We start from the raw sequence: 57,671 nt of genomic DNA, 5'->3' as shown, positions 1-57,671 counted from the left end.
GGATGGACGGGAGACAGTCGATGAAGGGCTCGGACGATGCACGGGAAGCGCTTGCCAGGGTCATCGGCGCCCTCGGCGCGGGCGCGCTCCTGGCGGATGAGCGGGGCCTCATCCTCGCCGTCAACGAGCAGGGCGAGCGGCTCGTGGGCCGCCCCGCGTCCGAGCTGGTCGGCCGGGACGCCCACGACCTGCTGCACCGCACCAGCGACGGGGAGACCGTGCCCAGGGACCAGTGCCGGATGCGGCAGAGCGTCCTCGACGGACGCACGGAGCAGGGCGCGGACGAGTGGTTGCGGCGCGGGGACGGCACCCTGCTGCCGGTGGCGTGGCTCGCCACCCCCTACGACCCGGGTGTCCACGCGCGGGCCACGCTCGTCCTCTTCCACCCCACGACCGGGCGGCCCGGCGAGCAGTCGCGGGGCGGCGGGCGGCTCTCCGAGCTGGAACGGCTCGCCCTGCTCGCTCAGACGACCACCCTGCTCACCTCCACCCTCGACATCCACGAGGCACTGCGCCGTCTGATCACCCTCGTCGTGCCCCGCATCGCCGACTGGGCCGTCATCGACCTGCTCAGCGAGCGGGACGAGGTGTGGCGCTTCGCCGTCGCCCACGCCGAAGGGGGCTCCGTGGAGTTCCGGAACGATCTTCAGGGGCCCATGCCGCCCGTGCCCCAGGAGTCACCGATGCCCCTGTCCCGTGCGCTGCGCGGGGTCGCGTCCTCGCGCGCGGGCCCGGAGACCTATCAGGGCCCGCCGGACTCCGGCATCGCGGTGGAGCAGCGGCGTCTGTTCGAGGCGACCGGCATGCACGCGGCCGTCGTGGTCCCCCTCCGCAGCCTGCACGACGTCATGGGCGCCCTCACCCTCGGCCGTGCCGAACAGCCCGATCGGTTCACCGGGGCCGACATCGCCCTGCTGGAGGACATCGCCCGGCGGGCGAGCCTGGCGCTGGAGAACGCCCGCCTCTACCAGCGCCAGCGCAAGGTCGCCGAGACCATGCAGCGCCATCTGCTGCCGAAGCTCCCGCGCACCCCGGGCCGCAGCATGACCGCCCGGTACCTGCCCGCGCCGGACGCCTCGGAGGTCGGTGGCGACTGGTACGACGCGTTCACCCTGATGGACGGCGCCACCGCCCTGGCCATCGGCGACGTCGTCGGCCATGACCTGGAGGCGGCGGCCGGCATGGCCCAGCTGCGCAACATGCTGCGGGCGTACGCCCTGTCCCAGCAGAAGCCGCCGAGCAAGATCGTGGAATGGCTCGACCAGGCGACGCTGGACGTCGCGGAGGTCTCCATGGCCACGCTGGTCTTCGCGCGCATGGGCGAGAACGACGCCGGGCAGTGCGAGTTGTCGTGGACCAACGCGGGCCATCCTCCGCCGCTGCTGGTCACCAAGGACGGCGCGGCCCGCTATCTGACCGACGGCCACGGGATCCTGCTGGGTGTCACACCCGCACAGGTCCGTCCCGACGCGACGGCGGAAGTGCCGCCGGGGGCGACCCTGCTCCTCTACACGGACGGCCTGATCGAGTCCCCGGGCCGCGTCCTGGACGAGGGTCTGGAGCGGCTGCGACGTCATGCCGCGTCCCTGGCCCATCGCCCGTTGGAGTCCTTCACGGACCAGTTGCTGGCGCGGGCGCGGCCGCAGGACAACGACGACGACGTGGCGCTGCTGGCCGTACGGTACGAGCCCGACGTCTTCTTCTGAGGTACCGGGGGGACGTGGTCAGGCGGCCTGCCACAGCTCGATCCGGTTGCCCTCGGGATCGGTGACCCAGCCGAATCGGCCGACGCCGTCCATCTCCTGCGTCTCGGGGGCCACGTCCGCGCCCTTGGCGCGCAGTTGCGCGAGCATCGCGTCCAGGTCCCGGACGCGGAAGTTGAGCATGGTCCCCTGGGCGCGGGACCCGAAGTAGTCGGTGTCGGCCTCGAACGCGGCGAACACGGTCGGCCCGGGCTGCTGCTGCCACAGGCCGTTCTCGTCGGCGTCCAGGCCCAGGCAGTCGCGGTACCAGGCGCTCAGAGCAGCGGGGGCGGTGGCCCGCAGGAAGTATCCGCCGATCCCGAGTACACGTTCCATGCGGACATCCTGCCAGGCCGGAGACCGCACGGGCGGACTCCGCCCCGCGGCGCAAGCCGCGCGGAGACCCCCTGGCCGGCGGTGCGGCAGGCCAAGGGGCCTCGAGACCATGAAACGCTCAGGCGCTCAGGCGGTCGGTCAGGCGGTCGGGTGCGTCAGCCGTCGGACTCCGACGACGGGATGTAGGCGCCCGGCACGTCGTTCGGCGCGTAGATCTCGTTCTCACCGGGGTACGGCTTGGCCCAGTTGTGCGTCTGGTACCACGTGAGGTGGTTCAACTGCGCGGGGTTGGCGTAGTCGGGCACGGCGTGCGGGCCGGTGAGCCGCTGCTTGGACTTCCAGGTGTCCCACGTCGCGGCGAGCTGCCGCTTGTCCGCGGGGACCTTCGACGACGGTACGGGCGCCGCCTTGGGGTCCTGCGGGGCCGGGGTGTCCACGCCGCAGGCGGGCGGGGTCTTCAGGCCGTCGGTCAGCGAGGTGCGGTTGGGCAGCGCCGTGAACGGCGTGAAGTCCGGCTTGCGGGTGAAGGCGCCGGCCATCGGGCTGGCCGCGCTGTCCTTCTGGTTCATCGGGTGGATACCGAGGATCTGCTCTATGGTGCGGATCGCCGTGATCTGCGAGTAGTAGTGGCTGTCGACGGTGCCGTGCCGGGCCCAGGGGCTGATGATCTGGATCGGGGCGCGGTGGCCGTCGACGTGGTCGAGGCCGGCCTGGGAGTCGTCCTCGACGACGAAGATCGCCGAGTCCTTCCAGTACTTGCTGTGCGAGATCTCGTCGACCATCCTGCCGACCGCGAGGTCGTTGTCCGCCACCTGGGCCGCCGGGCTCGCCGGACCACCGGTGTGGTCGTTGGAGAGCCAGAACATGTTCAGGTTCGCCGGGCCGTTCTCCTCGAAGTCCTGCTTCCAGATCTCGTACTTGTAGACGTCCGGGACGCTCGTGTCGAACATCGGGAAGCCCGGCACGGACACGTCGTTGAGCGACGGGATCGCCGATCCCGTCTTGATCGGGTAGGCGGTGCTCTGCCCGGTCGCGGCCATGTTCTTGGCGTCGCAGTACAGGTTCTGCCAGGACGCGTCGGCCGGCTTGCTCTCGATCGACTGGAACTCGCCGAAGTCCCGGACGGTCTTGTCCGCCGCCTGCGCGCCGGTCCACAGGAAGCCGGACTTCTGGTGGCCGAGCGCGTCGTCCTCGGTGTCGTAGCTGCGGGCGTACTCGCCGGCCGAGGACTCGGTGTACTCGGGGTCGTCGGCCTGCATGAGCCAGTTGTGGCCCTCGGCGGAGTTCGTGCCGATGTCGTAGGTGTTGTCGTACAGCCCGAACTGCTCGGCCAGGGCATGCTGATTCGGCGTCACGTTCTCGCCGAACTGGGTCACCGAGGGGTCGCCGTTGCCCTTCGGGATGTCGCCGAAGACCTGGTCGTAGGTGCGGTTCTCTTTGACGATCAGGAAGACGTGCTTGATCGTCGACGGGTCGCCCAGCCGCTGCGGGACGGGGACCGGCCTGGCGTGCCCCTTGCCCTTGGCGACCTTGACCGAGCCGGGGGCCCAGCCGTTCTGCCTGAAGACCTTGGCCGTCTGCGACCTGATGACGCTGTCGTCCGGCAGCGTGAAGCGCTGGAGGCTCGACGTGGTGTCGTGGGTGCCGTGTCCGGCGCCGGTGGTGGGGCGGCGGGCGTCGATGCCACGGGTGTTGGAGACCAGCACCTGGTCGCCGACGGTGGTGATCTCGGCGGGGAAGTAGTCCGTCGGGAGCAGTCCGACGTAACTGACGGGCTCCTGCGGGCCCTTGTAGCGGTAGACGGCGACGGCGTTGGCCCGGCCGAGCGTCACCAGCAGGCGGCCGTCGTCGGTGAGCGTCACGGCATCGGGCTCGTAGCCGACCGACGCCTCCGGCCACGGCCGGGTGTCGATGGTCTGGACGACCTTGTCCTTGGCGGTGTCGATGACGGACACGTCGTTGGTGGCGGTGTTGGTGACGAACAGCGCCCTGCCCTTGGCGTACAGGGCCGTGGGATGCAGGCCGACGTCGATGCTCGACGGGGTGGCCTCCGGGTTCGCCAGGTCGATGACGCTGACCGAACCGGTGGTGGTGGCCCCGGTCTTCGGGTTCGCGGGGACCTGGGTGCCGTACGAGTTCATGGTGGTGTCGCCCGGCTGCGCCGGTCGGCCGCCCTCGTTGCCGACGTAGAGCTTGTCGCCGACCTGGACCATGTCGCGCGGGGCGTTGCCGACCGCCCAGCTCTGCTTGACCGCGCCGGTCGCCGCGTCGAGGGCGACCACCCGGTTCTGGCCGTTGACGGCCGCGTACACGGTGGAGCCGTCGGAGGAGAAGACCGCCTCGCCGACCAGGGCGTGCTTCGTCCCGTCCGCCGGGATCTTGATCGACTTCGGGTCGGTGACGGTGCCGTCCGGGTTCACCGTGAACCGGGTGTAGCCGTCGGTCTGGCCGAGCCAGAGCTGCTTGCCGTCTGGCGAGTACGTGGGGCCCTCCTGGCCCACGCTGTTGCTGCTCAGGCGCGGCACCGACGAGGCGGCGGTGCCGACGACCTGCTGCACCTTCCAGCCGTGCACGTCGACGATGGCCAGCGCGCTCCCGCCGTCGGTGACGGCGGCCGCGAGGTGGGTGCCGTCCGGGCTGACGGAGGACGACATGATCTTGCCGTTGTTGACGACGAGGCGGTCGCCGTACGGGGCGATGTACTGGTCGCTGGAGATGACCTGGCCCCGGTCGGTGGTCTGGCCGACCTGATCGGTGCCGAACTGGTGGGTCTGGGCGTAGCCGACGCCGGCGGTGACGGCCAGGACGACCGCGGTCGCGGCTGCCGTGAGGGTGCTCCGACGACCGGTTCGTCTGCCGAGAAGGCTCGTCTCGACGGTCCGGCGGTTGCGGGTTACCTGCATGGAGTCATTCCTTCGAGGCGCGGAGAAGCTCGACGTTGCCGTCGAACTGCCAAAGGGGGTTCGGTGCGTCGCCGCTCGGGGTGCGCACCAGGAAGTAGCCGTTCACTTCCTTCGGTCCATCGCCGTCGGCCATGAACCGCCCGTCCGGGGTGACGTCGAGTTGGTAGACGGCCGTGCCCGCGGCCTCGACGCCGGGGAGGTGCCAGGAGACGACACACCGCCAGTCGTTGCCCGCTCCTTCGGCGGCGACCCTGATGCTGCCTTTGTCGCAGGTGGCCGTGGCCTTGAGCTGGGCTTCGGTGACGTGGGGGCGGTTGAGCTGCTCGGTCTGCATGCGGTAGAGGTGGGCGAAGGCCGTGGCGAGCGAGCGCTGCACCTTGGCCTGTTCGATCCCGGAGCCCGTGGCCCCCGTCGTCGCGGCGACGACGGCGACGGTCACGGCGACCAGCCCGGCCGGCGGCAGGACGCCGGCGGTGACCGCGCGCCGCCCGGGGCCGTCGTAGCCGGCGCTGGTGAAGTCGCGCCGTACGAACAGCAGGTAGGCCGCCGCGGTCGCGACCACCGTCCACAGCAGGCTCACCGTGACGCCGATGAGGAGCGGGCCGAGTTGGACCGGGCTGGTGAACAGGCCGTTCCAGGCGATGAAGGCGTAGCCGGGCAGGGCGAGTCGTACGTCGGCGGGCAGCGGCAGCATCTGGGCGAGCTGCATCGCGAGCGCGACGACCGCGGGCACCAGCAGTCCCATCGGGGAGCGCCCCAGGGTGACCGAACCGAGGAGCCCGATCGCGGCGAGTGCCAGGGTCGGGGCGAGTGCGCAGACCCAGGCGAGCAGGACCTTCGCCGCGGCGTCCCCGGGGGCCAGCAGGTGGCCGTCGAGGCCGACCAGCGGCTGGTTGCCGACCGCCAGGATGCCGCCGACGGCACTGGAGCAGGCGAGCCCGGCCACGAGCACCAGGAGAACGGTGAGGCTGGCCAGCGCCTTGGCGGCGAAGATCCGCGCGGGCGACCGGACCACCACGAGCAGGTGGCGCCAGGTACCGAGCCGGTCCTCGGAGGCGAACACGTCGCCGGCGACCACCGAGGTGAGCAGCGGCAGTGCCCAGGTACCGGCGAAGCCGAGGGTCACCAGCGGTCCGGCCCAGCCGGTGGCGTGCATCCAGCGGCCGAAGAGGGTGTCGACGGGCAGCGTGCTCTGTCCGCTGACCGCGGCGACGAAGAGTCCCGGCGCGATCCAGCAGGCGAGGACGAGCAGGCGGATCCGCCACTGCGCGACCAGCTTGAACATCTCGAAGCGGTAGCCGCGAGTGACCGAGACGGGGCGGGCGGTGGCAACGTTGCCGTCGGCGACGGTCGTGGTCATCGGCCGGTCTCCTGTGACTCGGTGAGGGCGAGGAACGCGGCTTCCAGCGGCGAGACCACGGGGGCGAGTTCGCGCAGCGCGACGCCCCCGCCCACAAGTCGTGCCACGAACTCGTCCAGGGCGGGCACCAGGGCGCGCAGTATCAGTGCGTCGGCGTCGTGCCGTGCTCCGGTGTCGTCGACGATCCGGACTCCGGGGGCGTCGGCGGCCAGCCGGCGGGCGGTGTGCGGGTCCGAAGTGATCAGCCGGTAGTCGAGTTCGCGGTTCTCCGCGGCCAGCTTGCCGAGCGGGCCGGAGAAGACGACGCGTCCGGTGGCGAGGATGGTGACGTCGGAGCACAGGGCCTGAAGGTCGTCCATGCGGTGGCTGGAGAGCACGACGCCGGTGCCGTCCGCGGCGAGCCGGGTCAGGACTCCGTGCACGTGCCTCTTCCCGGCCGGGTCGAGGCCGTTGGCGGGCTCGTCCAGCACGAGCAGCCGGGGCTTGGTGAGCAGGGCCGCGGCGAGCCCGAGCCGCTGACGCATGCCGAGGGAGAAGCCACGGGCCTGGTCGTCGGCGACGTCGGTGAGCCCGACCTGGTCGAGCACGTCGTCGACCCCGGCCGTCCTCGCGTCGCGTCCGCGCAGAGCGGCCAGGGCGGTGAGGTTCTGCCGGGCGGTGAGCGAGGGGTAGAGACCGGGGCCGTCCACGAATCCGGCGACGCCGTCGGGAGCGGTGAGCGCCCGCCGGACCGGTGTGCCCAGGATCTCGAGGCTGCCGCCGTCGGCGGCGGACAGACCGAGCAGGAGGCCGAGCAGGGTCGTCTTGCCGGCTCCGTTCGGTCCGACCAGGCCGTGGATCTGACCCCGCGCCACATCCAGGTCGACGCCGTCGAGCGCGACGACGTCGCCGAAACACTTGGTGATCCCACGAGCCCGGACCGCAAGGAGTGAGTCCATGAGTCCCTTCTTCCGAAACCTTCAGGGACCTTAGGGAGGGCACACAACGCGCGCACAGACGGCCAATTGAACGCTCATGGAACGGATCGTCAAGGGGTTGTAAGTCCGGGAGGCGCAAAACAGTCGGCATCGAGCCAGACCCGGTCATCCCCCGGGGATCACCTGCGGGTGGGGAAGGGCGGCGGCGGTCAGAGGGCGAACAGGCGGGCCGCGTTGTCGTGGCAGACGGCCCGCAGCCACTCCCGGCCGAGTCCCAGCCGTTCCAGGGCCTTCAGCTGGTGCAGGTAGGGGTAGGGGATGTTGGGGAAGTCGGAGCCGAGCAGGATGCGGTCGCCCAGGGCGGCGAGCCGTGGCAGGGCCCGGCGCGGGAACGGCATGAATCCCTCGCTGAAGTCGGTGAACACCATCGTGGTGTCGAGGCGCACCTGCTCGTACCGTTCGGCGAGGTCGAGGAACTCCTCGTACTCGGGCATGCCCATGTGCGCGACGATCAGCCGCAGTTCGGGGTGGCGTGCCAGCACCCGCGCGATCGGCTCGGGTCCGGTGTGCTTGCCGGGCGCGGGACCCGAGCCGCAGTGCACCACCACGGGGATCCGAGCCTCGGCCAGCAGCCCCCAGGCCCGCTGGAGACGTTCGTCGGCCGGGTCGTACGCGCCCACCTGGACATGTGCCTTGAACACCCGCGCCCCGGCTTCGACCGCCTCCCGGACGTAGGACTCGGCGTCCGGCTCCGGGTAGAGGGTGGCGGTGTGAAGGCAGCCGGGGGTGCGGCGGGCGAAGTCGACCGCCCAGCCGTTCAGCCAGCGGGCCATGTCGGGCTTGTGGGGGTAGAGCATGGAGGTGAAGGCCCGCACCCCGAACTGGCGCAGTACGGCCGTACGTTCCTCTTCCTCGGCCCGGTAGGTGATGGGCCACTCCAGGCCGCCGATCAGCGGCCCGTTGGTGTCGAAGTACTCCCACACCTTGTGCAGGACCCGCTCCGGCATGAAGTGGGTGTGGACGTCGATGAGTCCGGGAAGGCCGAGCCCGTGCCAGAAGCGGCGGACCTCGCCGGCCTCCTCCTCCGTCGCCGTGCGGATGGAACTCACCAGGTACCGCCTTCTCTCAGCCGGTGTGCAGGATCCGGAAACGGGCGGGTTCCGCCGGGTCCCGGTCGACGACCTGGACGGGCGGCCATGCCCACTGCCACACGCCCGTGCCCGGCGTGCGGGAGAACCGGATCTTCCCACGGGTGCCTTCGACCGCGACATGCGGCCAGGACCCGGCGACGCGTGCCCGGTCCGTGCCGTGGGCACGCAGCACCTCGGCGAGGACGGCGACCGTGTCGTAGCCCTCGAAGGCGACGAAGGAGGGCGTCCGGCCCAACCGTTCGCGCAGTGCCGCCCCGACGCGTGCTCCGCGGGGGCCGAGTCGTTCGGGCAGGTAGCGCAGGAACGGGATGCCGGCGCCGTCGGCGCCCAGTTCCCCGGTCCATTCGGCGAACTCCGGCTGTCCGGCCGGAGCGCCCATCAGGACACCGTCGAGGCGCTGGTCGCGGCGGACCGACCGGACGAGCGACACCGCCGGCTCGGGGTGGCCGACCAGCAGGAGCAGGGCCGTCGCGCGCTGGTCGGCGAGTGCGTCGCACACCGCTGTCACGGGCCGTGCGCTCATGTCGAGTTCGACGAGGGTGGCGCCGCGGGCGGCGAGGTGGTCCCGCAGGATGCGGGTCCCCGAGGCCCAGTAGACGCTGGGCTGGGCCGCCACGGCGATCCGGCTGTGGCCCGCACCGAGGAGGAAGTCCGCGTAGGTCCGCCAGCCGTGGGACTGCGCCGGGGCGAGCCGCGCGACCCACCGAGTGGGCTGCTCGGTGAGCGCGTCGATGACGGCCGAGGAACAGAGGAACGGAAGGCCGAGTGCGTCGGCCCGGGCGGCGGCGGTGCGGGCGACGACGCTGTGGTACTCCCCCGCCAGGGCGGCCACGCCCAGATCGGACAGTTCGTCGACGGCCGCCGCCGCCTGCCGCGGGTCGGCCGCCGTGTCGCGGACCACCAGGTCGAGTGGGCTGCCGCCGATCCCGCCCGCGTCGTTGACCTCGTCGACCGCCAGCTCGAGACCGGTCAGCAGGTGCCGGCCCGCCTCGGCCCAGCCGGGCCGGGTCAACGGCACGAGGGCGCCGATCCTGACGGGTGAGCCGTCGGCGCGCTCCGTCTCGTGCCGCCGGGGCGGGTGTGCGCTGCTGGCCATGCCGGACATTGCATCCACCGCCGTCGGCGGCCCGCAACCGATTATGTGTGCGCCGGATGCCGGGCCCGGGACGTCCCGCGTGGGATGGCGGCCGGCGGCACATCGGCCGCTCCGGGCGGGCGGCCGGGCCGTCACTGGGTGAAGCTGGAGGTGTGAGCAACATCAGTGAGCACCCGGTGACCGCTGACCAGATCCGCGCGGCGCTGACCGCCCTGGCGGCGGAGGCGGAGGCGGATGCGCAGCGGCGGCCCGGGGAGACGCGGGGCGAGGAGGCGCCGGACGAGGACCGCCTGCGCCTGCTCGGCCGACTGCTGGCGAAGACGGAGCTCGAGATCACCGCCGCGACCCGGCTGACCGAGGACGGGGAGCTCGAGGACGTCCTGGAGACGTTGCTCGGCTGGGGGGAGCAGTTGGGAGAGGATCCCGGCGTCGCGGTGAACGTGGTGACGAACCGGCTGCAGCGCACCGCGCTGCAGGTCTCCGAACCGGAGGCGGAGGAGCTGCCGCCGGGCCGGGAGGCGGCCTTCGCGGCCGTCATGACGGCGGTGTACGCACTGAGCGCCCAGTTGCACGCCGATCGCGACGACGCGGAGGGGACCCGGCACGCTCTGAGCGGTGCGGAGGAGGCCCTGATCGACATCCTGCAGGGGATGCACGACCTGCGCGTGGCCATCGGGGACGCGCCCGGCCCCGAGCCGGAGGACGAGACCGGCGACTGACCCGCCCGGTCCCTCGGGAACCCGGGCCGGAAAACACCGACGGCTCCCGTCCCGTGAGCGGGAGGGAGCCGTCCGGCGTGAGCGGCCAGTGCGGTCACGCGTGGCGGTGCGAGTGCCGGCTGCCGGTGAAGAGGCGGTACAGGGCGAGCAGGATGAGGGAGCCGACTATCGCGGCGATCCAGGTCGAGAGGTCGAAGAACCCGTCGACGGAGTCGACACCGAAGATGACCTTGCCCAGCCAGCCACCGAGGAGACCGCCCGCGATCCCGATGAGCATGGTGATGATGATGCCACCGGGGTCCTTGCCCGGCATCAGGGCCTTGGCGATGGCGCCGGCCAGCAGCCCGATGATGATCCACGCGAGAATTCCCATGGTGCCCCTCCAGTTGCTCGGATAAGGATTTTGTTAGCTCCCTTGTGCACCGGATTCCTTCCGACAAACGTCTCCTTCGTCAGTTCCCTGTCCACGAGCGGATTCACGGGCGGTCGCGTGCCGCTCGCCGGCACGGCCGAGGTCTTCCCGGAGTGCGGGCCGCTGCCCCGGTCAGGTGGCCGCCGACAGGCCCGGTCCTGGCTCGGGGAGGGTGTCGGCGATGGTGGCGAGGAGTTCGACGACGGGTGCCGTCTCCCGGATCGAGACGCGGACCGCGGTGTCGCCGGTGCGCTCGGTGGCCAGTTCCCGGCGCCGCCGGGTGTGGAGGTCCTCGAGGTAGAGGGACATCTCCTCGACCGCCTCGGCGAGGGCGTCGGTGTGCACGGCGGGGTCCTCGCCCTGCGGCGGGTCGAGGGCCGGCGCCGCGTGGCCGGTGTAGAGGTCGAGCGCGGGGACGTGCGCCGCGCGGGTGGTGCGGTGCGTCATCAGGGCGGCGATCAGCGCGACCAGCCTGTCCAGGGCCGCGACGGTGGCGGCCTCCCGGTCGAGGGCGGTCCGGTCGTGGCCGGGTTCTCGGTGGGCGTGGTGGGCCGTGCTCTGGGCTCGTGCCACGGCTTTCTCGGCCGCCGCCCGGGCGGGGACCAGGTCGCCGTCCGGGTCCGGCCGGGCGAGGGAACGCAGGGCGGTGTCGAGGTAGGCGGCGGTGGCCCGGCGGGCGTGATCCGTCTCGGCGGCCAGCCGCGGGTGTTCCCAGCTGGGCCACAGCAGGCGGCTGCCGAGCAGCGCCGCGGCCGTGCCGAGGAAGGTCATGGCGATGCGGATGAGGGCGTCGTGCCAGTCGCCGGGGTGGGAGACGTCGCCGATCAGCAGGACGACGGGCGTGCCGAAGATGACCCAGAAGGCGTAGTTGACCGGCCGCAGGGTGAAGCCCGCCGTGATGATCACGAACAGGATGAGGCTGATGGCGGCCTGGGTGTGCACCGCCGCGATGAGCAGGGCGGCGCACGAGCCGCCGACGAGGTTGCCGACGACGCGCTGGACGACGCGTTCACGGGTGGCGGCGTACTGGGGGCGCAGCACGCGCAGGACGGCCAGGGTCGCCCATTCGCCGTGCGGCAGCGTGGTGGCCTGGGTGAGCGCGAAGACCGCGGTGCTGACGGTGGTGGCGCGCAGGGCGTGGCGGAAGGTGGCCGAGGTGAGGGTCATGATGCCGCGCAGGCGGGCCGCCGTCGGGCGCGGCGCCCGGGCGGCGGGCGGGGGCAGCGGGGTCCGGGCGAGCTGGACGAGCCGGTGGACGTCGGTCCGAGCGGCGGTGACGACGGCGTCGATACGGCTCAGCAGGCGGCGCTGGCGGCCGGCGCGTGCCGTGTCGGGGTAGCTCTGGGTGCCCGCGGCGCTCTCGGCGCGCATCCGGTCGCAGGCGGCCTCCAGCGGGGCCATGAAGGTCTCCGGCGCGCTGTCGTGCGGGGTGGCGGGCCGGCGTCGGGTGAGGTCGTCGGCCAGCCGTGCGAGCTGCCGGGCGGCCCGGGTGGTCGCGGAGGTGTAGGGGGTGGCGACGGCGGCGGGCGGCGGACCGGTGGCGGCGAGCGCGGCGGTGAGGTCGGCCAGGGTGGCGGCCTTGCGCACGAGCGGGTTGGTCAGCTCGGCGAGGTGTTCGTCCCCCTGGGGACCGCGCAGGGCCCGGGTGGCCTCCTCGGCCCTGCGCAGCGCGTCCGCCGTGGGCGCCAGGGCGGTGCGCGGGAACTGCGGGTCGGCGAGGACGCTCAGTGTGCGGCCGACGGCGCGGTAGGGCTGGGCGAGGGTGTGGAGGACGTCACGCAGGCGTGGTGCGGGCGTCAGGACGGCGGTGGCGACGGCGTACCACAGTCCCCCGGCGAGCACGAGCAGTGCCGCGGGCCGTAGCTGCGCCGGTGTCTGCGTGGTGCCGACGGCTCCCGCGGCGACGAGCAGCGCGGTGGCGGGCATCGTGCCGAGCCGTTCGAGCGCGGGGTGGAGGGTCGAGCCCATGCCGGCGAGGAACACCAGGGCGGCGAGGACGGCGAGCGTCACCGGGAACAGACCGGCCGCCCGTGCGCCGATCCAGAACACGGCGGCGTCCACCACGGCGGCCACCAGCAGGCCGCGCGTGCGCGGCCGGCGGGCGCCGCCCTTGTTGGTGAACGCCGCCAGGTAGGCGCCCAGGGTCGCCCAGGCCGCCGCCTGCGGGTTGCCCGCGGCGATGCCCGCCGGCAGCGGCGCACTGATCACGATCCCGTTGCCGAGGCCGGCCAGGACGGCCGGGCGGCTGCCGGGCGCCGGGCTGAACAGCCCGGCGGTGCGCCTGCCGGCGAGGTGCCGGGTCACTCCCGCTGGAAGCGGCCCATCAGTACCGCCGTCTCCAGCACATGGCCCTGCATCGCGGCTTCCAGTTCCCCGCGGCCGGCCTCTCCTGGCAGGTCGAAGGCGGTGTCCAGGGCGTAGAGCGTGAAGAAGTAGCGGTGTGCCTTGTCCCCGTGCGGGGGCGCGGGGCCGATCCAGGCGCGGATGTTGCTGGTGCCGGCGCCCACCACTCCGACCTGGATGTCGTCGGGGTACATCCGCCGCTGTCCGGCGGGGATGTTCCACACCACCCAGTGGTCGAAGTTCCCGTCCGGCCGCAGTTCCCGCGGTACGTCCGGGTCGTGCACCACCAGGGCCAGGCTCACCGCGTCGGCGGGCACCGCGTCGAACTCGAGCGGCACCGGTACCTCGGCGCCGTCGGCGGAGTGCTCGACGGGGATGAAGTCCCCGTCCTGGAAGGACGGACTCTCGATCTTCATGTCTTCATCGTCCCCCAGACCGGGCCGCCCGGCCCGGTCAGGCGGTGCGTGCGGAGTGGCGTGGCGCGGTCGGGGCGGCGGCCCCGGCGCTCCTCTCACGGCACCGATCCGGTCGTGCGCCCCGCCGTCCGCGGGGCGTTCCCTCCGTACGGCCCCCGCCGCGCGCCTACAGCGGGGCCCACCGCACGGTCCCCCGGTCGGCCGACGTGACGGGCCCGGCCGGCTGCCCACACTGATGAGCAGTCCGACGGACGGGCTCCGCTGAATGGCCCCCCACCTTGTCGAGAAGGGTACGAAATCATGATCGTTCAGGAAGCGCAGCACGCTGCGGCCGCCGGCCCGGACAGCTTCCGGATCCACCAGATAGCCGACCGGTTCGAGGTCTACAGCCGCAGCGGGCAGTTCTTCGGTGAGTACCTGGCGCGCGCCTCGGCGGAGCAGCAGGTGTCCGTCCTCATGCGGCGGGCGCAGCGCGTGGTGCCGGGCGCGGTCAGCTGACGTCGGCCTCGGCCAGTGCGGTCAGCGCCTTGCGGTCGGCCTTGCCGTTGGCGTTCAGGGGCAGCTCGTGGAGGAAGAGGAACCTCTTGGGGATCATGTACGCGGGCATGGACCGCCGGCACAGCTCGGCCAGCTCCGCCGGGGTCGCCCCGGGCGCGGGCGCCACGACGAAGGCCGTGAGGGCCGCTTCGCCGTCGTGGCCGTCGAGGGCCAGGACCAGCGCGGCGGTCACGCCGGGGTGCTCGGCCAGCCGGCGTTCCACCTCGCCGAGTTCGATCCTGTTGCCGCGTATCTTCACCATGGAGTCGGCGCGGCCGCAGAAGTACAGCTCGCCCGAGGGATCGCGGTGGGCCAGGTCGCCCGAGCGGTAGACCAGTTGCCCCGACCGTGGTTCGAGCGGGTCCGGGACCAGGGCCGCCCGGGTCGCCTCCGGGTCGTCCCAGTACCCGGAGAAGAGCGACGGGCAGCGAATGTACATCTCCCCCGCGACCCCCGGCTCGTCGACCGGCAGGCCGGCCTCGTCGAGGAGCAGGATCTCGGCGCCCGGGTAGCCGCGCCCGATGGACAGGGCCTCGGCGGCCTCCGGCAGCGGGTCGGGCACCTCGGAGAAGGAGCAGGCCACGGTCTCGGTGGCGCCGAACGCGTTGACGACCCGCAGGTGCGGCAGCAGGGTCCGCAGTCGGCGCAGGTCGGCGAGGGGGAAGTTCTCGCCGGCGAACAGGATGCCGCGCAGCCGTTCGCCGAGGGCCGCGACGCCCTCGGGTTCGTGGCGCAGCAGCGGTCGCCACAGCGACGGGACGCCGTGCACGACGGTGGCCCCGGTGTCCCGCAGGAAGCCGAGCAGGCGGCGCGGGAAACTGAGGTGGGCGCGCGGCACGGCGATCAGGGTGGCGCCGGTGCCCAGGCTCACGCAGATGTCGAACAGCGCCACGTCGAAGGCCAGCGGCGACGCGCTCGCCACCCGGTCGTCGGGCGACACAGCGCCGAAGCGCTGGGTGCCGCGGTAGAAGGCCAGTGCCGCGTGGTGGCTCATCACGACGCCCTTGGGGCGGCCGGTGGTGCCGGAGGTGAAGATGATGTACGCCGGATCGCCACCCACCACCGTGCGACGGCCGGGCCGCCCGCTGTCCGCCGGCCCGTCGAGGGCGATGCCGCCCTCGGCGTCGAAGGTGCCGAGCGGGGTGTCGCCGGACGGGGTCCGGGCGGGGACGCCCGCGGGGTGCAGGACGAGCGCGGGCTCGGTCGCCTCGACGATGGAGTCCAGCCGCAGCGCCGGTATGTCGGGGTCCACCGGGATGAACACGGCCCCCACGCGCGCGCAGGCGAGCAGGACCGCGATCGCCGACGCCGAGGTGTGGGACGCGACCACCACCCGGTCGCCGATCCGCACGCCGGCCGCGGTGAGCTGTTTGGCGTACTCCTCGACGCGCTGGGCGAGTTCGCGGTACGACACCGAGGTCACTCCCCCGGCCGCGCCGGACTCCACGACGGCGGGCTTGTCCGGCGTACGGGACACCGGCGCCAGCGCGAACGCGTCGAGCGTGTCGGCGGGGAACCGGGGGACGAACCGCTCATCGGCCATGCTCTCGTCCTTCTGCTTCCTGGCCGACCGCCCGGCCGAACGGCTGGCGCGTGCCTGGCCGAACGGCTGGACGCATGCCTGGCCGGATCACTGGCCGAAGGCGACGGCCTTCACGTATTCGGTCAGAACGTCGAGGAACCGCTCCGGCTCCTCCAGGTGCGGCACGTGGCTGGAGTTCTCGAAGATCTCCCAGCGCACGTCCGGGATCAGTTCCGCGTAGGGCCGGACGGTCTCGGGTGTCGCCTCGTCGTGGCGCCCGGAGATCAGCAGCGTCGGCACCGCGATGCCGGACACGCAGTCCGTCACCCCCCAGTCGCGCAGGGAGCCGATCACGTGGAACTCGCTGGGGCCGTTCATCGTGAAGTAGACCGTCGGGTCGTTGTACATCTCGAAGAACGACGCCTGGTAGGCGCGGGGCCAGGGGTCGAGGCGGCACAGGTGCCGGTCGTAGAAGACCCGGGTGGCGGCGTGGTACTCGTCGCTGTCGGTCGTGCCGGCGGCCTCGTGGCGCAGCAGGGTCTCGTTGACGCCGGCGGGCAGCCGGCCGCGCAGGACGGCCATCTGTTCCAGCCACAGCGGGTACGAGGCGGGGGCGTCGGCGATGACCAGCCCGCGCAGTCCGGCGGGGGCGCCGGCGGCGTGCTTGGCCACGAGCAGACCGCCCCAGGAGTGCCCGAAGAGCAGGTAGTTGTCGGCGATGCCGAGGTGGCGCACCAGGTTGTCCAGCTCGGCGAGGAAGAGCTCCACGGTCCAGAAATCGGCCGGCGCGTCCGGCAGATGGCTGGAGCCGCCGTTGCCGATCTGGTCGTAGTGCACGACCGGGACGCCCAGTTCAACCAGGGCGGCCAGGCTCACCAGGTAGTCGTGTGTGCTGCCGGGTCCGCCGTGCGCCACCACGAGCGCCGTCCGGTGAGGCGACAATTCGCCGGTGACCCGGTACCAGGTCTTGAACTCACCGAACGGCGCCACGCCTTTGGCAGTGGGGCGGAACACTAGACCCGCTTACCGGTGACCGGGAAGGTGCCGAACATGCCGGGCTTCGCCTTGCCGGTCATGCTGTCGCCGTTGCGGGTCAGGGTCAGCGTCATCTTCAGCGGGACCGGCTTGTGCGACTTCACCTTGAAGGAGAGCAGGTCGCCGTCGATCTTGCCGTCGATGATGTTCGGGTCGATGACCTGGCCGTTGGCCCTGCACGTGCCGACCAGCTTGCCGTCCTCCGCCTTCATGTCCACCCACAGGCTCTGCTTGCCGATGGGGCTGTCGATCGTGAACTCCCAGCTGCCGTCAGCGCTCATTCCAGCTCCCGTTTTGTCGATCACCCGATTTCACCCATGACGATAGGAAGGGCTCGGCCCGGCAAGTACCCCTAGTCACCCCTAGGGGCGTGCCGGGAGATCCAGTCCTCGACCAGTGCGCCGGCCTCGGCGGCATGGTCCTCGATCATGGAGAAGTGGGTGGCCCGTACGGTGGCGTGGTCGTGGGCCGGGTCCCAGGGTTTGGCCTGCCAGTCGTCGCCGTCCCCGGCCGTCCCGGAGGGCATGAAGGACTCGGTGGCCCCGACGAACAGCACGGGCGCCTCCAGCGGCTCCAGGATGAACCTCGGCACCAGGTCGAAGTAGCGGTTCATCGCGGACAGGGCGCTGCTGTGGAACAGACCGAACGCCTCGTCCTTCTGCACCAGGCCGACGGTGAGCTGTTCCATGAGCCGGCCCTGGTCGCGGTCCTCCAGGTCGACCCGGAAGGTGTCCATCAGGACGACGCCGGCGGGCCGGATCCCGCGCACCCGTTCCAGGTGGCCGGCCGTGGCGTGGGCGAGGGTGCCGCCCGACGAGTAGCCGAGCAGGACGAACGGCCGGCCCGCGGCGGCCCGCAGCACGCCTTCGGCGAGGTAGTCGATCACCGCGTCCGTGGAGTCCGGGAGGGGTTCCCCGGCCCTGAACCCCGGGTTGGTCAGGGTGACCATGGGGCGTTTCCCGCGGAACGCGGCGGCGAGCCGCGCGTGCTGGTGCGGACCGCCGGTCGCCATCGGGGTGCTGATGCCGATCAGCACGGGTTCCCGAGGCCCGTCGGCGAGCCGGACGCCGTCGGGCAGGGGCCCGAAGTCGGCGGCACAGGTGAACCGCGGGCGCAGGTCGGAGACGGCGCGCAGGAGATCGAACCCCTTGATCACCTGGTCGGACAGCACGGCCGCCCGGAACAGTTCGGCGAGTGTGTCCGGTGTCCCGCCCGCGCCGGGTGCCGTCGCTGCCGCGGGCGGCAGTGACAGGTCGGTGTGCAGCCGCCGGGCGAGGGCGGTGGGGTTCTTGTTGTCGAACACCGCCATCGGGGACAGCCGCAGACCGGTCGCGGCCGTCAGCCGGTTGCGGAGTTCGACGGCCGCCAGGGAGTCGAACCCGAGTTCAAGGAAGTCCCGTTCGGGATCGACGGCCTGCGCGCTGTCGTGCCCCAGCACGGCGGCGGCGTGCGCGCGCACCAACTGGGTGAGCTCCCGCTCCTGCTCCGCGTCGGAGAGACCCGCGAGACGGCGGGCCAGGTCCCCGGCGTCCGCCGGTCCCGCGGCGGTTCGACGCCGCGCAGGAGGCACCAGGCCACGCAGCAGCGCCGGGAGTTCCTCGGGCCGTGACCGCAGCGCGGCGATCTCCAGTCTGACGGGGACGAGCGTCGGCCGGTCGGTGACCAGCCCGGCGTCGAAGGCAGCCAGCCCCTCCTCGACGGTGAGGACGGGGAAGCCCTGACGGGCGAGCCGCCCCCGGTCGGCCTCGGTCAGCCACTGGCCGAGACCCGCCTCGATGCCCCACAGGCCGTACGCCAGCGAGGTCGCGGGCAGCCCGTTCGCCGTCCGGTACCGGGCGAGCGCGTCGAGGAAGACGTTGCCCGCGGCGTAACCGCCCTGCCCGGCCGCGAGCACCAGGCCACCGGCCGAGGACAGCATCACGAACGCGGCGAGCGGCAGCCCGGCGGTCAGTTCGTGCAGGTGCCACGCGCCGTCTGCCTTGGGACGCAGAGTCGTCTCGACGCGCTGCGGGGTCAGCGAGCCGACCACACCGTCGTCGACGGCGCCGGCGGCGTGCACGACGGCCGTGAGCGGCGCACCCGGGTCGATCCCGGCGAGCACGGCGGCCAGCGCCTCGCGGTCGCCGGCGTCGCAGGCGACGATGCGTACGTCGGCGCCGAGTTCGGTCAGCTCGGCGAGCAGACGCTCCGCGCCCGGCGCGCCCGGGCCGCTCCGGCTGGTGAGGAGGAGCCGCCGGATGCCGTGACGGCTGACGAGATGCCGGGCGATCAGGGCGCCGAGGCCGCCGGTCCCACCGGTGACGAGGGCGGTGCCGGCGGGGTCCAGGGCCCTGGGTGTGGCATCGGTGGGCTGCTGCTGCTCGCGGACCAGGCGGGGAACGAGGAACGTGCCGTCACGCAGCATCAGTTCGGGTTCGCCGGTCGCCGGCGCGGCGAGGAGAACGGTGTCGGCGTGATCGGCCTGATCGTCGTGGCTGAGGTGGTCGATGTCGACGAGGACGAAGCGGCCGGGGTTCTCGGCCTGCGCCGCGCGGACCAGACCCCAGACGGGCGCCTGGTGCAGGCGCACTTCCGAGCCGTCTTCGGCCATCGCGCCCCGCGTCACGATCACGAGTTTGGAGGCGGCGAACCTCAGTTCGTTCAGCCAGAGTTGGACCGTCCTGAGCGCTTCGGCGAGAGTCGCGCGCACGTCGGCCCGCAGGGCGTTGGTCCCCGGGGCCTCGGTCCGCGTCGGCGTGCCGTGCCAGAACACCACTTCGGGCACGCCGACCGAGCCCGAGTCGATCGCCTCGACCAGGGCGGGGAGATCGACGTACGGGCAGCCGTCCCCGACCTTGGCCCACATGACGTCGGCGTCCACGGGCGGGGCGGAAGTGATCGGCTGCCAGTCGATCCGGTACAGCGAGTCGCCGCCCTGCCGCAGCGCGGCCAGCTGCTCGGCGGTGATCTCCCGCAGGCTCAGCGCGCCGACCGAGGCCACGGGGCTGCCCGAGAGGTCGGCCAGGTCCAGGGCCACGGCCCGGTCACCGGCCGGCGTGATCCTCACCCGCAGGCCGCGCGCACCATGGGCGTGCACCGCGACACCGCTCCAGGAGAACGGCAGCATGGTGGAGCCGTCCGTGCTGTCGCCGGTCAGGCCCATGGCGTGCAACGAGGCGTCCAGCAGTGCGGGATGCAGGGCGTACCGGGCGGCGTCGGTGTACGCCTGCTCCGGCAGCACGATCTCCGCGAACATCTCGTCGCCGCGCTGCCACGCGCTTCGCAGCCCCTGGAACACCGGGCCGTAGTCGTACCCGCGCGCCGACATCGTCTCGTAGACGGCGTCGACAGGCACGGGCACGGCCCCGGTCGGCGGCCACTGAGCGAGCCCGGTGGCGTCCGACGGCGCTCCCGGGCGCAGGGCTCCGTCCGCGTGACGGACCCACGGCTCGGTGTCCTCCGTGCGGGAGTGGATGGAGACGGTGCGTCCGCCGTTGTCGTCCGGCACCCCGACGGACACCTGGATCGTCGTCCCGCCCTCGTCGGGCAGCGTGAGCGGCGCGGCCAGCACCAGCTCCTCAAGGTACTCGCAGCCGACCTGACCACCCGCCGCGATCGCCAACTCGACGTAGCCGGTGCCCGGGAACAGGATCGAGCCGCCCACGGCGTGATCGGCCAACCAGGGCACGGTCTGCGCCGACAGACGGCCGGTGAACACCACGGAGTCGGAATCGGCGAGCGCAACGGCCGCACCGAGCAGCGGATGCTCGGCCGGAATCAGCCCCAGCGCCGCCGGACCGGCACCGGCCGCGCGCTCGGGCTGCCAGTAGCGGTGGTGCTGGAAGGGGTAGGTGGGGAGGTCGTCGAGGTGTCGTCCTGGGGTGTGGAGGGCGGTGAAGTCGACGTCGGTGCCGGTGGTGTGGAGGGTGCCGAGGGCGGTGAGGAGGGTGTGGGGCTCGGGGTGGTCTCGGCGTTGGGTGGCGGTGATGTGGGTGGTGTCGGCGGGGAGGGTGTCCTCGGCCATGGCGGCCAGGACGGTGTCGGGGCCGAGTTCGAGGAACTTGGTCGCACCCTGTGCGGCGAGGGTGGTGAGGGCGTCGGCGAAGCGGACCGGTTCGCGGACCTGGCGGACCCAGTAGGCGGGGTCGCGGAGATCGTCGGTGGCCGGCTCGCCGGTGAGGGTCGAGACCAGTGGGATACGCGGGGTGTTGCAGGAGAGCTGGGAGGCGACCTCGGCGAAGTCGGCCAGCATGGGTTCCATCAGCGGGGAGTGGAACGCGTGGCTCACGCGGAGGCGCGTGACCTTGTGGTCCTGCAGCCTCTCGATCGTCTCCGTGACCGCGTCATCAGCTCCCGAAATCACCGTGAGGCGTGGCCCGTTGACGGCCGCGACCTCGACACCGTCTACGAGGGCCGCACGCACCACGGATTCCCCGGCCCGGACTGATGCCATCGCCCCACCCGCGGGCAGCGCCTGCATCAACCGAGCACGCGCCGCGACCAGACGAGCCGCATCCGATAGCGACAGAACCCCCGCCACATGCGCAGCGGCCAGCTCGCCGATGGAGTGCCCGGCCACGAAGTCCGGCCTCAGCCCCGCCGACTCAAGCAGGCGGAAGAGGGCGACCTCGACGGCGAACAGACCCGGCTGCGCCCAGCCCGTCCGCCGCACCAGGTCCGCATCCTCACCCCACACGACCTCACGCAACGGGCGCTCGAGATGAACGTCCAGCGCCGCGACCACCTCATCGAAGGCCGAAGCGAACACCGGGAACCGAGCCGCCAGTTCACGCCCCATCCCGAGCCGCTGAGCCCCCTGCCCCGTGAAGAGACAGGCGAGCTTGCCCGCCACCGATGTCACCGCGCCGACATCACGCAGCCCCCGCAGCAACTCCTCACGATCGGCCCCGACCACCACAGCCCGGTGCTCGAACTTCGCGCGACCGGCCAGCGTCCACGCCACATCCACAGGACGCAACGACTCACGCTCGCCGAGGTACGCCTTGAGCTGATCGGCGTAAGCCGTCACCGCCTCGGGCGTCTTCCCCGACACCACCCACGCGACCGGCTGCACATCGTCAGCCACACGCACCGCCTCAACGCCCGGCGGCTCCTCCACGATCACATGGGCGTTCGTTCCCGTGAGGCCGAACGACGAGACACCGGCACGGCGCGGGCGCTCCTCGCCGCTCAGCCACCCGCGAGGCTCGGTGAGCAGTGCCACCGCACCGGCTGACCAGTCGACCTGCGCCGACGGTTCGTCCGCGTGCAACGTCTTCGGCAGCACGCCATGTCGCATGGCCAGGATCATCTTCATGACCCCGGCCACGCCCGCCGCGGCCTGGGTGTGTCCGATGTTGGACTTGATGGAGCCGAGCCACAGCGGCCGGCCCTCCGGCCGGTCCTGCCCGTAGGTGGCGAGCAACGCCTGGGCCTCGATGGGGTCGCCGAGAGTCGTCCCGGTCCCGTGTCCCTCCACCACGTCGACGTCGGCGGACGACAGGCCCGCCGCTGTCAGGGCCTGGCGGATCACGCGCTGCTGGGACGGGCCGTTCGGTGCGAAGAAGCCGTTGGACGCGCCGTCCTGGTTCACCGCCGTGCCCCGGATCACGGCGAGGACCGGGTGGCCGTTGCGCCGCGCGTCCGAGAGCCGTTCCACGACGAGGATTCCGGCGCCCTCGGCCCATCCCGTGCCGTCGGCGCCTGAGGCGTACGAACGGCACCGGCCGTCGGCGGACAGTCCTCGCTGACGGCTGAACTCGACCAGGATCTCGGGTGACGCCATGACCGCGACGCCGCCGGCCAGGGCAAGTGAGCACTCGCCGTGGCGCAGGGCCTGGACGGCGGAGTGGAGGGCGACGAGCGAGGAGGAGCACGCCGTGTCGACGGCGACGGCGGGGCCTTCGAGGCCCAGCGCGTAGGACACCCGGCCGGCGACGGCGCTGCCTCCGCTGGAGCTGCCGTAGCCGTAGTCGTGGTACATGACGCCCGTGAAGACGCCGGTGGCGCTGCCGCGCAGCGTGACGGGGTCGATCCCGGCCCGCTCGAACGCCTCCCAGGAGGTCTCCAGCAGCAACCGCTGCTGCGGGTCCATGGCCAGCGCCTCGTTCGGGCCGATGCCGAAGAACCCCGCGTCGAAGTCACCGGCCTCACGGAGGAATCCTCCGCCCTGCGCATAGCACTTGCCGGGCTTGCCGGGCTCGGGGTCGTAGAGGGACTCGTCCCAGCCGCGGTCGCCGGGCAGCGGTTCGATGGCCTCGCCGCCGGCCGCGAGCAGGCGCCACAGGTCCTCGGGCGAGGAAACGCCACCGGGGAAGCGGCAGGCCATGCCGACGACGGCGATCGGTTCGTCGGGCGTGCGGTGGGTCGTGGCGCCGGGGGTGGGAGCGTCGGCCGTGGTTCCGCCGAGGGTGGCGTCGAGGTGTGCGGCGACCGCGTCGGCCGTGGGGTGGTCGAAGACGAGGGTGGCGGGCAGGCGCAGGCCGGTGGCGGCGGCGAGCCTGTTGCGGAGTTCGACCGCGGTCAGGGAGTCGAAGCCCAGTTCGGAGAAGGCGCGGTCCGGTTCGACGGCCTGGGCGGACGCGTGGCCGAGCACGGCGGCGATCTCCGTGCGCACCAGGTCGAGCAGGGCGGCCACGCGTTCGTCGCCGGTGAGGCCCGCGAGGCGGTCCGCCCAGGCGGAGCCGGCGGCAGTGCGCACCGTGCGCGGCATGCGTACGATGCCGCGCAGCAGGGCCGGGACGTCGCCGTTCGCCCGGATGCCGGCGGCATGGACCTTGATGGGCACCAGGGTGGGCGGCCCCGGCAGCGCGGCGTCGAGCGCGTCCAGGCCCTCGGCCGCCGTGAGGGACGGGAATCCCTGCTGGGCCATCCGTTCCAGGTCGTCCTCGGTGAGGGCCGCGCCGAAGCCGGTGTCCAGGCCCCAGAGGCCGTAGGCCAGGGAAGTGGCGGGCAGGCCCGTGGCCGCGCGGTGTTCGGCGAGTGCGTCGAGGAACACGTTGGCCGCCGCGTAGCCGCCCTGGCCCGCCGCGAGGACCAGTCCGCCGGCGGAGGAGAACAGGACGAACGCCGACAGGGGCAGGTCGCGGGTGAGTTCGTGCAGGTGCCAGGCACCGTCGACCTTGGGACGCAGGACGGTTTCGAGCCGGTCCGGGTCGAGGGTCGTGACCAGACCGTTGTCGACGACACCGGCGGCGTGCACCACTGCGGTGAGCGGGTGTTCGGCGGGGATCGCGGCCAGGACGGCGGCCAGCGCGTCGCGGTCGGCCACGTCGCAGGCGGCTACGGTGACCTCGGCACCGAGCCCGGTCAGTTCGGCCGTGAGTTCGGCGGCGCCCGGGGTGTCGGCACCGCGTCGGCTGGTCAGGACGAGCCGTCCGGCCCCGTGCGCGGTGACCAGGTGGCGGGCGACCAGGGCCCCTATTCCGCCCGTGCCACCGGTGACCAGGACCGTGCCGTCCAGGCGTGCCGTCCGGGGCACCGGGTCGGCGGCGACGAGTCTCGGCACCAGCAACGCGCCTAGCCTGAGGGCGAGTTCGGGTTCGCCGCCGTCCAGGGCCGCGGGCAGGGCGGCACGGGACTCGACGGTCTCGTCCATGTCGGCGAGCACGAACCGGCCGGGGTTCTCCGCCTGCGCCGCTCGCACCAGGCCCCAGACGGGGGCGGTGGCGAGGTCGACCCGCTCGTCGTCGCGTGCGGTCACGGCCTGCCGGGTCAGGATCACCAGGCGGGAGGCGGTGAAGCGCTCGTCGGCCAGCCAGGCCTGGAGCGCGGCGAGGGCGGTGGCGGTGGCGGCCCGTACGGCCGTGGGGATGTCGCCGGTGCCCGGGTCCAGCGGCAGCAGGACGACGTCGGGCACGTCGGCGTCACCACCGGTGCCGACTGCTTCGGCCAGTGCGGTGAGGCCGGGGAACACCGGCAGGCCGGGAACGGGCGAGACAGGTCCGACGACAGCCCAGCGGGAGCGGTCGGACGGTACGGCGGCAGGAGCGCGGGCGGCGCAGTCGACGGGCTGCCAGCGGACCCGGTACGTCGTCGGGTTCCCGGCGCCCCGTACCCGGTCGAGCTGCTGCGCGGACACCGCTCGGGACACCAGCGACGCCACGGACAGTACGGCGCGTCCCGCGTCGTCGGCGATGTCCAGGGCGACGCTGTCGGGCCCGGCGGGCCGCATACGGACGCGCAGGCCGGTGGCGCCCGTGCCCGTGGCGTGCAGGGAGACACCGTTCCAGGAGAACGGGATCAGGGTGGCTCCCGAGCCGTCCAGGTCCTCCAGCAGCGAGGCGTGCAGGGCCGCGTCGAGCAGGGCCGGATGCACCGCGCAGCGCCGGGCGTCCCCGTGCGCGTCCTCGGGGAGCGTGATCTCGGCGAAGAGTTCGTCGCCGCGCTCCCAGGCCGCGCGAAGGCCCTGGAACACCGGGCCGTACCCGTAGCCCCGGCCGAGCAGCCGTTCGTACGCGCCGTCCGTGGGCCGTACGGCGGCGCCGGGCGGCGGCCAGGTGCCGAACGCGTCCGCCACGGGCGTCGTACCGGGGGCCAGCAGGCCCTCGGCGTGCAGGGTCCAGGCGGCCGTCGCGGCGTCCGCCGGGCGCTGCTCCGGGGCGGAGTACACGGCGACGGTACGGCGGCCGGACTCGTCCGGGCCGCCCGCCAGCACCCGGACGAGCAGACCGTCCTCGTCGGGCAGGACCAGGGGCCCGGTGAGCGTCAGTTCCTCGATCCGGTCGCAGTCGACCTCCCGGGCGGCGCGCAGCACCAGCTCGACCAGGCCGGTTCCGGGCAGCAGGACGTTCCCCAGTACGTCGTGGTCGCCCAGCCACGGCTGGTCCCGCACCGACAGCCGCCCGGTGAGCACCACGGCCCCGCTGTCGGGCACGGTGACGGCCGCACCGAGCAGTGGATGGTCGAGGGCGGTCACACCCAGACTCGCCGGATCACTGCCCAGGGCGTCGCCGAGCCAGGACTCGGCGAGATAGTCCGTCACGTCCAGCCAGTAGCGCTGCCGCTGGAAGGGATAGGTGGGGAGGCCGTCGAGGTGGCGTCCCGGGTGGAGGGCGGCGAAGTCGACATCCCTGCCCCGGGCGTGGAGGGCGCCGAGAGCCGTGAGGAAGGTGTGGGCCTCGGGTCGGTCCCGGCGCTGGCTCGCGACGGCATAGGTGTCGGCGGCGAGGGTGTCTTCCGCCATGGCCGCGAGGACGGTGTCCGGGCCCACCTCGAAGAAGGTGGTCGCGCCCTGCCCGGAGAGGGTGGTGAGGGCGTCGGCGAAGCGGACCGGCTCGCGGACCTGGCGGACCCAGTAGGCCGGGTCGCGCAGCTCGTCGGTGGCCGGCTCACCCGTAAGGGTCGAGATCAGGGGGATGCGGGGGGTGCCGTAGGCCAGTGGGGAGGCGACTTCGGCGAAGTCGGCCAGCATCGGCTCCATCAGCGGGGAGTGGAAGGCGTGACTGACACGCAGGCGCGTGACCTTGTACTCCTGCAGCCTCTCGATCGTCTCGATCAGCGCCTCCTCGGCGCCGGAGATCACCACGGAGCGCGGGCCGTTGACGGCCGCGACCTCCACTCCGTTCACAAGCGCTGCTCGTACATCGTCCTCGGCCGCACGGACGGAGGCCATCGCCCCGCCGCTGGGCAAAGCCTGCATCAACCGGGCTCGTGCAGCCACCAGTCGGGACGCGTCCGCCAAGGACAGGACTCCTGCCGCGTGTGCTGCGGCCAGCTCGCCGATGGAGTGCCCGGCCACGAAGTCCGGCCTCAGTCCCACAGACTCCAGCAGGCGGAACAGGGCGACCTCGACCGCGAAGAGGCCCGGCTGTGCCCAGCCCGTCCGCTGCACCAGGTCGGCGTCCTCACCCCACAGCACCTCACGCAGCGGCCGCTCGAGATGAGCGTCCAGTGCGGCGGTCACCTCGTCGAAGGCATCCGCGAACACCGGGAAGCGGGCGGCCAGTTCCCGGCCCATGCCCAGCCGCTGGGCACCCTGCCCCGTGAACAGGAAGGCCAGCTTGCCCGGCACCGGAGACACCGCGGCCGCGCCGGCCGCGCCGGCCACGCCGCGCAATGCGCGCAGCAGTTCCTCGCAGTCCGACCCCACGACCACGGCCCGGTGCTCGAACCGCGCCCGACCGGCCAGCGTCCGCGCCACGTCCACGGGACGAAGCGCCTTGCCGGCTCCTGACCCGGCCCCGGCCCCGGTCCCGGCTTCGGCCCCTGTCCCGGCCTCGGCCCCGGCTTCGGCTCCGGCCTCAGCTTCGGCTTCGGCTCCGGCCTCAGCTTCGGCTTCGGCTCCGGCTTCGGCTTCGGCTTCGGCTTCGGCTTCCGCCACATGGGCCCTCAGCTGGTCGGCGTACGCGGTCAGCGCCTGGGGTGTCTTCCCCGACAGCACCCACGCCACCGGCGCCACGTCGCCGGGTGCGGCGACCGCCTCGGCCGCGGGCGGCTGCTCCACGATCACGTGCGCGTTCGTCCCGCTGATACCGAACGACGACACCGCGGCCCGGCGTGGCCGGGCGCCGGTCTCGGGCCACCGACGGGCCTCCGTCAGCAGTTCCACGGCACCGGAGGACCAGTCCACCTGGTCCGACGGCTCGTCCACGTGCAGTGTGCGGGGCAGCGTGCCGTGCCGCATCGCAAGGACCATCTTCATGATGCCGGCGACGCCCGCGGCAGCCTGCGTGTGTCCCAGATTCGACTTGATGGAGCCGAGCCACAACGGCCTGCCCTCCGGCCGGTCCTGCCCGTACGTGGCCAGCAGCGCCTGCGCCTCGATGGGGTCGCCGAGCGTCGTTCCCGTGCCGTGGCCCTCCACCACGTCCACGTCCGCGGACGACAGCCCCGCAGCGGCCAACGCCTGCCGGACGACCCGCTGTTGCGAGGGACCGTTCGGGGCGAACAGTCCGTTGCTGGCGCCGTCGGAGTTGACCGCCGAGCCGCGTACCACCGCCAGCACCGGATGGCCGTTGCGCCGGGCGTCCGAGAGCCGTTCCACCAGGAGGACACCCGCTCCCTCCGCCCAGGCCGCACCGTCGGCGGAGGCGGCGTAGGAGCGGCAGCGGCCGTCGGGTGACAGTCCCTTCTGCCTGCTGAACTCGACGAACGCCTCGGGTGTCGCCATCACGGCGACGCCGCCGACGAGGGCGAGGGTGCACTCCCCCGCCCGCAGCGCCTGGCCGGCGGAGTGCAGGGCGACGAGAGAGGACGAGCAGGCGGTGTCGACCGTGACCGTCGGGCCTTCGAGACCGAGGGTGTAGGCGACCCGGCCGGAGGCGACGGCGCCGGTGTTCGCGTTGGCGGGGTAGTCGTGGTACATCATCCCGGCGAAGACGCCGGTCCGGCTTCCGTGCAGGGACGCGGGGTCGATGCCGGCCCGCTCGATCGCCTCCCAGGAGCACTCGAGCAGCAGCCGCTGCTGCGGGTCCATGAGCAGGGCCTCGTTGGGGCTGATACCGAAGAAGGCGGGGTCGAACTGGTCGGCCCGGTGCAGGAATCCGCCTTGGCGGACGTAGCTGGTCCCGGGGCGCTCGCCGGTGGGGTCGTACAACTCCTCTGTCCGCCAGCCGCGGTTGGCGGGAAACCCGGAGATCGCGTCGACCTCGTCGGCCACGAGGCGCCACAGGTCCTCGGGGGACGTGACGCCGCCCGGGTAGCGGCAGGCCATGCCGATGATCGCGATGGGCTCGGAGATCGCGGCGGTGAGCTTCGCGTTCTGTGCGCGCAGGAACTCGGCCTCCTTGAGCGAGCTGCGCAACGCGGCGACGAGCTTGTTGTCGGGGCCGGTCATCGGGGGTCTCCACTCATTCCGGACGAGTCGAAATCGTCGCGCCCGCCCAGGGCCATGTTGATCAGGGCGTCGGTGTCCATGTCGTCGATCGAGCCGACCTCCCCATCGGTGGGGGCGAGTGTGTCCGGGGCGGCTCCGCCGAGTTCCAGCAGGCGTTCCAGGAGCCCCGCGTCCCGCAGCCGGCCGATCGGTATGGCGTGCAGTACGTCCCTGATCCGGCGCTCCGTGTCGGGCTCGCCGTCGTCCGTGTCGGGGGCCAGGTGCACGGTGAGTTCGGCGGCGAGGGCGGCGGCGTTCGGGTGGTCGAAGACGAGGGTGGGCGGCAGGCGCAGGCCGGTGGCGGCGTTGAGCAGGTTGCGGAACTCGACCGCGCTGAGCGAGTCGAAGCCCAGCTCCTTGAAGGGGCGGGAGGCCGGGACGTCCTCGGGTCCTGAGTGGCCGAGGATGGCGGCCGCGTGCGTCCTGACGACTTCGAGCAGTTCGGGCTCCCACTCGTCGGCCGAAAGGTCCGCCAGACGGCGCCGCAGTGCGTCGGCCGTGTCCGTCGCGGCCGGTCGCGCCGCCGGGCGTCGTACGAGCGTGCCGAACAGCGGCGGCAGTTCGGCCTGCGCCGCCAGGGACGTGAGGTCGAGGCGGATCGGGACGAGGGCCGGTGCGTCGGTGCCGAGCGCCGCGTCGAGGAGTGCGAGGCCGTCCGTCTCGGACAGCGGCCGCACTCCGGTACGGGACATACGGCGGCGATCGCCGTCCACCAGGTCGGCGGCCATGCCGTCGGCGCCGTCCCACAGGCCCCAGGCCAGGGAGTGTGCCGGCATGCCGAGGGTCTGCCGGTGGGCCGCGAGCGCGTCGAGGAAGGCGTTGGCGGCGGCGTAACTACCCTGACCGGGGCTGCCGAAGACACCTGCGGCCGACGAGAACAGCACGAACGCCGAGAGCTTGGCCGACTCGGTGAGTTCGTGCAGGTTGAGAGCGGCGTCGACCTTGGGGCGGAGTACGGCGTCGACCCGTTCGGGGCTGAGCGAGCCGATCACGCCGTCGTCCAGCACACCGGCCGCGTGCACCACCCCGGTCAGCGGGTGGTCGACGGGTACCGCCGCCAGAACACCGGCGAGAGCGTCCCGGTCGGCGACGTCACACGCCGCCACGTCGACGTGCGCGCCCAACGCGTCCAGTTCCGCGACCAGTTCGGCGCAGCCCGCGGCGGCGGGACCGCGCCTGCCGAGGAGCAGCAGCCGCCGTACGCCGTGTGCGGTCACCAGGTGGCGGGCCACCAGCCTGCCGAGCATGCCGGTGGCGCCGGTCAGCAGCACCGTGCCTCCGGGGTCGAAGGCCGGCAGCCGGTCGGTGACGGCGGGGGTGAGGGCAGGGGCGTCGGCGGAGGTGCCGACGGGAACGGTGGTGGGGGCGGTGGCGCGCGGTCCGGAGGGCCTGGTCAGTCGGGCCACCCGGACTTCGCCGCCGTGTACGGCCACTTGGGGCTCGCCGGTGGCCAGAGCCGTCCCGAGCGCGTCGAAGTCGTCGAGGTCGGCCAGCACGATGCGACCGGGGTTCTCCGACTGGGCCGAACGCACCAGGCCCCACACCGCCGCACCGGCAAGGTCCGTCACCGCGTCGACGGCGACCGCGTTCCTGGTGACCACCACCAGCGTGGAACGGGCGTACCGCTCGTCCGCGAGCCAGCTCTGCAGGACGCCGAGGACGCGGTTGACCTCCCGGTGCACGGCGTCGCTGTCCTGACCCGCTTCGGTGACGCTCTCCAGCACGACCGTCTCCGGCACGGCGCCGTCCGAGTCGAGCTGGTGCCAGTGCTCCCAGGTCGACGGCACCGGAACCGGAGTCGGTACGGGCGTCCAGGTGAGTTCGAACAGCGCCTCCCGCCCCACGGCACCGGCGGTGGCGAGCGCGGCCGTGTCGACCTCGCGCAGCACCAGCGACTCGACGGAGGCGACCGGCCGGCCCGCACCGTCACTGATCTCCAGCGCGACTCCGCCCTCGGGCGCCGGGGACAGCCGTACCCGCAGCCGGGTGGCGCCCGGCGCGGACACCGTGACACGCGTCCAGGTGAACGGAAGCCGAGCCGCTTCGGGTTCACCCGTACGCAGTCCGACGGCCTGGAGCCCCGCGTCCAGCAGAGCGGGGTGCAGCCGGAAGCCCTCACCCAGCGGCACCGTGGGCGGCAGGGCCACCTCGGCGTACACGTCGTCGCCGTGCCGCCACACCGCGGTCAGCCCCTGGAAGGTGGCGCCGTACGACAGTCCTTCGGCGGCCAGACGGTCGTAGCGGCCCGTGAGATCGACCGGGACGGCGTCGTGCGGCGGCCACACCGAGGATACGGCGGCGGGAGCGGTGGCGGACGTCGGGACGAGTGCGGCTGCCCGTACGGCGCCGACGGCGTGCCGGACCCATGGACGGCCCGGCTCGTCGCCGCGCGAGTGGACGCTGACGGGGCGGACACCCGAGCCGTCCGGTGCCCCGACGAGCACTTGGACGGCGACACCGCCGTGCTCCGGTATCACCAGCGGCGATTCGAGCACCAATTCGTCGAGCAGGTCGCAGCCGCTCTCCTCGGCCGCGGTGATCGCCAACTCCAGGAACCCGGTGCCCGGGAAGAGGATCGAGCCGCCCACGACGTGATCGGCCAGCCAGGGCTGCGTCCGCGCCGACAGGCGGCCGGTCAGCATCACCATGTCCGAATCGGCCACGGTCACCGCCGCGCCGAGCAGGGGATGAACGGCCCGGGTCAGCCCGATGGACTCGGGGTCACCGCCGCCCTTCGCGCCTCCACCGGCCCAGTACAGGCGGCGTTGGAAGGGGTAGGTGGGGAGGTCGTCGAGGTGTCGTCCGGGGGTGTGGAGGGCGGTGAAGTCGACGTCGGTGCCGGTGGTGTGGAGGGTGCCGAGGGCGGTGAGGAGGGTGTGGGGCTCGGGGCGGTCTCGGCGTTGGGTGGCAGTGATGTGGGTGGTGTCGGCGGGGAGGGTGTCCTCGGCCATGGCGGCCAGGACGGTGTCGGGGCCGAGTTCGAGGAACTTGGTCGCACCCTGTGCGGCGAGGGTGGTGAGGGCGTCGGCGAAGCGGACCGGTTCGCGGACCTGGCGGACCCAGTAGGCGGGGTCGCGGAGATCGTCGGTGGCCGGCTCGCCGGTGAGGGTCGAGACCAGTGGGATACGCGGGGTGTTGTAGGAGAGCTGGGAGGCGACCTCGGCGAAGTCGGCCAACATGGGTTCCATCAGCGGGGAGTGGAAGGCGTGGGAGACGCGGAGCCGGGTGACTTTGTGGTCCTGCAGCCTCTCGATCGTCTCCGTGACCGCGTCCTCGGCGCCGGAGACGACGACGGAGCGTGGCCCGTTGACCGCCGCGATCTCGACGCCGTCCGTGAGGGCTGCCCGTACTACGGATTCCTCGGCCCGGACGGACGCCATCGCACCACCCGCGGGCAGCGCCTGCATCAACCGAGCACGCGCCGCGACCAGACGAGCCGCATCCGATAGCGACAGAACCCCCGCCACATGCGCAGCGGCCAGCTCGCCGATGGAGTGCCCGGCCACGAAGTCCGGCCTCAGCCCCGCCGACTCCAGCAACCGGAACAGGGCAACCTCTACCGCGAACAGACCCGGCTGCGCCCAGCCCGTCCGCTGCACCAGGTCCGCATCCTCACCCCACACGACCTCACGCAACGGGCGCTCGAGATGAACGTCCAGCGCCGCGACCACCTCATCGAAGGCCGAAGCGAACACCGGGAACCGAGCCGCCAGTTCACGGCCCATCCCGAGCCGCTGAGCCCCCTGCCCCGTGAACAGAAAGGCCAGCTTGCCGCCCACCCGGGACACCGTGCCCAAGCTCGCCAGCCCGCGCAGCAGTTCCTCCCGGTCCGCGCCCACGACCACGGCCCGGTGCTCGAACTGCCCGCGTCCGGCGAGGGTTCGGGCCACGTCCGCCGGGTGCGGCGACTCGTTCCCGGTGACGTACGACTTGAGCTGATCGGCGTAGGCCGTCAGCGCCTCGGGGGTCTTCGCCGACACCGCCCAGGCCACCGGAGCGACCGACTCCGACCCCGCATCGCCATCGGACACGACGACCGCGTCCGCCGGCGGCTCCTCCACGATCACATGCGCGTTCGTCCCGCTCAGTCCGAACGAGGACACCGCAGCGCGGCGAGGGCGCCCGGCAGCCGTGGACCATTCCCGGCTCTCGGTCAGCAGCTCGACCGCTCCGGCGGACCAGTCCACCTGCGCCGAGGGCTCGTCGACGTGCAGCGTGCGCGGCAGCGTGCCGTGCCGCATCGCCAGGACCATCTTCATGATTCCCGCGGCACCGGCCGCAGCCTGCGTGTGACCGATGTTCGACTTGATGGAGCCGAGCAGGACGGGCTTGTCGAGCGGCCGGCCCCGCCCGTACGTCGCCAGGAGCGCCTGGGCCTCGATGGGGTCACCGAGGACCGTGCCCGTCCCGTGCCCTTCCACCGCGTCCACGTCCGCGGACGACAGTCCGGCGGCGGCAAGCGCCTGCTCGATCACCCGCTCCTGCGCGGGCCCGTTCGGCGCGGTGAGCCCGTTCGACGCGCCGTCCTGGTTCACCGCCGAGCCTCGGACCACCGCCAGCACCGGATGCCCCAGACGCCGGGCGTCCGACAACCGCTCCACCAGCAGAACGCCGGCGCCTTCGGAGAACCCGGTCCCGTCCGCCGTGGCGGCGAACGAGCGGCAGCGGCCGTCCGGTGAGAGACCCCGCTGCCTGCTGAACTCGACGAAGACCTCGGGTGTGGCCATGACCGTCACGCCACCCGCGAGCGCGAGCGTGCACTCGCCGTTGCGCAGGGCCTGGGCCGCCAGATGCAGAGCCACCAGGGAGGACGAGCATGCCGTGTCCACAGTGACCGCCGGGCCCTCCAGGCCGAACGTGTACGCAACCCGGCCCGAGGCGATGGAGCCGGTGTTGCTGTTGTCCTGATAGTCGTGGTACATGACGCCCGCGAAGACGCCGGTGGCGCTGCCGCGCAGCGTGACGGGGTCGATCCCCGCCCGCTCGAACGCCTCCCACGAGGTCTCCAACAACAACCGCTGCTGCGGGTCCATCGCCAGCGCCTCGTTCGGGCTGATGCCGAAGAAGCCGGCGTCGAACTCCCCCGCCTCATGCAGGAATCCGCCCGATCGGGCATAGCTGCGTCCTGCCGTACCCGGCTCGGGGTCGTAGACGCTGTCCACGTCCCAGCCCCGGTTCGCCGGGAAGTCCGACACCGCGTCCCCCCCGGAGTCCACCAGCCGCCACAGTTCCTCCGGCGAGGACACCCCGCCCGGGAAACGGCAGGCCATCCCCACGATGACCACCGGCTCGTCGTCGACCCCGGCGGCCGGCGCGGGAGCGGCCGCCGACGGACGGGTGCCGTCGTCGAACAGGAGCCTGTCCAGGTGGCCGGCGACCGCGGTGGCCGTCGGGTGGTCGAACACCAGCGTCGCGGGCAGCCGCAGACCGGTCACGGCGTTCAGGCGATTGCGCAGTTCCACGGCGGACAGGGAGTCGAAGCCCAGATCCTTGAAGGCCTGGTCGGCCGCCACGGAGTCAGCCGACGGGTGCCCGAGCACCCGCGCCACCTCGGTCCGCACGAGGCGGAGGAGTTCCCGGTCCCGCTCCTCGGCGGGACGACCGGCGAGGGCGGCGTGCAGGGAGCCGTCGCCTGGGGCGTTGCCTGCGGCCCGGCGAGCCGGGGGTACCAGCCCGCGCAGCATCGAGGAGAGCGGCCCGGATGCGGCGTCGGCGGCGCGTAGCGCGGGAAGGTCCAGCCGGACGAGGACCCGCAGGGCTTCGTCCGCGGTCAGGGCGGAGTCGAAGAGCGAAAGGCCCTGCCCCGTCGTCATCGGAGGGAATCCGTTGCGCCCCAGGCGACGCAGTTCCGCTTGGCCGAGGCGCTCGCCCATGCCCCCCGCGGCCCACAGTCCCCAGGCCAGCGACACCGCCGGGAGGCCCGCTGCCCGACGGTGGGCGGCGAGGGCGTCGAGGAACGTGTTGGCGGCGGCGTAGTTGCCCTGGCCCGGTGCGCCGAACACGCCGGCCGACGAGGAGAACAGGACGAACGCGGCGAGCGGTTGGTCCAGGGTGAGTTCATGGAGGTGCCAGGCGGCGTCCGCCTTCGCTCGCAGTACCGCGTCCAGCCGCTCCGGGCTCAGCGACGCCACCACACCGTCGTCCAACGCCCCGGCCGTGTGCACCACACCGGTCAACGGATGCTCAGCAGGAACGCCGGCCAACACCATGGCCAGTGCATCGCGGTCCGACACGTCACAGGCCGCCACCACCACCTCGGCACCGAGACCCTCCAGCTCGGCCGCCAACTCCCCCGCACCCGGCGCCTGTGCGCCTCGGCGACTCACCAACACCATTCGCCGCACACCGTGTTCCCTCACCAAATGCCGCGCCACCAGCCCACCCAGACCACCGGTACCACCGGTGACCAGCACCGTGCCCGCGGGGTTCAGAGTGGAGGCCTCGCCGTGCGCGGCCGTCACTCGCGCCAGACGTGGGACGCGCGCTTCCCCGTCGCGCAGGACGATCTCGGGCTCGCCGGAGGCCACTCCTGCCGCCAGCGCGGCGGCCGATGCCTGGCTGCCGTCCGTGTCCACCAGGGCGAACCGGCCGGGGTGCTCGGCCTGCGCCGACCGCAGCAGGCCGTACAGCGGGGCCGCGGCGAGGTCGACCGGGCCGTGACCGTCGGGTACGGCGTTCGATGTCACGAAGACCAGGCGGGTGTCGCCGAGCCGCTCCAGCGCCAGCCACTCCTGGAGGAGCCCCAGCACCCGGCTCGTGGCACTGCGGACCTCCGTGAGCACGTCACCGCCGCCCACGGATACGGCCCCGCAGTGGACCACCACCCGGTCGGGGAGCCCCGTCCCCTCGTCGGCCGCCATGGCGAGCGCGGAGAGCTCCGGGAAGGACGTGGCACCGTCCAGGCCCGCCGGGGAGTCGCTGCCGAGCACCGCCACGGAGGCCGCGCCGGAGGGCTTCGGGAGCGGGGTCCACTCCACCCGGTAGCTCGCGTCCTGGTGCGCCGCACGCTCCCGGAGCTGGTCGGCCGAGACAGGGCGGGACACCAGCGAGCCCACCGTGAGCACCGGGTTGCCGCGCAGATCGGTGGCAGTGACGCTCAGGGCGTCTCCGGCCAGGGCGTCGCCCCCGGCCGGTGCGATCCGCACCCGCACGGCGGTGGCGCCCATCGCGTGGCAGGCCACCTCGGTCCAGGCGAACGGGAGCATCGCGCCCTCGTCCGTGCGGGACGCGGTCCTCGCGGCCAGCAGCGGGGCGTGCAGGCAGGCGTCGAGGAGCGCGGGGTGCAGGCCGTAGCGGTCCGCCTCGGCGTCCACCGGCTCCGGCAGGACGACCTCGGCGTAGAGCTCTTCGCCCCGCCGCCAGACCTTGCGAAGCCCCTGGAACGAGCTGCCGTAGGCGTAGCCCTCGTCGAGCAGCCGTCGGTAGAAGCCGTCCGTGGGCAGCTCCTCGGCGTCGGCGGGCGGCCAGTCGGCACCGTCGACGGACGGTTCGGGGCCGGCGGCGGTCAGCAGGCCCTCGGCGTGCAGGGTCCAGGGCGTGTCCTCCGCGGTCGCCGAGTGGACGCCGACCGTGCGGGAGCCGGACTCGTCGGCCCCGCCCACGACGACCCGCAGCATCACCGTGCCGGCGTCGGGCAGGACGAGCGGCGCGTGGAGGGTCAGTTCCCCGAGCAGCGGGCACCCCACCTGATCGCCCGCGTGCAGCGCCAACTCGACGAGCGCTGCGCCCGGGAGCAGCACCACCCCCATCACCGCGTGGTCCGCCGGCCAGGAGTGTGTGGTCCCCGAGATCCGCCCGGTGAGGACGAACTCGCCCGAGGCCGAACCCGGCAGCGCCACAGCCGCGCCCAACAGGGGATGGTTGAGCGGCCGCAGACCCGCCGACACCACGTCCCCGCCGCTCGCCCCCGCCCAGGCGTTGGACCAGTACTCCTGGGTGTCGGCCCAGTAGCGCGCACGCTGGAAGGCGTAGGTGGGAAGGCCGTCGACATGCCGTCCGTGGGCGTGGAGGGCGGTGAAGTCCACGTCGGTGCCCCGTACGTGCAGTTCACCGAGCGCGGTCAGCAGCGCGTACGACTCCTCCCGGTCGCGGCGCTGACTGGCCACGGCGTACGCCTCGACCGGGAGGGAGTCCTCCGCCATGGCCGCCAGCACGGCGTCCGGGCCGACCTCGAAGAACTTGGTCGCGCCCTGTGCACAGAGGCTGGCGAGGGCGTCGGCGAAGCGGACCGGCTGCCGGACCTGGCGGACCCAGTAGCCGGGGTCGCGCAGTTCGTCGGCCGCCGGTTCGCCGGTCAGCGTCGAGACCAACGGGATGCGCGGCACGTCGTACGACAACTGGGCCGCCTCCTCGGCGAAGTCGGCCAGCATCGGCTCCATCAGCGGGGAGTGGAACGCGTGGCTGACACGAAGACGCGTGACCTTGTGGTCATGGAGACGCTCGATCGTCTCCGTCAGCGCGTCCTCGGCGCCCGAGATGACGACGGACCTCAGGCCGTTGACCGCCGCGATCCCGACACCGTCAGCCAACGCCGCCCGCACCACGGACTCTTCGGCCCGAATGGATGCCATCGCCCCACCGGCGGGCAGCGCCTGCATCAACCGCGCACGAGCCGCGACCAGCCGAGCCGCGTCCGGCAGCGACAGAACGCCCGCCACGTGCGCTGCGGCCAGTTCACCGATGGAGTGCCCGGCCACGAAGTCCGGCTTCAGACCCGCCGACTCCAGCAGCCGGAAGAGCGCGACCTCGACGGCGAACAGGCCCGGCTGCGCCCAGCCCGTCCGCTGCACCAGGTCCGCGTCCTCACCCCACAGCACCTCGCGCAGCGGCCGCTCAAGGTGAACGTCCAGGGCCGCGACCACCTCGTCGAAGGCCGACGCGAACACCGGGAAACGAGCCGCCAGTTCACGACCCATGCCCAGCCGCTGCGCCCCTTGTCCCGTGAACAGGAACGCCGACTTGCCCGCCACGGTGGACACCGCGTCCACACCGGCCAGCCCGCGCAGCAGTTCCTCCCGGTCAGCGCCGACGACCACGGCCCGGTGCCCGAACTGCCGCCGGGCGGCCAGCGTCCACGCCACGTCCACCGGACTCGGCGACTCCCGGTCGGCGAGGTAGGACCTGAGCTGATCGGCGTAGGCCGTCAGCGCCTCGGGCGTCTTCCCCGACACCGTCCACGCCACCGGCCGTACTTCGTGCGTGCCGGGCGCCGGCTCGACGGCAGCCGGCTCCTCCAGGATCACGTGCGCGTTCGTCCCGCTGATCCCGAACGACGACACGCCGGCCCGGCGCGGGCGGCCCTCCGCCGCCGCCCATTCCCGGGCTTCGCTCAGCAGTCGCACCGCCCCGGCGGACCAGTCCACCCGCGCCGACGGCTCGTCCACGTGCAGGGAGCGCGGCAGCACGCCGTGCCGCATGGCCAGGATCATCTTCATGATCCCGGCGACTCCCGCCGCGGCCTGGGTGTGTCCGATGTTCGACTTGACGGAGCCCAGCCACAACGGGCGTCCCTCGGGGCGGTCCTGCCCGTACGCGGCCAGCAGCGCCTGCGCCTCGATGGGGTCGCCCAGGACCGTCCCGGTGCCGTGTCCCTCCACCGCGTCGACGTCCGCGGACGACAGACCCGCCGCCGCGAGCGCCTGCCGGATGACCCGTTGCTGCGAAGGGCCGTTCGGCGCGGTGAAGCCGTTCGAGGCGCCGTCCTGGTTCACGGCCGAGCCCCGTACCACCGCCAGCACCGGGTGGCCGAGACGACGTGCGTCGGACAGCCGCTCGACCAGCAGCAGGCCGGCGCCTTCGGAGATTCCGGTGCCGTCGGCCGCTTCCGCGTAGGGCTTGCAGCGGCCGTCGTGGGAGAGGGCGCGCTGTCTGCTGAACTCGACGAAGATCTCGGGGGTGGCCATGACGCTGGCGCCGCCGACCAGGGCGAGCGTGCACTCGCCGGAGCGCAGGGCGCGCGCCGCGAGGTGCAGGGCCACCAGGGAGGACGAGCAGGCCGTGTCGACGGTGACCGCCGGGCCCTCCAGACCGAAGGTGTACGCCACCCGGCCGGACGCGTTGGCGCCGGTGCCGCTGTTGCCGGCGTAGTCGTGGTACATCAGGCCGGCGAAGACGCCGGTGGCGCTGCCGCGCAGGGTGGCCGGGTCGATGCCGGCGCGCTCGAACGCCTCCCACGCACACTCCAGGAGCAGGCGCTGCTGGGGGTCCATGGCCAGGGCTTCATTGGGGCTGATGCCGAAGAAGGCGGGGTCGAAGTCGGCGGCGTCGTAGAGGAATCCGCCCTGGCGGGTGTAGCTGCTGCCGGGGCGCTCGGCGGTGGGGTCGTGGAGTTCGTCGACGTTCCAGCCGCGGTCGGCGGGGAATTCGGAGACGGCGTCCACTCCGTCTGAGACGAGCCGCCACAGGTCCTCGGGGGAGCCGACGCCGCCGGGGAAGCGGCAGCTCATGGCCACCACGGCGACGGGCTCGGTGTCCGGGACCGCCACGGCGCCGGACGTCCCCCAGGCCCCGGTCGTCACCCCGGTCGCCCCGGTCGTGCCGGCGAGCTCGCCGAGCAGGAAGCGGGCCAGGGCGCCGGGGGACGGGTAGTCGAACGCGAGGGTCACCGGCAGTCGCAGGCCGAGTGTGCGGCCCAGGCGGTTGCGGAACTCGACGGCGGTCAGCGAGTCGAACCCCATGTCGCGGAAGGCGCGGTCGGGGTCGATGTCGGAGGCGCCGGCGAAGCCGAGAACGACCGCGGCGCGGTCCAGGACGAGGTCGAGCAGGGCCTGTTCCCGGTCGGCGTCGGGGAGCCCGGTGAGGAAGTCGGTGGCCGAGTCCGGGGTGGGCAGTGCGGCGGCGGTTCGGCGGGTGCCGGGCACGAGGCCGCGGAAGAGGGTGGGGACGTCGGGCTGTCCACGCAGCGCGGCCAGGTCGAAGCGGGCGGGAAGCAGGACGGGTTCGCGGCGGGCCAGGGCGGCGTCGAACAGTGCCGTCCCTTCCTCGTCGGACAGGCCGATCATGCCACTGCGGGTGATGCGGGCGCGGTCGTCCGCGCCGAGGCCGCCGGTCATTCCGCTGCCCTGTGCCCAGAATCCCCAGGCCAGCGACTGCGCGGGGCGGCCCTGCGCGCGGCGGTGGGTGGCGAGGCCGTCGAGGAAGGCGTTGGCGGCCGCGTAGTTGCCCTGTCCGGGTGAGCCGAGGGTGCCGGCCGCGCCGGAGAACAGGACGAACAGGTCGACGTCGCCGCCCAGGTCGTGCAGGTTGAGGGCCGCGTCGGCCTTGGGCCGGAGTACGGCGTCCAGGTGCTGCGGGGTGAGGGTGGTGAGGGTGCCGTCGGCGAGGACGCCGGCCGCGTGGACGATGCCGCGCAGTGGCCGGTCGGCGGGTACGGCGGCGAGTGCCTGAGCCAGGGCGTCGCGGTCGGCGGCGTCGCAGGCGGCGAACGTGACGGTGTGGGCGCCCAGTTCGACGAGTCGTTCGCGCAGTGCGTCGGCGCCGGGTGTGTCGGCTCCGCGGCGGCCCAGGAGCAGCAGGTGCCGTACGCCGTGCCGGGTGACCAGGTGCCGGGCGAGGAGTCCGCCGAGAGTGCCCGCTCCCCCGGTGATGAGGACGGTGGTGTCCGGGGCGAACGGAATGACGGTGGCCTCGGTGTCCTCGTCGTCGGTACGGGCCGCGGCGGGGACCCGGGCGAGCCGGGCCCCGTGGAACTGGGCGTCGCGGAAGATCAGTTGGGGTTCGCCGGAGGCGACGATGGCCGGCAGCCGGTCGGCGAGAGGTCCGTCCGCGTCGGCCAGCACGATCCGGCCGGGGTGTTCCGACTGTGCGGAGCGCACGAGGCCCCACACGGCGGCCCCGGCGAGGTCGGTGACGTCCTCGCCGTCCAGGGCGACCGCGCCCCGGGTGTGCACGAGGAGCGTCGAGTCGGCGAAGCGGTCGTCGGTCAGCCAGGTCTGGAGTGCGGTGAGGACACGGTGGGTGGCGGCGTGCACCGCGGACCGGTCGGTGCCGGGTTCGACCGCCAGGGTGATGACGTGCGGTGTCTCCGGGCCGGCCGCCTCGTCGCGGATCGCCTCGCTGCGGGCTACCTCGTCACGGATCGCCTCGCCCCGGCTCACCTCGTCCCACGCTGCCGCGGTGACGGGCTCGCCCGGCCCGACGGTCACCGGTGTCCACGAGGGCCGGTACAGCGCGTCGTGGACGGGTCGCGTGCCGTCGGTCCACTCGTCCGGTGCCGGCCGCAGGACGACCGAGTCGAGCGAGACGACCGGGGCGCCGGTCGGGTCGGCGGCCTCCAGCGCGACCTCGCCCTCACGGAGCGCGGTGAGCCGGACCCGCAGGTGCGAGGCTCCGGAGGCGTGCAGGGTGAGGCCGGAGAACGCGAACGGCAGCAGGGCGCGCTCGGCGACGGCGCCGGTCAGGGCACAGGCGTGCAGGGCGGCGTCCAGCAGGGCCGGGTGCAGGCCGAAGGCGCGGTCCTGGTCGTCGGCGTCCTGGCCGGCGTCGGGCAGTCCGTCGGAGACGGCGTCGGGCAGTCGTACCTCGGCGTACACGTCGTCGCCGGCGCGCCAGACGGCGCGCAGTCCCTGGAAGACGGGGCCGTAGCTCAGTCCGGTCTCGGCGAGTGCGGGGTAGAAGCCGTCGAGGTCGACGGGGGTCGCCCCGGCGGGCGGCCACTGGGTGCGGGTGCCGGGGGCGGTGGCCGGTCCGGGGGCGAGCAGGCCGGTGGCGTGGCGGGTCCAGGGTTCGTGTTCGGGGGCGTCCTCGGCCCGCGCGTAGACGTGCAGGGGGCGTGCCCCGTCCTGGTCGGGGCCGCCCACGACGACGTGCAGCTGGGTGCCGCTCGCGTCGTTGAGGAGGAGGGGTGCCTCGACGGTCAGTTCGGCCAGGACGGGGCAGCCGGTCTCGTCGCCTGCGCGTACGGCCAGTTCCACGAAGCCGGTGCCGGGGAACACGGCCGTGCCGAGCACGGTGTGGTCGGCGAGCCACGGCTGGGCGGCCGTGGACAGCCTGCCGGTGAGGATCACGCCGTCCGACGCGGGGGTGGCGACGACGGCGCCGAGCAGGGGGTGGCGCGCGGCGCGCTGGCCGGCGCCGGTGACGTCGCCGCCGGTGCCGGTGGTGGCGTCCAGCCAGTACCGGGTGTGCCGGAAGGGGTAGGTGGGCAGGCCCGTGCGGCGGCCGCCGAGGCAGGCGCGGGACCAGTCGACCGCGACACCGTGCACATGGGCCTCGGCGAGCGAGGACAGGAAGCGGTCGGGGCCGCCGTCGTCGCGGCGCAGGGTGCCGGTGACGGTAGCGAGCGCTCCGGCATCGACGAAGGTCTCCTCCATGGCGAGCTTGAGCACGGGGTGGGCGCTGGTCTCGACGAAGACGTCGAAGCCCGTCTCGGCCAGGGCGCGGGCGGTGTCGGCGAAGCGGACCGTCTGCCGCAGGTTGCGGTACCAGTACTCGGCGTCGAGTGCGGTGGTGTCGAGGAGTCCGCCGGTCACCGTGGAGTGGAAGGGCACCTCCGCGCTGCGGGGCCGGATCGGCGCGAGGAGTTCCAGGAGCCGGTCGCGGATGCCTTCGACGTAGTGGGAGTGCGAGGCGTAGTCGACCGGGATCACGCGGGCGCGGACGCCGGAGTCGGTGAGGTCGGCGCGCAGGCGCTCCAGTGCGTCGGGCTCACCGCAGACGACGACCGAGCCGGGGCCGTTGACCGCGGCGAGGGAGAGGCCGCCGAGGTCGCGGATGCGGGCTTCGGCGGCCTCGGCGGACAGGGCCACCGACATCATTCCGCCCAGTCCGGCCAGTCGCTCGGCGATGAGGCGGCTGCGCAGGGCGACCACGCGGGCGCCGTCCTCGAGGGTCAGGCCGCCGGCCACGCAGGCCGCGGCGATCTCGCCCTGTGAGTGGCCGATCACGGCGGCCGGCTCGACGCCGTGTGCGCGCCAGAGGTGCGCGAGGGAGACCATGACGGCCCACAGCGCGGGCTGCACCACGTCGACGGCGTCGAGCGTGGGCGCGTCCGGGGCGCCGCGCAGGACGTCGAGCAGATCCCAGTCGACGAAGGGGCGCAGTGCTTCGGCGCATTCGGTCACGCGCCGCGCGAACTCCTGGGACGAGTCCAGCAGTTCTACGGCCATGCCGGCCCACTGGGAGCCCTGGCCGGGAAAGACGAAGGCTGTCTGCGAGCCGGTGCGTGCGGTGCCCTGTACGACGTTCGCCGCTTCCCGGTGTTCGGCGAGTGCGGTGAGTCCGGCGACCAGTTCGGCGGTGGTCGCGCCGATCACGACGGCACGGTGGCCGAGCGTCGCGCGCGTCGCGGTCAGCGAGTACGCGATGTCGGCGGGATCGGCGGGATCGGCGGAATCGGTCTCCTGACCGGTCACGAAGTCGGCCAGCCGTGCCGCCGTCGCGGCGAGCGCGTCGTCGTCGTTCGCGGAGAGCGGCCACGCGTGGGCGGCGGGCGCGGTGTGTACGGTGCGCGGCGGGGCGAGCGAGGTGCCCTGCGCCTCGGCTTCGAGGATGACGTGGGCGTTGGTGCCGCTCACTCCGAACGAGGAGACGGCCGCGCGCCGGGGGTGTTCGCGGTCCGGCCACGGCTGGGCGTCCGTCAGCAGCCGGACCGCGCCGGACGTCCAGTCGACCTTGCTGGACGGCTCCGTCACGTGCAGGGTGCGGGGCAGCACGCCGTGCCGCAGGGCCATGACCATCTTGATGACGCCGCCGACCCCGGCGGCGGCCTGGGCGTGTCCGAAGTTCGACTTCAACGAGCCCAGCCAGAGTGGCTGTTCGGGTGTCCGGCCCTGGCCGTAGGTGGCCAGCAGGGCCTGCGCCTCGATGGGGTCGCCCAGGGTGGTGCCGGTGCCGTGGCCCTCGACCGCGTCGACCTGCCCGGCGGGCAGTCGCGCGTCGTCGAGGGCCTGGCGGATGACGCGCTGCTGGGCCGGTCCGCTGGGGGCGGTGAGGCCGTTGCTCGCGCCGTCCTGGTTGACGGCGCTGCCGCGGATCACGGCGAGTACGTCGTGGCCGTTGCGCCGCGCGTCGCAGAGCCGTTCCAGCAGCAGTACGCCGGCGCCCTCCGCCCAGCCGGTGCCGTCGGCGGTGTCGGAGTACGCCTTGCAGCGGCCGTCCGGGGCCAGCCCGCGCTGCCGGCTGAAGGCCACGAACGGCGCGGGTGTGCACATCACCATCACGCCGCCGGCCAGCGCCATCGTGCACTCGCGGCGGCGCAGTGCCTGTACGGCGAGGTGCAGGGCCACGAGTGAGGAGGAGCAGGCGGTGTCGACGGTCAGGGTGGGGCCCTCCAGGCCGAGGGTGTAGGCGACGCGGCCCGAGATGACCGCTGAGGCGGCCGCGGTGCCGAGGTACGCCTCGGCCGCGTCGGGGGCGGCGTTGAGGAGGTCGCCGTAGTCCTGGTAGCCGGATCCGGTGAAGACGCCGATCGGCTCGCCGCGTACGGCGTCGGGGGCGATGCCGGCCCGTTCGAGCACTTCCCAGGACACCTCCAGCATGAGCCGCTGCTGCGGGTCCATGACGACGGCTTCGCGCGGGGAGATGCCGAACAGGCCGGCGTCGAAGCCGATGGCGTCGTAGAGGAATCCGCCCTCGGCGACGTAGCTCGTGCCCTGCCGGTCGGCCTCGGTCGACAGCAGCCGGTCCAGGGGCCAGCCCCGGTCGTCGGGCAGCGGCCCGACGGCGTCGACACCGTGCGCGACGAGGTCCCACAGCGCCTCGGGGGTGCGCACTCCGCCGGGGTAGCGGCAGGCCATGGAGACGATGGCGATCGGGTCGTGGGCCGCGGCGCGGGCGTCCTGGAGTTGCTGTTTGGTCTGCGCGAGGTCGGCCGTCACCCGTCGCAGGTAGTCGAGAAGCTTCTTGTCCTCGGCCATCTCACTGTCCTCATCTGCCGGTTCGGGTGCGCGGGTTCAGCCGTTCAGTCCGAGCTCGTTGTCGATGAACGCGAAGAGTTCGTCGGCCGTGGCGTCCTCGCCGATGGGGCCGCCGTCCGTCTCGGCCGTCTCGGCCGCCTCGGCGGCCGCGAGCAGGGTGCGCAGCCGGGCGGCGACGCGGTGCCGCTCGATGTCCTCGGTGGGCAGTGCGGCGACGGCGGCCTCAAGGCGGTCGAGGTCGCCGAGCAGCCGGGCCGTGCCGGTGGGCGGCGCGAGCAGGGTGCCGAGGTGATCGGCGACGGCGGCCGGGGTGGCGTGGTCGAAGACCAGGGTGGCCGGGAGGTCGAGGCCGGTCTCCCTGGACAGCCGGATCTTGAGGTCGGTGGCGGCCACGGAGTCGAAGCCCAGGTCGGAGAAGGCCTTCGCGGGTTCCAGGGTCTGGGGGTCGTCGTAGCCGAGCAGGGCGGCCACCTGGGTGCGGACGAGGTCGAGCACCTCGCGGCCCCGCTGGGCGGGCGGCAGTCCGGCCAGCCGGTCGGCCAGGGTGGACGCCGTCTCGGCGGCTCCGCCGCCGGTCCCGTTGGCCGCCGCCTCGGGCAGGGCGTCGAGCAGGGGGCGTTGACGGGCCATGGTGAAGACGGGGGCGAAGCGGGTCCAGTCGATGTCGGCGACCACGAGGTGGTGTTCCCGGTGTGCGAGGGCCTGGCGGAGCGCGGTGACGGCCAGGGCGGGCCGCATGGGCGGGGCTCCGAGCCGCCGCATCCCCGCGGCGAGTTCGGCGTCGACCATGCCCCCGTCCCAGGAACCCCAGGCGATCGAGGTGGCCGTCAGGCCGCGGGCCCGGCGGTCGGCGGCGAGCGTGTCGAGGTAGGCGTTGGCGGCGCCGTACCCCGCCTGTCCGGCGCTGCCCCACACCGCGGCGCCCGACGAGAACAGCACGAACGCGTCCAGCGGTGTCCCGGCGAGCAGTTCGTCGAGGTGTGCGGCGCCCCGCACCTTGGCTGAGGCCAGGGCGGCGAGTTCGTCGAGGGTGAGTTCGGCCGGTGGTGCCATCCGCTGCATCGCGCCGGCCGCGTGCACGACGGCGGTCAGCGGCCGGTGCGCGGGGACGCTGTCCAGCAGGGCGCGGAGCGAGTCGCGGTCGGCCACGTCGCAGGCCGCCACGGTGACTTCGGTCCCCATCGCGGTCAACTCGGCTTGCAGTTCCTGGACTCCTGGCGCCTTCGCTCCTCGCCGGCCGGCCAGCAGCAGGTGCGCGGCGCCCGACTCGGCCATGAGCCGGGCGACATGGGCGCCGAGCCCGCCGGTTCCTCCGGTGATCAGTACGGTGCCGGTGGACCGCCACGGACTCGCCGGGGGTCCTTCGAGCGGTGCGCGGACCATACGGCGGGCGAACACGCCGGCCGGGCGGACGGCGACGTGGTCCTCAGGACCGGTGCCCGGCGGGGGTGTCTCGCCGGTCCCGGCCAGCATCAGGCACATCCTCCGCAACACGTGTGCGTCTGCGGTGGGGTATGCCTCGGCGATGGGGTCGCCGTCGACCGAGAGGACCGGCTCGGCCGGGAGGTCGATCAGGCCGCCCCAGGTGTCCGGCAGGTCGAGTGCCAGGCCGGTGCCCAGGCCGTGCAGCATCGCCTGGCCGGGGTCGGGCCGTTCCGCGTCGTCGACGGCCACCGCGCCGAAGGTGGCGCACCACAGGGGCGCGGCCAGGGCGGCGTCGCTGAGCGCCTGCACGAGGGTGACCGTGGCGGCGTATCCCGTGGGCAGTGCGGGATGCCGGTGATGCGGTTCGGTGGCGAGGGCGAGCAGGGACAGTGCTCCGCGGACGACGGCCGGCGCGGCTCCCCCGGCCCCGGCGCCCGCTCCGCCCTCCGCGCCTTCTCCTCCCGGTGCCGCCTGCCCGGCAGCTGCGCCCATCAGCTCCCGCAGCCGGGTGGCCAGGGTGGCTCGGTCCTCGTCGGGGCCGACCGGGAACGGCACGACGTCGGCGCCGTGTGCCCGGAGCGCCGCGGCGACCGCGGACACGCGCGGATCGTCCGTACGGGCCTCGGGCACCGCGAGCAGCCAGCGGCCGCCGACCGGGCGGGAGGCGGGGTCGGCCACCGGCTGCCAGACGACGCGGTAGCGCCAGTCGGCCACGGTCGACTCGGCGCGCCGGGTGTCGCGGGCGGCGGAGAGCGCGGGCAGGACCTCGGCCAGTGCCTCGGCGCCGACGCCCAGGTCCGCCGCCAGCGCGGGCAGGTCGGCATGGTCGAGGCCGGTCCAGAAGTCGTCGTCGGACGGACCGGCGGCCGCCGGGGGCTGCGTGGCCTGCTCGGACCAGTACCAGGTGCGCTGGAACCGGTAGGTCGGCAGGTCGATCCGGCGGGCGCCGCTGCCCGCGTAGAAGGCGGTCCAGTCCAGGGACGTGCCCCGGGTGTGCGCCCGTGCCACAGCGGTGACCAGTTCCGTCCGCTCCGGGCGGTCGCGGCGCAGCGTCGGGACGAACGCGGCGTCCTGGCCGGCTGCGAGGTTCTCGGGTCCGGCCGCGCTCAGAGCCGCGTCGGGGCCGAGCTCGAGGAAGGTGGTCACGCCGCGGTCGGCGAGCCACCGCACGCCGGCGCCGAACCGTACGGTGGCCCGTACCTGCCGCACCCAGTGGCCGGGGTCGGTCAGTTCGGCCGTCACGGGCTCGCCGGTCACGGACGAGACGACCGCGATCTCTGGTGCCGTGTAGCGCAGTGCGGCGGCCACCTCGGCGAACTCGTCGAGCATGGGTTCCATCAGCGCCGAGTGGAAGGCGTGGGACACGGCGAGCCGCTTGGTCCGCCGCCCGGCGGCCCTGAGCCGCTCCGCCACGGCCATGACGGCGTCCTCGGTCCCGGACAGTACGGTCGACGAGGGACCGTTCACGGCGGCCACCGCGACCCGGTCGTCCAGCAGGGGGACGATTTCTTCCTCGGCCGCCTGCACCGCCACCATCGCACCGCCGGGCGGCAGGGCCTGCATCAACCGCCCGCGCGTGGCGACCAGTTCGGCGGCGTCGGGCAGGGAGAGCGCCCCGGCCACGTGTGCCGCGGCGATCTCGCCGACCGAGTGGCCGAGCACGTGGTCGGGTCGTACTCCCCAGGATTCCAGGAGCCGGAACAGCGCGACTTCCACGGCGAAGAGCGCGGGCTGGGCGTAGCCGGTCCGGTCGAGCAGCGCGGCGTCCGAGCCCCACATCACGTCCCGCAGCGGGCGGTCCAGATGGGGGTCGAGTACGGCGAGTGCCGCGTCGAGGGCTTCGGCGAACGCCGGGTGCGCCGCGTGCAGTTCGCGTCCCATGCCGAGATGCTGGGCGCCCTGCCCGGTGAACAGGAACGCCGTCCTCGCGTCCGCCTGCGCCAGGTCCCGCACGAGGCCCGCCGCGGTGCCGCCGCCGGCCAGCGCGGCGAGCGCGGCGGCTGCCGCGGGCCCGTCGGCGGCGACCACGGCGGCGCGCTCTTCCAGGTGGGCCCTCGACACGGCCAGGGAGTGGCCCAGGTCGAGCAGCGACTGCCCGGGGTGGGCGCGCAGATGGTCGAGCAGGGCGCCGGCCTGGGCACGCAGGGCCGGTTCGCCGCGGCCGGAGACGAGCAGCGGGACGAGCGGAGGGACCAGCCGCGGGACGACCGACGGGGCCGAGGTGTCGGTGGCGGCCGCAGCCGCCTGGGGGGTTGCCTGCGAGGCCGTCTCCCCGGCAGAGGTGTCCCCCGCGGGCACGGCGTCAGTCGGCTCCTCGGCAGCGGCGTCCCCCAGGGAGAGGGGCTCGGTCGGCTCCTCGGCCGGCGCCTCTTCGATGATGACGTGGGCGTTGGTGCCGCTCAGGCCGAAGGCCGAGACGCCGGCGCGCCGGGGTCGGTCGGTGCGCGGCCACGGCCTGGCCTCGGTGAGGAGCCGTGCGTGACCCGCCGACCAGTCCACTCCGGAAGTGGGCGCCGTCAGGTGCAGGGTGCGCGGCAGGGTCTCGCGGCGCAGCGCCTCGATCATCTTGATGATGCCGCCCACACCGGCGGCGGCCTGAGTGTGGCCGATGTTGGACTTGATGGAGCCGAGCCACAGCGGCCGGTCGGCGGGGCGGCCCTGTCCGTAGGTGGCGAGGAGCGCCTGGGCCTCGATGGGGTCGCCCAGGGAGGTTCCGGTGCCGTGCGCCTCGACGGCGTCGATCTGATCGGCGGTCAACTGGGCACCGCTCAGAGCCTGTTCGATCACCCGCTGCTGGGCGGGGCCGTTGGGTGCCGACAGGCCGTTGCTCGCGCCGTCCTGGTTGACGGCGCTGCCGCGCAGCACGGCGAGCACGGGGTGGCCGAGCCGGCGCGCCACCGGCAGGCGCTCCAGCAGGAGCAGTCCGACGCCCTCGGACCAGGTCGTGCCGTCGGCGTCGGCGGAGAACGACTTGCAGCGACCGTCGGGAGCCAGGCCGCGGTCCTGGCTGAACCCCACGAACGAGTCGGGGGTGGCCATCACGGTGACGCCGCCCGCGAGGGCGAGGGTGCACTCCCCCGCCCGCAGGGCCTGTGCGGCCAGGTGCACGGCCACCAGGGAGGACGAGCAGGCGGTGTCCACGGTCACGGCGGGCCCCTCGAGGCCCAGCGTGTAGGCGACCCGTCCGGAGGCGACACTGGCCAGGCTGCCGATGCCCTGCGCGGCGTAGTCGTGGTAGACGAGTCCGGTGAACACGCCGGTGGGGCTGCCCTTGAGCGACGTGGGGTCGATGCGGGCCCGTTCCAGCAGCTCCCAGGACAGCTCCAGCAGCAGCCGCTGCTGCGGGTCGGTCTCCCTGGCCTCGCGGGGGCTGATCCGGAAGAAGTCCGCGTCGAACTCCCCGGCGTCGTGCAGGAAGCCGCCTTGCGCGCAGTACGTCCGGCCGGGCGTGGCCGGCTCGGGGTCGTACAGGCCGTCCACGTCCCAGCCGCGGTTGCGCGGGAACCCGGAGATCGCGTCGGTCCCGGACGCGACCAGGTCCCACAGGTCCCCGGGGGTGCGGACCCCGCCGGGGAAGCGGCAGCCCGTCGCGACGACGGCGATGGGTTCGTGCAGGCGCCGCTCGGCGTCGCGCAGCCTGCGGGTGGTCTGCCGGAGTTCGGCCGTCGCCCGTCTGAGGTACTCGCGGAGCTTGTCGTCGTTGCCCATGGTCCTTCAGCTCTGCAGGTTGTCGAGCATGGCGAACAGTTCGTCGTCGGAAGCGGACGTGAGATCGTCCTTGTCGGGATCGGTGGCCGCGGGGCCCGACGCGTCGGTGGCGTCCCGCCACTCGCGCAGCAGCGCTTCGAGCCGCCCCGTGACCCGCTGGACCGCGGCCGGCTCCAGCTCGGCTCCTGTGAGCAGGGCCGCGAGCCGGTCGACCTCGCCAAGGACCGGGTCCGCCGGGTCCGTGGTGCCGGCGAGCTGCTCGCCGAGGTGGTCGGCGAGTTCCCGCGCGGTCGGGTGGTCGAAGACCAGCGTGGGCGGCAGCCAGCGTCCGCAGGCCGCGCTGAGCGCCTTGCGCAGCTCGACGGCGGCCAGCGAGTCGAACCCGAGGTCCTGGAACGGCCGGTCCGGTGCCACGTCCTGCCACGACCCGTGCCCGAGGATCGCCGCCACGTGCCCCCGGACGAGCTCCAGCAGCAGGTCGGCGCGGCCGCCCTCCGGCAGCCCGGCCAGCCGCTCGCGCAGCCCCTCCACGAGTGCAGCCTGTCTGACGGACGGCCGTGTCCGGGCGGGCACGCTCCCCTCCGCCGGGCGGCGGGGCACGGGGACCGTACGGTTCCCGACGCCCGCGACGGACAGCACGGGCCGCCCCTTGTCGTCGGTGACCGTCACGGTGGCACCGGCGTCGCCCGGTGTGATCCGCACCCGTAGCGTCCGCGCACCGGCGGTTCCGAGGGAGACCTCCCGCCACTCCACGGGCTGGGTGACCTCGTCCACCGCCCGGTCGAGGTGGAGTACCGCGTCGAGCAGGGCCGGGTGGAGCACGAAGTCCCCGCCGCCCGCCTCCGCGGGCAGGGCGACCTCCGCGTACGACTCCTCGCCGTGCCGCCAGGCCGCCGTGACGGCCTGGAACAGCGGGCCGTACCCGTACCCGGCGGACAGCAGCTCCTCGTACCTCTCGCGCACGTCGAGGCGGGTGGCGCCGACGGGGGGCCAGGGCCCGGACACATCCGCCGGCGGGAGGTCGAGCGGTTCCAGCGTGCCGTGCGCGTGCCGGGTCCACGGCGTGTCCTCGCCGCCGCGGCTGTGGACGCTCACCGGCCTGGCACCGGAGGCCGAGTCCTCCGCACCGACGACCACGTGGACGGTCACCGGGCCCTCGTCGAGGAACAGCGGCTCCTCGACGTCCAGTTCGGCGACCAGACCGCAACCCGTCTCGCGCCCGGCGGCCAACGCCAACTCGACGAATCCCGCTGCCGGGAACATCAGCCGCCCGTGCAGGTCGTGGTCGCCCGTCCAGTCGTGCTCGGCCGCGTTCAGCCGCCCCGTCAGTACGACGAGCCCCGTGCCGGGTACCGCCACCTTGGCCGTGAGCAGCGGATGCCCGGTCGCGGTCTGCCCGCTCCCCACGACGTCCGCGCCCCCCGGCGCCGACAGCCAGTAGTGGTCGCGCTGGAAGGGGTAGGTGGGGAGGTCGTCCACATGCCGTCCGGGGTGGAGGGCGGCGAAGTCGACGTCGGTGCCCCGTACGTGCAGTTCGCCGAGGGCGGTGAGGAGTGTGCGGGCCTCGTCGCGGTCCCGGCGCTGGGTGGCCACGGCGTGTGCCTCGGCGGGGAGGGTGTCCTCGGCCATGGCGGCGAGGACGTTGTCGGGGCCTATCTCCACGAACTCGGTCGCACCCCGCGCCGTCAACGCGGCGACCGCGTCGGCGAACCGGACGGGCTCACGGACCTGGCGGACCCAGTAACGGGGGTCGCGCAGTTCATCGGTCGCCGTCTCGCCGGTCAGGGTGGAGACCAGGGAGATGCGCGGTACGTCGTACGACAGCTTCGAGGCCACGTCCGTGAAGTCGGACAGCATCGGCTCCATCAGCGGGGAATGGAAGGCGTGGCTGACGCGGAGGCGGGTGAGCTTGTGGCCCCGCAGCTTGTCCATCACCCCGGTCACTGCTTCCTCGGCGCCGGATATCACCACGGACCGGGGTCCGTTGACGGCCGCGATCTCTACGCCGTCCACCAGCGCCGCTCGCACCACGGATTCCTCGGCCCGGACGGAGGCCATCGCACCACCTTCGGGCAGTGACTGCATCAACCGAGCTCGTGCGGACACCAGTTGCGCCGCGTCGGCCAGTGAGAGGACACCGGCGACGTGGGCGGCGGCCAGCTCGCCGATGGAATGCCCGGCCACGAAGTCGGGCTTCAGACCCGCCGACTCCAACAGGCGGAAGAGGGCGACCTCGACGGCGAACAGCCCCGGCTGCGCCCAGCCCGTCCGCCGCACCAGGTCCGCATCCTCACCCCACACGACCTCACGCAACGGCCGTTCCAGATGGATGTCCAGGGCCGCGACCACCTCATCGAAGGCCGAGGCGAACACCGGGAAGCGGGCGGCCAGTTCACGCCCCATCCCGAGCCGCTGAGCTCCTTGCCCGGTGAAGAGGTAAGCGAGCTTGCCCGGAATCGGCGTCACCGCGCGGACATCGCTCAGCCCCCGCAGCAACTCCTCACGATCCGCCCCGACCACCACGACCCGGTGCCCGAACTGCGGACGCGCGCCGAGCGACCAGGCCACATCCGCCGGACGCGGCGCCTCTGGCCCCGACACGTACGCCCTGAGTCGACCGACGGACGCGACCAGGGCCTCGGGAGTCTTACCGGACACCACCCACGCGACCGGCTGCACGTCGTCCGGGGCAGGCGCCGCCAAGAACTCAGGCGGCTCCTCGACGATCACATGGGCGTTGGTCCCGCTGATCCCGAACGACGACACCGCCGCCCGACGCGGACGCCCCTCGACCGCCGCCCACTCCCGAGCCTCCGCCAACAACTCCACCGCACCGGCCGACCAGTCCACCTCACCCGACGGCTCATCCACATGCAACGTCCGAGGCAACACACCATGCCGCATCGCCAGAACCATCTTCATGATCCCAGCCACACCCGCAGCAGCCTGCGTATGACCGATGTTCGACTTGATCGACCCCAGCCACAACGGCCGACCCTCCGGCCGCCCCTGCCCATACGTCGCCAACAACGCCTGCGCCTCGATCGGGTCACCCAGAGTCGTCCCGGTCCCGTGCCCCTCCACCACATCCACATCCACGGGCGACAACCCGGCCGCCGCCAACGCCTGCCCGATCACCCGCTCCTGCGAAGGACCGTTCGGCGCCGTCAGACCATTCGACGCACCGTCCTGATTCACCGCCGAACCACGCACCACCGCCAACACCGGATGCCCCAGACGACGGGCGTCCGACAACCGCTCCACCAGCAGAACGCCGGCGCCTTCGGAGAACCCGGTCCCGTCCGCCGTGGCGGCGAACGAGCGGCAGCGGCCGTCCGGTGAGAGACCCCGCTGCCTGCTGAACTCCAGCAGCACTTCGGGGGTGGCCATCACGGTGGCGCCCCCGGCCAGTGCGAGCGCGCACTCGCCGTTGCGCAGGGCCTGGGCCGCAAGGTGCAGCGCCACCAGCGACGACGAACACGCCGTGTCGACGGTGACCGCCGGGCCCTCCAGACCGAACGTGTACGCCACCCGGCCGGAGGCGATAGCGCCGGCGGCCGAGCTGTTGGCGTAGTCGTGGTACATCAGGCCCGCGAAGACGCCGGTGGCGCTGCCGCGCAGCATGGCGGGGTCGATACCGGCGCGCTCGAACGCCTCCCAGGAGGTCTCCAGCAGCAGCCTCTGCTGCGGGTCCATGGCAAGGGCCTCGTTCGGGCTGATGCCGAAGAAGTCCGCGTCGAACTCCCCGGCGTCATGCAGGAATCCACCGGACCGCGCATACGTCCGTGCGGGTGTGCCGGGCTCGGGGTCGTAGAGCCCGTCCACGTCCCAGCCCCGGTTCGCCGGGAAGTCCGACACCGCGTCCACCCCGGACTCCACCAGCCGCCACAGCTCTTCAGGCGAGGAAACCCCGCCAGGGAAGCGGCAGGCCATCGCGATGATCGCCACCGGCTCCTCATCGGTCCGGGCGGCGGGCGCGGCCGGTGCGCGCCGGTTCGTCGCGCCCAGCAGGAGTGCGTGGAGGTGCTCGGCGACCGCGGTGGCCGTCGGGTGGTCGAACACCAGGGTCGCGGGCAGCCGCAGGCCGGTCACGGCGTTCAGCCGGTTCCGCAGCTCCACAGCGGTCAGGGAGTCGAAGCCGAGTTCCTTGAACGCGCGGTCGTGCGCGACTCCGTCGACCGACGCGTGGCCGAGGACGTCGGCTGTCTCGCGGCGTACGAGTTCGAGCAGCATCGGCCGGCGCTGCTCGTCCGTGAGCCGGGCGAGGCGATCGGCGAGCGAGGCACCGGTGGCCGCCCCGCCCGCCTGCCGGCGCGGGGTCCTGACCAGGGCGCTCAACACGGCGGGCAGGGTGCCGGACGCGGCGCGTGTGCGCAGGCCGGGCAGCTCCAGGTCGATCAGGACCGGCACCGTGGCGTCGGTCGCGAGGGCCGCGTCGAACAACGCCAGGCCGTCGGCCTCCGACAGCGCGCCGAACCCCTGTCGGCGCAGGCGGCGCAGGGCGGTCTCGTCGAGGTGGCCGGTCATGCCGGTGTCCAGCGACCACATGCCCCAGACACAGGACTGCCCCGGCATGCCCTCGGCCCTGCGGTGTCCGGCAAGGGCGTCGAGGAACGTGTTGGCGGCCGCGTAGTTGCCCTGCCCGCCCGGCGCGACCATGCCCGCCGCCGAGGAGAACAGGCAGAACAGGGCCAGGTCATGGTCCGCGGTCAGCTCGTGCAGGTGCCAGGCGGCGTCCGCCTTGGCGCCCAGGACCGCGTCCAGCCGCTCCGCGCTCAGCGACGCCACCACACCGTCGTCGAGCACCCCGGCCGTGTGCACCACACCCGTCAACGGATGCTCAGCAGGAATGCCGTCCAACACCGCGGCCAGCGACTTCCGGTCCGACACGTCGCAGGACGCCACCACCACCTCGGCTCCGAGCCCCTCCAGCTCGGCCACCAACTCCCCCGCACCCGGCGCCTGCCCGCCTCGGCGGCTCACCAACACCAGCCGTCGCACACCGTGTTTTGTCACCAGGTGCCGCGCCACCAGCCCACCCAGACCACCGGTACCACCGGTGACGAGCACCGTGCCCTCGGGGTCGATGGTGCGGGTGTCCCCGGGGACCAGCGGTGCCTTCGTCAGTCTGGGGGCCAGGACCGTGCCGCTCCGCAGGACCGGTTCCGGCTCGCCGCAGGCGACGGCCGCGGCGAGGGCTCGGGCCGAGTCGGGGTGGTCGTCGGTGTCGACCAGGACGAACCGGTCCGGGTTCTCCACGACGGCCGCGCGGACCAGCCCCCGCAGGGGGGCGAGCACCACGTCGGCCGGGTGCGTGTCGCCTGTGGCCGACACCGCTCGCCGGGTCAGCACGACCAGTTTGGACGCGGCGAAGCGCTCGTCGGCGAGCCAGTCCTGGACCACCGTCAGCGCGCCGTGTGCCGCCTGACGGGCGGCCTTTGGCACGGGCACCGCCCGGTCCGGCCGGTCGACCGCCCAGACGACCGCGCCGGGCACGGTCGCTGCCTCGTCCAAGGCGGCGCGTGCGGTGTCTAGGTCGGGGATGCCCGCCTCCAGCCCGCCTGAACCACCCGCCACCAGCGGGACCCACTCCAGGCCCAGCGGCTGAACGGTCGACGCGCTTCGCACGGACGTCAGTTGGTCGGGCGACACCGGCAGTGCCGACAGGCCGGCCAGGGACAGAACGAGGCTTCCGGTCGGGTCGGCGGCGTCGAGCCGTTCACCGCCGTCGGGGCCCGCAGCGATCCGGATCCGCAATGCGCCCGCGCCCACCGCGTGCAGGCGCAGGTCGGTCCACTCGAAGGGGAGCCGGGCGGGCGCGTCGGGTCCGGCGAGTGCGCCGGGGTGCAGACAGGCGTCCAGCAGAGCGGGGTGCAGCAGGTAGCGCTCGGCCTCCGTCCGCAGCCCATCGGGGAGTTGGGCCTCCGCGAAGGTCTCGTCGCCGCGCCGCCACATCGCCGTGACGCCCTGGAAGGCCGGTCCGTAGCCGTATCCCTGGGCGGCCAGATCGGTGTAGGCGTCGGTGACGTCCACCGCGGTGGCTCCGGGCGGGGGCCATGCGGCGAAGTCGAACCGCTCCGGCGGGTCGGCCTGGTCGGTGAGCGTGCCTTCCGCGTGCAGGGTCCAGGGTCCCGCGTCCTCGGTGACGCCGGAGTGCACGGTGAAGGGCCGGTGGCCGGACGCGTCGGGTGGTTCGACGAAGACCTGGACGGCCACGCCGCCCTGCTCGGGCAGGACCAGCGGGGTGCGCAGGGTCAGTTGGCCGAGGACGGGACGGTCGAGCTGTTCACCGGCGCGCAGGGCGAGTTCGACGAGGGCCGCGCCGGGGACGACGGTCGTGCCGAAGACCTGGTGGTCGGCGAGCCACGGCTGGGCCTGGGTGGAGAGCCGGCCGGTGAGCAGGGTCCCGCCGGCGCGTGCCGGTGCCACGGCGGCCGACAGCAGGGGGTGGTCGATGCCGCGTTGCCCGGCGACGCCGCGGTGCGCCACGGTGGCGGCCGGGTCCTTCCAGTAGCGCTTGCGCTGGAAGGCGTAGGTCGGGAGGTCGACGGTCCGGGCGTCCGGCAGAAAGGGGGTCCAGTCCACCGGAACGCCCCGAACGTGGGCCTGGGCCAGCGACAGGGCGAAGCGGTCGAGGCCGCCCGCGTCCCGTCGCAGTGAGCCGAGGGTGGCCGCGTCGACGCCGGCGGCTTCGCAGCTGTCCTGGACGGCGCTGGTGAGCACGGGGTGGGCGCTGGACTCCACGAAGACGCGGAAGCCGTCGGCCAGGAGGGCCTGGGTGGCGTCGGCGAAGCGTACGGTGCCGCGCAGGTTGCGGTACCAGTAGTCCGCGGTCAGTTCGGCCGTGTCCAGGGGGCCGCCGGTGAGCGTGGAGTAGAACGCGATGTCCGCGCTCCGGGGCCGTACCGGGGCCAATGCCTCCAGGAGGGCGTCGCGCAGGGTCTCGACGTAGTGGGAGTGGGAGGCGTAGTCCACCGCGATCCTGCGTGCCTGGATCTCCTCGGCGGTCAGTTCCGCGAACAGTTCGTCCAGGGCGCCGGTCTCGCCGCACACCACGACGGACGAGGGTCCGTTCACGGCGGCCAGCTGGAGGCGGCCCGCCCAGGGTTCCAGGCGCGGTGCGGTGTCGGTCCGGGAGAGCGGAACGGAGAGCATTCCGCCGAGGCCGGCGAGTTCGGCGCGGATGAGCCGGCTGCGCAGGGCCACGACCCGGGCACCGTCCTGGAGGGACAGCGCGCCGGCCACGCAGGCGGCGGCGATCTCGCCCTGCGAGTGGCCGACGACGGCGGCGGGCCGTACGCCGTACGACTCCCAGAGCGCGGTCAGCGACACCATGACCGCCCACAGCAGCGGCTGCACCACGTCGACGCGGTCCCACAGGGGGGACTCCAGGTCGCGGAGCACGGCGGCGGGGTCCCAGTCCACCAAGGAGTCGAGGGCCGCGGAGCAATCGGCGACGCGGTCCGCGAACGCCGGTGCGGTGTCCAGGAGTTCATGCGCCATGCCGCGCCACTGGGAGCCCTGGCCGGGGTACACGAACGCCACCCGGGGGTCCGGAAGTGCCGTGCCGGACACCGCGACGGCCGTGCCGTCGTCGGTGCGTTCGCCGGTGGCCAGCAGGCGCAGTCCCGCGAGGAGTTCGGGACCGTCCTGGCCGAGGACCACGGCGCGGTGTCCGAGCCGCGCGCGTGTGGTCAGCAGGGAGTGGCCGATGTCGACCGGGCTCCCGGTGCCGGTGCCGTCCGTGACGTGGGCCGCGAGGCGGGCGGCCTGTGCGCTCAGAGCCTGCGGTCCGCGGCCGGACAGCACCCAGGGGACCACCGGCGGGGCTCCGGCCGGTTCGGTGTGCCGGGTGCTCATGCCGGGTTGCGGGTGGGCCGGTCCGACGCGCCGTACGGGAGCAGGTCGCCGAACTCCGGGAACTGGGCGATGGCCTGTTCGGCGGTCAGCGCGGGTTTGCGCGGGCCGCGCAGCACGGCCAGCAGGAAGGCCGGGGACATCATCGCGGTCATCGGTTTGACCAGGGAGGCCACGCCGAACACGGCGTTGATGACGTCCCGGTCGCGACAGCCGGTGCGGGCGACGCGGGCCGCCATGCGGTCGGCGAGGGCGCCGCCCTGGAGGCGGACGTTGGCGCGGACGTCGGGCAGGCCCTGGTCGGTGTTGGTGGCCAGCCGCCAGGCGCCGCCGTTGATCCGGGCGATGCCGGCCTGTACGCGGCGGGCCAGTCGGGGCCGCAGGCCGCCGTCGGCCAGTTCGTCGCGCAGGAGGCGTGCGCACTGGGCGGCCACGGACATGCCGGTGCCGTGCACGGGGTTGAGCGCGGAGGCGGCGTCGCCGATGACGACGAAGCCCTCGGGCAGGGCGAGCTTCTCGTAGCGGCGCCTGCGGTCGGGGATGT

19 protein-coding genes and 1 pseudogene (1 of these 20 cut by a window edge) are annotated in these 57,671 nt (G+C 73.4%); 3 read left to right on the top strand and 17 right to left on the bottom strand.

All coding sequences use genetic code 11. The features are described from left to right. The first annotated feature begins 20 nt into the window (after nucleotides 1–20). Entirely contained in the window at nucleotides 21–1,706 is a 1,686-nt protein-coding gene (locus PV343_RS11025) for a SpoIIE family protein phosphatase (protein ID WP_319146662.1), read from the top strand. 18 nt (nucleotides 1,707–1,724) lie between these two features. On the opposite strand, the gene PV343_RS11020 is transcribed toward PV343_RS11025, so the two are convergent. The 6 genes from PV343_RS11020 to PV343_RS10995 form a co-directional block, all read right to left on the bottom strand. After that, the gene (locus PV343_RS11020) at nucleotides 1,725–2,078 is read right to left on the bottom strand and encodes a VOC family protein (RefSeq protein WP_319146661.1); all 354 of its coding nucleotides are present in this window, start codon (nucleotides 2,076–2,078) and stop codon (nucleotides 1,725–1,727) included. Nucleotides 2,079–2,233: 155 nt separating this feature from the next. After that, nucleotides 2,234–4,981 carry a bifunctional YncE family protein/alkaline phosphatase family protein gene (locus PV343_RS11015; protein ID WP_319146660.1) on the bottom strand — a complete coding sequence of 916 codons (2,748 nt, stop codon included), beginning with the start codon at nucleotides 4,979–4,981 and terminating at the stop codon, nucleotides 2,234–2,236. Between the two features lie 4 nt (nucleotides 4,982–4,985). Next, the gene (locus PV343_RS11010; protein ID WP_319146659.1) at nucleotides 4,986–6,341 is read right to left on the bottom strand and encodes an ABC transporter permease; all 1,356 of its coding nucleotides are present in this window, start codon (nucleotides 6,339–6,341) and stop codon (nucleotides 4,986–4,988) included. Further along, the gene (locus tag PV343_RS11005; protein ID WP_319146658.1) at nucleotides 6,338–7,279 is read right to left on the bottom strand and encodes an ABC transporter ATP-binding protein; all 942 of its coding nucleotides are present in this window, start codon (nucleotides 7,277–7,279) and stop codon (nucleotides 6,338–6,340) included. Before PV343_RS11005 ends, PV343_RS11010 begins: the two co-directional genes overlap by 4 nt. 188 nt (nucleotides 7,280–7,467) lie before the next feature. Beyond that, nucleotides 7,468–8,367, bottom strand: a complete 900-nt coding sequence (locus PV343_RS11000) for an amidohydrolase family protein (RefSeq protein ID WP_319146657.1) — start codon at nucleotides 8,365–8,367, stop codon at nucleotides 7,468–7,470. 16 nt (nucleotides 8,368–8,383) lie between these two features. Then, nucleotides 8,384–9,505, bottom strand: coding sequence for an ABC transporter substrate-binding protein (locus tag PV343_RS10995; RefSeq protein WP_415923478.1), 1,122 nt, complete (start codon nucleotides 9,503–9,505; stop codon nucleotides 8,384–8,386). A 152-nt stretch (nucleotides 9,506–9,657) separates the two neighbouring features. Between PV343_RS10995 and PV343_RS10990 the strand changes: the two genes are divergently transcribed. Further along, nucleotides 9,658–10,224, top strand: coding sequence for a hypothetical protein (locus tag PV343_RS10990; RefSeq protein ID WP_319146655.1), 567 nt, complete (start codon nucleotides 9,658–9,660; stop codon nucleotides 10,222–10,224). 94 nt (nucleotides 10,225–10,318) lie between these two features. On the opposite strand, the gene PV343_RS10985 is transcribed toward PV343_RS10990, so the two are convergent. From PV343_RS10985 to PV343_RS10975, 3 genes are all read right to left on the bottom strand, one after another. Beyond that, the gene (locus PV343_RS10985; protein WP_319146654.1) at nucleotides 10,319–10,597 is read right to left on the bottom strand and encodes a GlsB/YeaQ/YmgE family stress response membrane protein; all 279 of its coding nucleotides are present in this window, start codon (nucleotides 10,595–10,597) and stop codon (nucleotides 10,319–10,321) included. 171 nt (nucleotides 10,598–10,768) lie between these two features. Beyond that, complete coding sequence (locus PV343_RS10980; protein ID WP_319146653.1) at nucleotides 10,769–12,940, bottom strand: FUSC family protein; 2,172 nt, start codon at nucleotides 12,938–12,940, stop codon at nucleotides 10,769–10,771. Next, nucleotides 12,937–13,395 (bottom strand): YbhB/YbcL family Raf kinase inhibitor-like protein, encoded by a 459-nt coding sequence (locus PV343_RS10975; RefSeq protein ID WP_319146652.1) that lies wholly within the window; start codon nucleotides 13,393–13,395, stop codon nucleotides 12,937–12,939. Before PV343_RS10975 ends, PV343_RS10980 begins: the two co-directional genes overlap by 4 nt. A 300-nt stretch (nucleotides 13,396–13,695) precedes the next feature. Between PV343_RS10975 and PV343_RS10970 the strand changes: the two genes are divergently transcribed. Next, on the top strand, nucleotides 13,696–13,893 hold the full coding sequence (locus tag PV343_RS10970; RefSeq protein WP_319146651.1) for a hypothetical protein: 198 nt from the start codon (nucleotides 13,696–13,698) through the stop codon (nucleotides 13,891–13,893). Here the strand turns inward: PV343_RS10970 and PV343_RS10965 are convergent. The 8 genes and pseudogenes from PV343_RS10965 to PV343_RS10930 all read right to left on the bottom strand — a co-directional run. Continuing rightward, entirely contained in the window at nucleotides 13,886–15,475 is a 1,590-nt protein-coding gene (locus PV343_RS10965; RefSeq protein WP_319146650.1) for an amino acid adenylation domain-containing protein, read from the bottom strand. The genes PV343_RS10970 and PV343_RS10965 overlap by 8 nt on opposite strands. Before the next feature lie 87 nt (nucleotides 15,476–15,562). Continuing rightward, nucleotides 15,563–16,444, bottom strand: a complete 882-nt coding sequence (locus PV343_RS10960) for a proline iminopeptidase-family hydrolase (RefSeq protein ID WP_319146649.1) — start codon at nucleotides 16,442–16,444, stop codon at nucleotides 15,563–15,565. A 23-nt stretch (nucleotides 16,445–16,467) separates the two neighbouring features. Then, nucleotides 16,468–16,770, bottom strand: a complete 303-nt coding sequence (locus PV343_RS10955; protein ID WP_319146648.1) for a hypothetical protein — start codon at nucleotides 16,768–16,770, stop codon at nucleotides 16,468–16,470. 71 nt (nucleotides 16,771–16,841) lie between these two features. Next, nucleotides 16,842–28,220 (bottom strand): annotated as a pseudogene (locus PV343_RS10950) (SDR family NAD(P)-dependent oxidoreductase); the annotation flags it as partial. A gap of 20 nt (nucleotides 28,221–28,240) precedes the next feature. Next, complete coding sequence (locus PV343_RS10945; RefSeq protein ID WP_415923482.1) at nucleotides 28,241–44,098, bottom strand: SDR family NAD(P)-dependent oxidoreductase; 15,858 nt, start codon at nucleotides 44,096–44,098, stop codon at nucleotides 28,241–28,243. A 75-nt stretch (nucleotides 44,099–44,173) separates the two neighbouring features. After that, complete coding sequence (locus PV343_RS10940; RefSeq protein ID WP_319146645.1) at nucleotides 44,174–49,270, bottom strand: type I polyketide synthase; 5,097 nt, start codon at nucleotides 49,268–49,270, stop codon at nucleotides 44,174–44,176. Between the two features lie 6 nt (nucleotides 49,271–49,276). Beyond that, nucleotides 49,277–57,130 (bottom strand): type I polyketide synthase, encoded by a 7,854-nt coding sequence (locus PV343_RS10935; RefSeq protein ID WP_319146644.1) that lies wholly within the window; start codon nucleotides 57,128–57,130, stop codon nucleotides 49,277–49,279. Continuing rightward, nucleotides 57,127–57,671: the 3' end of an NAD(P)/FAD-dependent oxidoreductase gene (locus PV343_RS10930; protein WP_319146642.1), read on the bottom strand. It continues 865 nt past the right edge of the window; only the last 545 of its 1,410 coding nucleotides appear in the window; its start codon lies off the right edge, out of view — the gene reads right to left on this strand; its stop codon occupies nucleotides 57,127–57,129. The genes PV343_RS10935 and PV343_RS10930 overlap by 4 nt, the downstream gene beginning before the upstream one ends.

The sequence above is a fragment of the Streptomyces sp. WI03-4A genome, from assembly GCF_033792105.1.
In the GTDB taxonomy this organism is placed as follows: Bacteria; Actinomycetota; Actinomycetes; order Streptomycetales; family Streptomycetaceae; genus Streptomyces; species Streptomyces collinus_A.
The sequence above is the reverse complement of the archived record's forward strand: the minus strand, read 5'-3'. Positions and strand labels throughout refer to the sequence as shown.

What these genes read in the sequence shown, in the direction of transcription:
- PV343_RS10995 (WP_415923478.1), bottom strand. Translation starts at nt 9,505, where the DNA reads ATGGCCAGCAGCGCACACCCGCCCCGGCGGCACGAGACGGAGCGCGCC.
- PV343_RS11010 (WP_319146659.1), bottom strand. Translation starts at nt 6,341, where the DNA reads ATGACCACGACCGTCGCCGACGGCAACGTTGCCACCGCCCGCCCCGTC.
- PV343_RS10935 (WP_319146644.1), bottom strand. Translation starts at nt 57,130, where the DNA reads ATGAGCACCCGGCACACCGAACCGGCCGGAGCCCCGCCGGTGGTCCCC.
- PV343_RS10985 (WP_319146654.1), bottom strand. Translation starts at nt 10,597, where the DNA reads ATGGGAATTCTCGCGTGGATCATCATCGGGCTGCTGGCCGGCGCCATC.
- PV343_RS10940 (WP_319146645.1), bottom strand. Translation starts at nt 49,270, where the DNA reads ATGGGCAACGACGACAAGCTCCGCGAGTACCTCAGACGGGCGACGGCC.
- PV343_RS10965 (WP_319146650.1), bottom strand. Translation starts at nt 15,475, where the DNA reads ATGGCCGATGAGCGGTTCGTCCCCCGGTTCCCCGCCGACACGCTCGAC.
- PV343_RS10970 (WP_319146651.1), top strand. Translation starts at nt 13,696, where the DNA reads ATGATCGTTCAGGAAGCGCAGCACGCTGCGGCCGCCGGCCCGGACAGC.
- PV343_RS10975 (WP_319146652.1), bottom strand. Translation starts at nt 13,395, where the DNA reads ATGAAGATCGAGAGTCCGTCCTTCCAGGACGGGGACTTCATCCCCGTC.
- PV343_RS11015 (WP_319146660.1), bottom strand. Translation starts at nt 4,981, where the DNA reads ATGCAGGTAACCCGCAACCGCCGGACCGTCGAGACGAGCCTTCTCGGC.
- PV343_RS11020 (WP_319146661.1), bottom strand. Translation starts at nt 2,078, where the DNA reads ATGGAACGTGTACTCGGGATCGGCGGATACTTCCTGCGGGCCACCGCC.
- PV343_RS11005 (WP_319146658.1), bottom strand. Translation starts at nt 7,279, where the DNA reads ATGGACTCACTCCTTGCGGTCCGGGCTCGTGGGATCACCAAGTGTTTC.
- PV343_RS11025 (WP_319146662.1), top strand. Translation starts at nt 21, where the DNA reads ATGAAGGGCTCGGACGATGCACGGGAAGCGCTTGCCAGGGTCATCGGC.
- PV343_RS10955 (WP_319146648.1), bottom strand. Translation starts at nt 16,770, where the DNA reads ATGAGCGCTGACGGCAGCTGGGAGTTCACGATCGACAGCCCCATCGGC.